Genomic DNA, 55505 nt, shown 5'->3' on the forward strand with positions numbered 1-55505 from the left:
AGCAGCCCGCCGCCGTCGTACCTGTGTGCGGCGAGGAACGCACGCCCTCCAGCCCGCACGCCTTTGCACTGGCAGATGCGCTGCGCCGGCATGCAACGGCACCGCGGTGGAGCAGGGCAGCAGTCCGCTGAAAGACTTTCAAAAGTTTTCTCGAAAACGCGTAACCCTCCGGAGGCCTGGAGCGATTACCCCTATGTAGCGCCGGCCTGGAACCTGTCCCCCATCACGTTCCAGGCCGGCTCTTTCATCTTTCCGCAAGGGTGGCTGCCCATGCTGCGCCCGTCACTGGCCCGGGTCCGTGGCGCTTCGGGCTGCGCGGTTACTGGAGGGTAAAGTAAGGGCAGCGTTCAGGATGTACTGGGCGCTCGCCTTGCCACCACCCTTCTTGACGGAAAGCACCACGTCAGTGACCGATGCACAGACAGACGAGGCTCCGGACCAGCCATTGTCCGGGACTGCTGCCTTCAGCCTCGTCTACAAGACATACGCATCACAGGTACTGGGCTATCTCACGGCCCGGGGAGTCGAGGATCCGGAGGCCGCCATGCAGGAAGTGTTCGTTTCCGTGTTGCCCCGGCTCGATACAGTGCGCGGAGGAGAATCCGGGCTAAGGACCTTTATCTTCTCCGTGGCCCACGCCCGCATGGTGGACGACCATCGCCGCCAAAGCCGGACTCCCGTCAAGCTGTCCTTCGAACCCGAGCTCGACCAGCGCCAGGACACTTCGGCGGAGAAGGAAGCCCTGCAGCGCATCTCGCCCCAAGAGGTCCTTGCGCTGCTGGACGGCTTGCCCCAGGACCAGCGCGACGTGCTGTCGCTGCGCCTGATAGGAGGCCTCACGGTGGAACAAACGGCGGAGGCCATGGAAAAGAGCGCCGGTTCGGTGAAGCAGCTTCAGCGCCGCGCATTGCTCAAACTCCGGGAACTTGCCGCAGTGAAGGAGTACCTCGCGCCATGACATCCGTCCCGGACAACCTCGCCACCATCATTGACGACATGCTGCTGGATGCCGGCTTTGAACAGGATGCGGACCTTCGCGGCGCCCTGCTCTCACTGGGCGCCCTGGCATCACTGCCCGCGCCTGCGCCCGCAGGGGAACTTGCCGCGCTGCTCGCAGCCGGGGGACCTTCACCGTTGGAATGCCCGGCTCCAGCCGGGGAGCCGGGCGAGGAAGCAGCTGAAGAGGCAGCCGAACAGCCCGGTGGAAAGCCCGATGCGCAGCCTGAGGACGAGCTGGCGCGCCGCCGCCGGCGGCACCGCCCCACCGCGCTGGGCCTGGTGCTGGTGGCCGGGATGGGGCTGGGGGTGGGCGGCGTAGCCGCCAGCTCCACACCTGCCGGAAGCAGCGCCGTGGAGTACCTGCTGGAGGATTGGGCGCCTTGGAGCAGTACGGCCGGCGGGGCACCGACGGCAGGCTCTGGTTACCGTGCGCCGCAGGTGGCAGCGGATGGGGAACTCGCCGCTGCTGGTTCGCCTGCTGCGCCCGCCGGGACCGTGGATGCCGCAAACCTTGCCTCCCGCCTCCTTCAGGATCCTGCCGGCTCGCGCCGCGGGGAGTATGCGCGTACCGGTACCCCGCCCTGCGCCGGTCCGGTCAAACCCGAGGCCGCCGCCGGCACGGGAACGTGCACGCCGGCGGCTCCCGGGGCTGTTGCGCAGGGCAACGGAGCGGGCAGCGGCAAGGAAGTCCCCGGGGCTGTGGCGGAAGGGACGCCGGCGCGGCCAGGGGCCGCAGGGTCGGCGAAGGATGGACTCCAAGCGGCAACCGCCGCGCCGGACGCCGCGGATGCAGCGGGCGAGGTGCAGAAGGCAGCCGGCTCCGCGGTCAATGCAACGCCCGCGCAGGCGCAATCCGGCTCCCAGGGGGCAGGACAGGGAGCAGGCCCAAAGCCCACGTCTCCGGCAAAATAACCGCCAGACAGCAACAGCGGGCCCGTTGGACGGACCCGCTGTTGTCTTATCCCGTTTCCCGTCAGGCCATGACCTGGCGCTTGGACGAAATCACGCCGGTGTCGAAGCCGGCCAGGTGGAGTCCGCCGTGGAAGCGCGCATGCTCGATCTTCACGCAGCGGTCCATAACCACGTTGAGCCCGGCCTCTTCCGCGCCTGCTGCGACGCCTTCGTGCCAGGACCCCAGCTGCAGCCAGAGCGTTTTGGCGCCGGCGGCCACTGCCTCGTCAAGGACGCCTGGAAGGTCGTCGTGCTTGCGGAACACGTCCACAATGTCCGGGCTTTCCGGCAGGTCCGCCAGGGAGGCATAGGTGGGCTGGCCCAGGATCTCCTTGACTACCGGGTTGACGAAGTACACCTTATAGCGGGTGGAGGACAGCAGATAGGTGGCCACAAAGTAGCTGGCCCGGGACGGCTTATCCGAGGCGCCAACAATGGCAATGGACTTCGCCTGGCGAAGCAGGGAGAGCCGTTCAGGCGCTGACGGGCCGGACCAGGTACGTTCGGCGGTGCTCATGCGTTTGCTCCGATCGTGCAGGCGTCTGCCGGTTCTTCAATGACGACGGCGTCCGGGGCCGCCACGCTGGACGCTTCGGTGAGCGCCTGGTCCAGGTCCCACAGAATGTCCTCAATATCCTCAAGGCCCACCGAGATGCGGACCAGGTCCTCCGGCACGCCCGCGGATTCCAGCTGCGCCGGGCTCAGCTGCTGATGCGTGGTGGAGCCCGGGTGGATCACCAGGGTCCGCGAGTCGCCCACGTTGGCAAGGTGTGAGGCGAGCTGCAGCGATTCGATGAATTTCTGCCCTGCAGCACGCCCGCCCTTGACCCCGAAGGAGAAGACCGATCCGGGGCCCAGCGGCAGGTACTTCCGGGCCCGCTCGAAGTGCGGGTGCGAGGGAAGGCCGGAGTAGTTGACGTAGGCCACCCGGTCATCGTTTTCCAGCCACTCGGCTACGGCCCGCGCGTTCTTCAGGTGCTCATCCAGCCGCTGCGGCAGGGTTTCGACGCCCTGGAGCAGCTGGAACGCCGACTGCGGCGACAGGGCCGGGCCAATGTCACGCAGCTGCTCGCTGCGCAGCTTGGTGAGGAACCCGTATTCGCCGAAGTTGCCCCACCAGGAGACGTTTCCGTAGGAAGCCACTGGCTCGGTCATGGTGGGGAAATTGCCGTTGCCCCAGTTGAAGCGGCCGCTTTCCACCACGACGCCGCCCAGGGTGGTGCCGTGGCCGCCCAGGAACTTGGTGGCGGAGTGGATCACGATGTCGGCGCCGTGTTCGATGGGCCGCACGAGGTACGGCGTGCTCAAGGTGGCATCGACTACCAAGGGGATCCCGGCGTCGTGCGCCACCTTCGCCAGCCCCGCAAGGTCCTGGACCTCCGACGACGGGTTCCCCACCACCTCCACGAAGATCGCCTTGGTGTTGTCCCGGACCGCCGCGGCATAGTCGGCGGGGTCGGTGCCGGGAACGAAGGTGGTGTCCACGCCGAAGCGGCGCAGGGTCACGTCCAGCTGGGTCACGGTGCCGCCGTACAGCTGCGAAGCGGCCACGATGTGGTCGCCCGCCTGGGTCAGCGCGGCGAAGGTGATGAACTCCGCGGCCATGCCCGACGACGTCGCAACCGCTCCGATGCCGCCTTCCAGGGACGCGATGCGCTCCTCGAAGGCCGCGACCGTGGGGTTGCCGATGCGGGAGTAGATGTTGCCGTACTTCTGCAGGGCGAACAGGTTGGCGGCGTCATTGGTGTCCTTGAAGACAAAAGACGTGGTCTGGTAAATCGGGACGGCGCGGGCCCCGTGCTCGGCGTCGGGGGTGCCGCCGGCGTGCAGGGCGCGGGTGCGGAAACCGAAGGTGCGTTCAGCCATCAGACGGCCACCGCCTGGGCGGCTACGGGAGTGGTTGAGAGGTCCAGCTCGGTGCCGTTCTTCCGTGCCAGGTCGGCTTCCAGTTCGCGGACGATCGGCAGGATGTCCCGGCCGAACGCGGCCACTTCCTCCTGGAAGTGCAGGTAGCAGGTGAGGAACAGGTTCACGCCGATCTTCTTGTACTCGACGATCCGTTCGGCAATCTGCTCCGGGGTGCCGATCAGCTGGGTCTTGAAGCCGTCGTTGTACTGGATCAGGTCCTCGAAGGTGGAGTCGGCCCACATGCCCTTGCCGTCCTTGGTGGACGCGCCGGCTTCCTGCACCGCGTCCCGGAAGCCCTGCACGGCGGGCTTGTGCGCCTTTTCCACTATCTCGCGGAGGGTGTCTCTGGCTTCTTTCTCGGAGTCGCGGGCGATGACGAAACCGTTCAGGCCGAACCGGGGTGCGGCCAGCTGTCCCGCAGTGCCGCGGCGGGCCTCACCGGCCGAGGCGACCACGCCGGCGATGTTGTCTTTGAAGCCCTCCAGGTCCTTGCCGTTGGAGAAGTACCAGTCCGCCACGCGGCCCGCGGTGGCCTGGGCCGCCGTCGAGTTGCCGCCGAAGAAGATCTCGGGGTGGGCGCGGCCCGGCACGTCCACCGGGGAGGGGTTCAGGGTGAAGTCGGTGATGTTGTAGTACTTGCCGGACTGGTTGTATTCCTGCTCGGTCCACAGGCCGCGCAGGACGTTGATGAATTCCTCCGTGCGGACGTAGCGCTCGTCGTGCTCCAGCCACTCCAGGCCGAAGTTGGTGAACTCGCTTTTCAGCCAGCCGGAGACGATGTTCACCGCGGCACGGCCGTTGGAGATGTGGTCGGCCGTGATGATGTACTTCGCCAGGACGCCGGGGTGCCACATGCCGGGATGGACGGCGGCGATCACCTTGAGCCGCTCGGTGGCGGCCAGCAGGGCCAGGCTGAACGAGGTGGCCTCGTGCTGCTTGTCCGCCCCGTAGGAGGCCGCGTAGCGGGTCTGGGTCAGGGCGTACTCAAAGCCGGATTCCTCGGCGATGCGGGCCAGCTTCTTGTTGTAGTCGAAGTCCCAGCCGGTGCGCTGTTCGATGGTGGATACCACCAGGCCGCCGGAGACGTTGGGAACCCAGTAGGCGAATTTGAGCGGTTCTGAGAGTCGGGCGACGTTGCTGATCTCGGTCATGAATTTTCCTTTGCTAGGGCCCGCTGGTGCAGGACTTGCTGGATGCCGGCGATAGCCGGTTCGTTCTGGAGGGAGGTGGTGTCACCCAGGGTTGTTCCTTCGAACAGCTGGGTGAGCAGCCGGCGCATGATCTTGCCGCTGCGGGTTTTGGGAACATCGGGGACCACGACGACGTCGCGCGGCTTGGCGATCGGGCCGATCTCCTTGGCCACGTGGTTCCGGAGAGCCTCGGTTGTTGAGCTTGTCGAAACCCCGGCCTTCACGACGACGAAGGCAACCACGGCGTGCCCTGTTTTGGGGTCCGCCACCGGGCAGACGCCGGCCTCCACGACGTCCGGGTGCGACACCAGGGCGGATTCGATTTCGATGGTGGAGAGCAGGTGGCCGGAGACGTTGAGGGTGTCGTCCACCCGGCCCAGGATCCAGATGTCGCCGTCGGCGTCGTATTTGGCGCCGTCGCCGGCCAGGAACCAGCCCTGGTCCGCGTACTTGCTCCAGTAGGAGTCGAAGTAGCGCCGCGGATTGCCCCAGACGGTGCGCGCGATGGCGGGCCCGGGGGAGTCAACCACGATGTTTCCCTGGACGCCCGGGGCAACTGTTGTGCCGGCGTCGTCCACGATCCTTGTGCTGACCCCGGGAAGCGGGCGGGCTGCGCAGCCGGGCTTGAAGGTTGTGTCCGTCGGCGCGGGGGAGAGGATGGTGGCGCCGGTTTCGGACTGCCACCACGTGTCCACCACGGGTGCGGTGCCGGCGCCGACGTTATCCCGCAGCCAGCGCCATGCCTCCGGGTTGACCGCTTCTCCCACGGTGCCCAGCAGACGGATGGAGGAGAGGTCGTAGGTGTCCGGGACGCCGTCGGGGAACCAGCCCATGAGGGACCTGACCAGCGTGGGCGCGGTGTAGTACTGGGTGACGCCGTAGCGTTCGATGATCTCGAAGTGCCGCCCGGGATGCGGCGTGTTGGGAGTGCCCTCGAAGATCACTTGCGTCACGCCGTTGGAGAGCGGGCCGTAGATCTCGTAGGTGTGGGCCGTGACCCAGGCAAGGTCCGCGGTGCACCAGTGCACGTCCTGGTCACGCAAGGCCGGGTCCGGGTTGCTGAACAGGTGCTCGAAGCTCCACGAGGCCTGCGTCAGGTAGCCGCCGGAGGTGTGCACCAGGCCCTTGGGCTTGCCGGTGGTGCCGGAGGTGTACATGATGAACAGCGGCGTCTCGGCGTCGAACGACTCCGGCTCGTGGACGTCAGGGGCGTTTCCGACGACGTCATGCCACCACACGTCGCGGCCTGCAGTCATGGGGACGGTAGCCAGCTCGGCGGCCGGGGTGGTGCGGTTGACCACCACGACGTGCTCGATTGCGTTCTCGCCGGACACGGCGGCGTCAGCATTGTCCTTCACCGGGACGGCGACGCCGCGGCGGAACTGCCCGTCGGTGGTGACCAGGAGCTTGGCGCCGGTGTCCTCCACCCGGAACTTCAGCGCTTCCGCGGAAAACCCGCCGAACACCAGGGAATGGATGGCGCCGATCCGAGCCACGGCCAGCGTGATGATGATTGTCTCGGGAATGACGGGGAGATAGATGACCACCCGGTCGCCCTTGGTGATGCCCAGGGCCAGGAGCGCATTGGCTGCCTTGGACACCTCGCGCTGGAGTTCGGCGTACGTGATGGACCTGCTGTCGCCCGGCTCGCCTTCGAAGAGGAGGGCCACCTTGGCGCCGCGGCCGGCCGCGACGTGGCGGTCCACGCAGTTGGCGGCCACATTGAGCCGTCCGCCCTCAAACCAGGTGATGCCCGGTCCGCGGCCGGCTTCAGGGTCCGCCGGATTCCAGCGGTGCGCAGTGTGCCACGGGGTGTCCCAGTCCAGGCGCAACGCCTGCTGCTCCCAGAAGGCAACGTTGTCCGGGTGCACCCCCGCGTTCAGGTCCATCGTTTCAGAGGCGCTCAAGCCCATCGTTTCACTCCATCGGTCCTGGCGGTAGCACCCGACGGAGGCAGCGTTCCGGAAAAGCCAGTTCCGGATATCCGTTGCTGCGGTCCTTGCTATCGCCGGGGCGTTGGGGCGCGTCCGGCGACCAGGGTTGCTGCGGCGTCATTGATCCAGGTCTCTCGGCCGCTCGGGATGGTCAAAGACCACTACACAGCAATGAATCGGCGAGAGCAAACTATCGCGTCCGCCGCGTAATATTCATTCACAGCGTCCATCGGCGCCCCGGATCATTCTTTTATTCGATCCGCTGTGACTTCAGGTATGGAGCGTAGGCTGATCCCATGGGCCACACGAACGATCCTGCAGTCATTGAACGGCTTATGCGAACCAAGGGCCGGTGGGCCATCGTGGGCCTGACCACCAATGAGTGGCGCTCAGCCTACGATGTTTCGCTGTTGATCCGCGACCGGCTGGGCATGGACATCATCCCCGTCAACCTGCCCGGCGATGCTGTCCACGGCGAACCGGGGTACCGCACCCTGGCCGACATTCCGGCGGAAAAGCAGCCCATCGACGTCGTGGATTGCTTTGTGAATTCGCAGAAGGTGGGCAGCGTGGTTGACCAGGCCATTGCCGTCGGTGCCAAGGCCGTGTGGCTGCAGCTGGGCGTCATTGATGAGGCGGCGGCGGAGCGCGCCAAGGCGGCCGGCCTCGATGTGGTGATGAACGTCTGCCCTGCCCAGATCGCCTGGAAGTACGGGCTTTAGCGCTCCCCTAACCCCGGCGCTTCAGCAATTCAGGATAATGCCGTTCGGTGACATCCGGGTGCGCACGCATGCGCCCCTTAAGCATGTTCAGGCCGAACGATGCCAGCAGCGGGTTGGCGGGATCGTCCGTGATGCCGCGGGCAGCCGCTTTCAGCTCAGGCGCCAGGGGGACCGGCTCGATGACAGCGTCCAGCCGCGGCGACCAGAAGAACGGCACCGAGTAGCGGTCAACCCCCGGCGGCGGGGCCTGGACACGGTGGATGGTGGCCGCCAGATAACCCTCGGTGGCCACTTCCAGCATCTCGCCCAGGTTCACCACCAGGGCGCCCGGTAGGGGCTCCACCTGCAGCCATTCGCTGGTACCGGGCGGCAGCACTTCAAGGCCGCCCACATCGTCCTGCAGCAGGAGCGTCACGAACCCGTAATCGGCGTGGGATCCGACGCCCTGGTCGCCGGCGGCTTCCACCACACCGCCCACGTAGTGCACCAGCTTGCCCATCCACGCCGGGGTGTCCCGGAAGGGTTCGTCGAAGTAGTCCTCCGGCAGCTGCAGCGAAACCGCGATGGCCCGCAGCAGCTCCATCCCTACCTCTGACATGAGGTCCGCCCACTCCATGGCGGCAGGCCTGAGTTCGGGGAACGCTTCGTCCGGCCAGAGGTTGGGCCCCTGCAGCAGCCAGAACGGCTGGTCCTCCGGGTAGTCCGCCACCGGTCCGCGCTCCGGGGAATAGTCGATCTGCTCCCTCGCATCCGCCCGGCCCTGGGTCACTTCCGTTCCCATGCGGGTGTATCCACGGAAGTGCGGCGACAGCCGGTTGTCCAGCTTCATCCGCTCCTCAAGCGGCAGGCTGAAGAAGCGCCGCACCAGGTCCAGGAGCTCTTCGGCTTGGCCCGGACGGCCGCCGTAGCCGGTGATTTGGAAGAAACCCACATCGTGGGTGGCGTGCCGCAGCTGCTCGATGAACTCCGGGCTGAAGGGCCCATAAGGCTGCCGTGCCGAACTCAGATCCAGAACAGGTATGGCTCCCTGGTCACGTGACATCCTCGCAGACTAGCACCGTGCAGGTCCGCTTTATAGGCTTCCTTCATGGACCCCAACGCGCTGCGGACGATCTGCCTGTCGTTTCCGGGAGCCTACGAGGATTTTCCGTTTGGACCGGAAACCTCGGTCTTCAAGGTCCGCGCCGCGGTTGCCGGCGGCACCCGCCATGAGGCAAAGCTGTTTGCCTTGTCATCGATGGACGAGCACGACTTTTACGTGAACCTGAAGTGTGAACCGGCGCTCGCGGTGCAGTTGCGGGCAGTGCACCCGGCGATTACCGGCGCGTGGCACATGAACAAGGCCCACTGGAACGGTGTCCGCCTCGACGGTTCGCTGCCGGACGGGATGATCCGGGACATGGTGGAGGACTCCTACGACCTGGTGGTGTCAGGCTTGAGCCGCAAGCAGCAGGAACAACTCGGGTGGGCACGGCTCGGGAAGGAAGGTAGCAATGACTGACAGGGCAACGGCCGGGTTGGACTATCCGGGAGTGGGAGGCACGGAACAGGGCAGCGCGCCGGAAGGTTATGACCGCGTTCTTGAGGAAGCCCGGCTGGGCACCGGACTGGACGTCTACCGGCGCGTGGCGGACGGCATCCTGGGCTGGGAGCTGCAGCGGCGGGCAGGGCTGCGCGTCCGCGCCGATTCACCAAGGGCGGTCCCAGGCGCACACGTGGTGAGCGGATTCGGCGTCGGGCCCTTCCGCATGCCGGCCCCCTGCCAGGTGGTGTGGGTCCATGAGCCGGCGCCGGACGGTGTTCCGCAATCGGCGGGTTTTGGCTACGGGACGCTGCCCGGACACCCGGCCCGCGGAGAGGAATCTTTTGAAGTGGAGATCAACAGCCAGGGAGAGGTGTGGCTGCGGATCCGGGCCTTCAGCAGGCCTGCCAACTGGTTCTACGCCGCCGGTGGCGTGGTGACCCGTGCGGCGCAGCGTTACGTTACTTCTCGGTACATTGAAGGGGCACGCAGTCTCGCCGCGGAAGGAAAGTCCCAGTGATCTTTATTGTCGTCAAGTTCAAGGTCAAGCCCGAGTGGTCCGAGCGCTGGCCTGCCCTGGTGGCAGACTTTACCGAAGCCACCAGGCAGGAACCCGGCAACCTCTGGTTCGACTGGTCCCGCAGCCTGGATGACCCCAACGAATACGTCCTGGTGGAAGCCTTCAAGGACGACGCCGCCGGCGACCACGTGAACAGTGACCACTTCCAGAAGGCCATGGCGGATATGCCGCAGGCCCTTGCCGAGACTCCACGGATCGTCAGCCGCCAGCTGGAGGGCGAGGGCTGGGACCTCATGGGCGAACTCACCATCTAACCCCGCCATCGATTGCTCCGTAGCTGTCGTTTTGGTCCTCCTAAACGGCAGGTACGGAGCAATCGATAGCATGAAGCATGTGGATCGGGTGGAGTGAGTTCGACATCCTCCTCGGTGACGTGCACAGCCTGAAGGAGAAACGGTCCGTGGTCCGGCCGCTCCTGGCTGAACTCAAACGCCGCTTCGAGGTGTCCGTAGCGGAGGTGGGGGACCACAGCCAGTACCGGCGCACGCAGCTCGGCGTTGGCCTGGTGGCAGCGGACCGGCCGCACCTCGTGGAGGTGCTCGCCGCCGTCGAACGCTTCGTGGCGGGGAGGCCGGAGATCGAACTGCTCAGCGTCCGCCAGCGCGAGCTGCACAGCGAGGACTGATCCCATCGATTGCTCCGTACTTGTCGTTTTCACGCTCCAAAACGACATTTACGGAGCAATCGATGAGGGGTGTGGATAACTTCTGCGCGGATGCCAGGATTTTGCTCTCATGGATCGATGAAGACCCCACAGCCGCTGCCGGAGGAACTCCGGGGACGCCCCTTCACGCTTGTTAACGCTTCGGCTGCCGGAGTCTCCCCACGCCGCTGGCGGCACGGTTCCCTGACACGGCGTGGCAGGGGTATCAGGATGGAAGGCCCGACGGCGGAGCTTTCGTTGGGCACGCGGGTCCGGCCTTTCATTGAGGTCAATGAGCGCTGCGCCGCATCCCATGTCACCGCCGCGGAGCTGCATTCACTGCCACAGCGGCGGCAAAACGAAACCTTTGACGTATACCACCTCATCCGGCCGGAAGGCGCAGCCCACCTGGAGAGGCCCCACGTCATCGTCCACCGGATGAAGCTGTACGAGGACGAGGTCACCACGATTGAAGGCCTTCCGGTGACGACGCCGGAGCGGACCTGGCTCGACATGGCTGAGCTGCTGTCAATCGACGAAATCGTGGCGATGGGGGACAGTTGCGTGCGCGTGCCCAGACCCGAGTTGGAAGGCCGGGATATGCCGCTGTGCACCATTAGGGACCTGCAGCGGATGATTGACAGGCACCGGGGAAAGCGGGGGCTCCGGAAGGCGAAGGAGGCCCTGGAGCTTATCCGGGTCGGGTCGGATTCACCGCAGGAAACGATGTTGCGGCTCGCTATCGTCCGAGCGGGGCTGCCCGAACCCGAGCTGAACGTTCCGATCGTTGCAGACGACGGCAGCAGGCATCATGAGCCTGACCTCTCTTACCGGAAGTACCGGATTGGCATCGAATATGAGGGCGAACATCATGGCGAAGAGGGGCAGACTGTCCGGGACATCCACCGCTCAGAGCGCTACGCCGCCCTGGGGTGGACCGAGGTCAGGATTTCAAAGCGCCATATGCTCAACGACGCCAAGCCCGCCGCCGCCAAAGTCCTCGTAGCCCTGGCGCAGGCCGGCTGGCGGAGGGGTGCTTAAAAACGAGTGCTCCGTACTTGTCGTTCTGAGGGTTCAAAACGACAAGTACGGAGCAATCGATGAGGGCTAAATCAGCCGAAGTACTTCGGCAGCGTCCCCTCGTGGGCTTCGCGGAGGGCGTCAAGGGAGAGGCCCTCCACGCCGTTGATCTCCAGCTTGCCGCTGGCCGCGTCCACCACGCCGATGCGGGTGTGGGCGAAACCGCGGGCGGTGCACATGTCCGTGAAGCGGACTTCCTCGGACCGCGGGACGCCCACAATGGCACGGCCCTGGGACTCGGAGAAGAGCGCCGTGAACAGGTCCACGCCGTCCCGGTCCATGATGTCCTGCAACGCGATCCGGGCGCCCACGCCGTAGCGCAGCGAAGACTCCACCAGCGCAGCCGCGAGGCCGCCCTCGGAGAGGTCATGCGCGGAGTCGATCATGCCGTCGCGGGAAGCGTTGATCAGGATCTCACCCAGTGAGCGCTCGGCCTCAAGGTCTACCTTCGGCGGCTGCCCCCCGAGGTGCCCGCGCATGTTGGCCCACTCGGAGCCGTCCAGCTCGGCACTCGTGGTGCCCAGCATGTAGATGGCCTGGCCATCCTCGCGCCAGCCCGACGGCGTGCGGCGCGCGACGTCGTCGAGCTTGCCCAGGACCGCCACCACGGGGGAGGGGTGGATGGGGGTGGTGCCCGTCTGGTTGTACAGCGAGACGTTGCCGCCGGTGACGGGGATGCCCAGCACCATGCAGGCGTCGGACAGGCCGCGGATGGCCTCAGCCAGCTGCCACATGACGTCCGGATCCTCGGGAGAGCCGAAGTTCAGGCAGTCGCTGACGGCCATGGGGATGGCGCCTGCTGTGGCGACGTTGCGGTAAGCCTCGGCCAGCGCCAGCTGCGCGCCGTGGTACGGGTCGAGGTAGGTGTAGCGGCCGTTGGCGTCGGTGGCCAGGGCCACGCCCAGGCCGGACTCCTCGTCAACGCGGACCACGCCGGCGTCGTCCGGGAAGGCCATGGAGGTGTTGCCGCCCACATAGCGGTCGTACTGGTTGGTGATCCAGGACTTGGAGCACATGTTCGGCGAGGCCACGAGTTCGGTCACGGCCGCAGCGAGCTCAGCCGGAGCTGCCGGGCGTCCGGCGTCCTGGACGGACCCGGTGAAGGTGTCGGCCTGGACCGAATCCTGCCACTCGGGACGGGCGAACGGGCGGTCGTAGACCGGGCCGTCGTGCGCCACGGTGCGGGGATCGACGTCGACAATCACGTCACCCTCCCACGTGATGATCAGGCGGCCGGTGTCGGTCACCTCGCCCAGCCAGGAGTACTCCACGGCCCACTTGTCCATCACGGCTTCGAACGCTTCCACGTTCTCGGGGGTGACAACGGCCATCATGCGTTCCTGCGACTCGGACATCAGGATCTCGCCCGGGGTCAGCGTGGGGTCGCGCAGGAGGACGGAGGTCAGCTCGACCTGCATGCCGCCGTCGCCGTTGGAGGCCAGTTCCGAGGTGGCGCAGGAGATGCCTGCAGCGCCGAGGTCCTGGATGCCTTCAACCAGGGAGCCCTTGAACAGCTCCAGGCAGCACTCGATGAGCACTTTTTCCGCGAACGGGTCGCCCACCTGGACGGCGGGACGCTTGGACGGCTTGGTGTCGTCGAAGGACTCGGAGGCCAGCACGGACGCGCCCCCGATGCCGTCGCCGCCGGTGCGCGCACCGAACAGGACCACCTTGTTGCCCTTGCCGGAGGCGTTCGCCAGGCGGATGTCCTCGTGGCGCATGACGCCAACAGCGAGGGCGTTGACCAGCGGGTTGCCCTGGTAAACGGAGTCGAACACCATCTCGCCGCCGATGTTGGGCAGGCCCAGGGAGTTGCCGTAGCCGCCGATGCCCGCCACTGCGCCGTGCATGACGCGGGCGGTGTCCGGGTGGTCGATGGCGCCGAAGCGCAGCGGATCCATGACGGCCACGGGCCGGGCGCCCATGGAGATAATGTCGCGGACAATTCCGCCGATGCCGGTCGCGGCACCCTGGTAGGGCTCAACGAACGACGGCGAGTTGTGTGATTCGATCTTGAAGGTTACGGCCCAGCCGTCCCCCAGGTTGGTCACGCCGGCGTTTTCGCCGATGCCCACCAGCATGTCCTTCTTCATTTCCTCGGTGACCTTCTGGCCGAACTGGCGCAGGTGGTTCTTGGAGGATTTGTAGGAGCAGTGCTCGCTCCACATGACGGAGTACATGGCCAGCTCTGCGCCGGTGGGGCGCCGGCCCAGGACCTTGACGATCTCGTCGAACTCGTTCTGCTTGAGGCCCAGCTCGGCCCAGGGCAGCTCAGTGTCCGGGGTCTTCGCGGCGTTCTCGACGGTGTCGATGTTGAACTTCTTGGTGGTTTCGGTGGTCACTTGTCGCCTCCCACAATCTTGTTCAGTACGGAGGTGAAGAAACCGAGGCCGTCGGTGCAGGAACCGCCGATGCCATCGAGGGATTCGGGGCCGAAGCCCGGCTCCACGGCGTGCTCGGGGTGCGGCATGAGGCCCACCACGTTGCCGGCGGCGTTGGAGATGCCGGCGATGTCCCGGCGGGACCCGTTCGGGTTGAAGCCCACGTAGCGGAACACGACGCGGCCCTCGGCCTCAAGGGCGTCGAGGGTTTTCTCGTCCGCGATGTACTGGCCGTCCTGGTTCTTCAGCGGGATGGTGATTTCCTGCCCCGCCTGGTAGTCCAGCGTCCACGCGGTGTTGGTGTTCTCAACGCGCAGCACCTGGTCCCGGCAGAGGAATTTCAGGTGGTCGTTCTTGATCATCGAACCGGGCAGCAGGTGCGACTCGGTGAGGATCTGGAAGCCGTTGCAGATGCCGAGCACGGGCAGCTTGGCGTCAGAATTCGCAGCGTCGATGATTTTGGACATCAGCGGTGCGAAGCGGGCAATGGCGCCGGCACGGAGGTAGTCGCCGTAGGAGAAGCCGCCGGGAATCACGACGGCGTCCACGTCACCGAGTTCGGTGTCGCCGTGCCAGAGTTCGACGGCGGTGGCACCGGCCAGGCGCACGGCGCGGGCGGCGTCCCGGTCGTCCAGGGTGCCGGGGAACGTAACGACGCCGATCCGGGCGCCGGCAAGGCGCGGCTCCGCGGCGACGGCGACAGCCTCGCCAATCAGGGGAAGTTCAGTCATCTCAGGCCTCGACGACCTCGACGTTGACGACATCCTCGATCACGGGGTTGGACAGGAGGGTTTCGGCGGCGTCGCGGGCCTGGGCCAGGATTTCCTCCGTCACCTCGCCGTCAACCGTCAGTTCGAAACGCTTGCCCTGGCGGACAGAGCTGAAGCTGGTGAAGCCCAGCCGGGGGAGAGCGCCGACGATCGCTTTCCCCTGCGGGTCCAGAATCTCGGGCTTGGGCATGACGTCAACAACGATCCGGGGCATCCGGCAACTCCTGTGCGTGAGCTTGGGTAAGGGCGCAGCGGAGTGGTGCCGTCTCACGCCGTACCGGTGTGTCGGGGACAAAGGGTCACCTTGGGTTGGTTCACCATGAGGTCGGGCGCTCCGCGAGCTTGCCTTACCATTCTACCGGCCCGCGCGCACCCCTTTGTATCCCGGGGGGCCGTGCAGCCGGGCCGGCGGAAACCTGGAGCCGGGGGCGGTTTCCAAAAGTGGTTCTGGAGTTGACGGGAGGCCTTCACTAGGATTGCTGGATGGCTGAGAATTCGAAGTCTGTGCTGTTGCCGGTGGTTGCCGCCGCCGTGTTCGCCGGCCTGGGCCGGATGGTGTTCCAGAAGGTGAAAGCGGACCGCTTGGCCCGCGACACCCGCGTAGCCGGGCCGGTGGATGAGAAGACCAGGCAATGGATCAGTGATGTGGTGCGCACTCCCCGGCAATAGCGCGGGCAGCGATTCTCCGCTCGTTACAGGGCGTCCTTCGGGACGCCCTTTTTCTATACCTGGTTATCTTTCGGCCGTTCGTATGACAAGCAAAATTTCCCACATTGTGCCCTATGTCATATCGCGCTCTCATTCTGTACTCTGTGATCAGTCTGGTCTCAGCACATTACAAAACCTGTAATTTCCGCTGCAGTGCCAGTCGGTCGGCGCCCGCCAAGTCTGGGCGGCACATCGTGAAAGGGTTGCACGTGAAATCAACTGGAATGAGCCCTTTGCGGGCTGGGGGACTCCGGAAGGCGGCCGCGCTGGCCGTCGGGTTGCCCCTGATCCTGAGCTCGCTGGCCGTCGGCCCCGCTTCGGCGGCGCCTGACGCCCAGGGTGCGGGAAATGCTTCCTCCAGCGCAAAGAACAGTCAGTTCAAGGACGGCCGGTACATCGTGGTACTCGCCGGCCCGGCTGCCGCAGCCTATGAAGGGGGAGCAGCAGGGCTGGGCGCAACCAAGCCCCAGCAGGGCAGGAAGCTGGACGCCGCCAGCCCCAACTACAAGGCGTACGACGCGCACCTGCGCAACCAGCAGCGGGACGTTGCAGCGTCCCAAGGCGTCACCCCCGTCCAGCAGTACACCGCAGCCCTTAACGGATTCACCGCGGAGCTGACAGCGGCACAGGCCTCTGCGTTGTCAAAGGACAACCGGGTCCTGGTGGTAGCGCCCGACGTTGAAAACAAGCCTGACTACACCACCAACGACTTCCTTAAGCTCACGGGCCCCGAGGGGGCGTGGGCCAAGCAGTTCGGCGGAGAAGCCAACGCGGGCAAGGGTGTAGTGGTTGGCGTCATCGACTCCGGCTACGCGCCGGACAACCCCTTCCTGCAGGGCGAACCGCTGAAGCCGCTGCAGGGGACCCCGCAGGTTGGTGTTCCCTACCGCACTGGTGACGGCAAAATTGCCATGCTTAAGGCGGACGGCACCACGTTCGAGGGCGAATGCCAAAAGGGCCAGGACACCAGGGCATCCTTTGACGGATCGCTGTGCAATTCCAAGGTCATAGGTGCCCGGTATTTCGCTGATTCCTTCCTTCAGTACGTGCCCCCGGGAAACCGAGCACCGGAAGAGCAGATCTCTCCCGTTGACGTTGGCAGCCACGGCACGCACACCGCCACCACGGCAGCCGGCAACGCCAACATCGAGCAGGTGATCGACGGAGCCAGCTTCGGAAAGAGCTCCGGCGTGGCCCCCGCGGCGAAAGTCTCCGTCTACAAGGTCTGCTGGGAAGACACCAGTCCGGACACCGGCGGCTGCTATTCCTCCGCTTCCGTTGAGGCCGTGGACGCCGCCATCAAGGACGGCGTCGACGTCCTGAACTACTCCATATCCGGCAACAACAACAGCACTACCGACCCCGTGGCGCTGGCGTTCCTGAACGCTGCCGCCGCCGGCATCTTCGTATCTGCCTCCGCTGGCAACTCCGGCCCCACCGCTTCCACCGTGAACCACGCTTCTCCGTGGCTGACCACGGTGGCTGCTTCCACCTTCCCCAGCGACCTGCTGGGAACGGTCAAGGTGTCCGATGGTTCGCTGTACCGCGGTGCGTCCATCATGAAATCGGAAGTGGCGGACAAGCCCGTTGTCGTGGCTGCCGCTGCCGCCGCGCCCGGTGCAGCCAACCCCAACCTCTGCGGCCCGGGAACCCTTGATGCTACCAAAGTGGCCGGCAAGGTGGTGGTCTGCGACCGCGGCGTGGTGGACCGGACCGCCAAGAGCCAGGAAGTCCTGGACAAGGGCGGCGTGGGCATGATCCTGGTGAACCTCACCAGCAGCTCGGAGGACGCCGACAACCACGTCGTTCCCACGGTCCACGTCAACGCCCCCGAGAGCCTGGAACTGAAGTCCAAGCTGGAAGCCAACCCGGCGCTGACTGTCAGCCTGGTCAAGGGCGACCTGACCGGCCTGCCGCCGGCAGCCGCACCCCAGATCGCGGGCTTCTCATCCCGCGGACCCACCCTTGCATCCGGCGGTGACCTGCTCAAGCCGGATATTTCGGCCCCGGGTGTGAACGTCCTGGCTGGTGTCTCCACCATCGGCAACCACGGCGCCCAGTTTGGCTTCATGTCCGGCACCTCCATGGCGGCCCCGCACATCGCCGGCTTCGGCGCCCTGGTACTGGGCAAGCAGCCCAAATGGAGCCCCGCCATGGTGAAGTCCGCCATGATGACCACCGCCTACCCGCTGGTTAAGGCCGACGGCACTCCCAACACGGATCCCTTCCAGGGCGGTGCAGGCCATATCGATTCAACCCGAGTCCTCGATCCCGGGCTGGTCTACGACTCCGGCATCCAGGATTGGCTCGGCTTCCTGAACGGACAGGGCGTGGACACCGGAGCCCCGCAGGCAGGCACAATCGCTGCCCGCGACCTCAACCTGCCCTCCATCGCGCTGGGCAGCCTGGTTGGGGAGGTCCAGGTGAAACGCAAGATCACCGCCCTGGTGCCGGGTAATTACCGGCCCGAAGTGAACATGCCGGGCTTCAACGTCAATGTGGAACCCAAGGCACTGAACTTCGCCAAGGCCGGCCAGACCCGTGAAGTGACCGTGACCATCCGGAACACCAGCGCACCAGTGGGGCAATTCACTACTGGAAGCCTCACCTGGAAGGGCCCCCGGACGGTGACGTCGCCAATCGCCATCCGCCCCGTTGACGCCCAGATCGCCCCGTCGTTCTCCTTCAACTCGGCCACGGGCACCGGCAGCGGCACCATGGAGCTCGTCTCCGGCTCGGACAACCCCATCGCCGTTGGCGTGGAAGGCCTGGCGCCGCTCAGCCAGACCGCCGTCACCAAGACCCCGGGCGCGTACGCGCCCACGAATGACGCGCACAATGCCCTGCTCGAGGTAAACGTGCCGGCAGGCACGTCGTTTGCCCGGCTGGGCATCCAGGCACAGTCGAACGACGTCGACTGGGACATGGTGGTCTACGCCCCGAACGGAGCGGGTGGCCTCACGGCAACCCAGGTGGCAACGGCATCCGCGAGCGAATTCCTGGACCTGGAATCACCCCGTCCCGGTACCTACTACGTGGTGGCCAACCTGTATGCCACCCCGGACAACGGGCCAGCCACTGCCTCCGTCCAGGCCGTGACCTTTGCCGGAGATGCGGGCAACCTGACAGTGAACCCGAACCCCATCGTGGCGCCGAACGGAACCGCCACCTCCGCGACGCTGAACTGGACGGGCCTTGCCGAGGGGTCCTACCTCTCACGGCTGAGCCTCGGCAGCAACGGCATCAAAACCTGGGTGAACGTGCAGGTGGGAACGGGCACGGCTCCCGCTCCGGCCGGCGCTCCCCAGCTTGGCCTGGCACAGGCGGTACCCGCCTCGTAGCCGGGAAGACATGGGGGGAAGGTCCCGGGTGGTCGCCAGGCCGCCCGGGACCTTTTTCGTTTCCTGCCGCTGTGGTTCCCGCCCGGTTGGTCCGTGCGCGGGAAGCTAGGTGGCGGTCCCGCCCAGCAAGGGGCCCATGGCTTTCCAGCGGGCAATTTCACAGCCGTCGGTGCGGCTGAAGGTCGCGTGGACGCTGCGGCCACGGAATGTACCGGTGACCACAGCAACCTGCGGGCCCCCGTACTGCTGCGTGCACAGCTTGGGCGGGCCCGGCTTTGGGAAAAAGATGTCCTCACCGAACCGCTCCACGGCTGCCAGGGCGCCCGCGGGCTCGGGCAGTGTGGTCCCGGCGATGGGGTGGCCGTCCTCGGATACCAGCCGGAACACGTGTTCGGGGGCGTCGGGGTGGTCACGGATGCTGATGGTGAGGTCTATCACCGCGGGGCTCCCGCTGCGATGCCCTCAAGTTCCACGGCCAGCCTTCCGCGCAGGACCCCCGCCTCCGCTGCGAACGTCCGCTGGTGCTCGACATAGGCGGCCTTGCCGTGGGTCGTCTCGATGGGGATTGCGGGATATCCCCAGTCCGCCAGGTCGTACGGGGATGCCTGCATATCCATGGCCCTGATCCGCCACGACAACTCAAAGCAGTCCATCACCAATTCGCTGGACAGCGCCGGCAGCAGTTTGTATGCCCATTTGTAGAGGTCCATGTTGGCATGCAGGCATCCCGGCTGCTCCATGTGCCGTTGCGATTCCCGGCTGGGGGAATGCTCGTTGAGCGGGATGGCGTCCGGGGTATAGAACCGGAACGCGTCGAAGTGGGTGCAGCGGATCCTGTTGTCCTCCACCACCTTGTCCGTACCGGCTGCTCCCAAACGCAGCTGCAGGTACTCATGGCGGAGTTCGAACTTGTCCTGCCGGTAGACCATAGCCCACTCGTGGAGGCCGAAGCAGCCGAACTGGGCCGGCCTGGCCTCAGTGCCGCGGAGGATGATGCCGGCGAAGGCCACTGCATCCTTGCGGTCGGCAAGGAAGGCGCGCCGGTCGAAGGTGACCGCGGTGCTTCCCGCAGCCAGCCCCAGGGAGGCAAGTTCGCCGTCGTCGAGCGTCCGGTAATGCTTCCAGCCAAGCCGTTCGGTTGCGGGGTCGCCGGTAAGGACCGCGCCCCCGCCGGGGTGCCAACGCTTCAGCTGGCCGGGCTTTTGCGTGTAATAGGTGAAGAGGAAGTCCTCCACCGGGTGTTTCTGTCCCGCGGACCGCCGGGCGAGATATGGATCGGCATAGCGGCTGACGCGCTGCAGGTGGGACTCTTCCCTTATCCGCGCACTGTCCGCCGCCAGGAGCTTAAGAGGCTCCACCGGATGCGCCCAATACGTCCTTGGCAGCTTCCCAGGCGCTGATCTCGCATCCATTGGTCCGCGCAAACTTCGAATCCACGGCGACGCCGTCCACCACGCCCGTGACGGTGGCTGTTTGGGGGCCGCCGTACTGCTGGGTGCAGGGCTGAGAGGTGCCCGGCGCGGCCGGAGCCACGATGGCCGGATCGTCTTTCAGTGCAGCGCAGGCGGCAGCGGCGTTGGGATGGCTGCTCTCCTCGGCGGGCGTGCCTGAGGAACAGACCAAGGTGTAGTTGACGTCAGGCGCGCCCGGCGACGGCACTACGGTGATGGCAAGTTCAGCGTTACCCTGCCCCGGTCCATTGCTTGGCCGTGACGTGGCGGGGGCGGGAGCGGGCACAGAGGTTTCCGTGTCGGCGGAGGGAGCGGCGGTGCCGGAGGACGAGCTTCCCGGCGTGGGGGAGGAAGAGTTGGACGAGGACGAGGGAGGGGCTGTCGACCCGGACGTGCCGCTGTCAGGAGTGCCGCTGCAGCCGGAGATCAGTCCGGCGCCAACTGCCAGGAATGCCGCGAGCATCCGAAAATTCCGCATCAGGCCACCTCTCCTTCGTCCAGCAATTCTAGTCGCTTGGCCATGGCCTGCAGGTTGCTGTTTGGCCGCAATCACTCACTGGGTGGTGGCTGCGATCAGTCCCATCATGGACGCGTGAAGTTCAGTGACCTGCTCCCGGGTCAACCCCAGCCGTTCCATCATGGTGCCCGGCACCTGGAGCGCCTGCTCCCGCAGTGCGGTGCCTTTGGGTGTCAGTTCGACCGCCAGTGCGCGCTCGTTGCCGTGCGCACGGTGCCGCGTAATCAGTTCCGCTGCCTCCAGCCGGCGCAAAAGCGGGGAGATGGTGGCCGGTTCCTGGGCGAGGGCTTCACTGATGTTCCGCACGGTCCGGGGGCTGTCTTCCCACAGGCAGAGCATTACCAGGTACTGAGGATGGGTGAGGTTGAGTTTCTCGAGTACGGGCTTGTAGGCGCCGACTACGCTGCGGGCAGCCACTGTCAGCGCGAAGCAGAGCTGATGTTCCAGCAGCAGGTCTTCCTCGCTTGCTGCGGTCATTTCTTCCGGGTCCGTTGCCGCTGTGGCAGTCATTGGTCCTCCAATTGTTAGGGCACTAACCATTAGTGTACATTTGTACCAGGTCAACAGTGAGTGGAAGGAACCTCTTCATGGGCAGGGACAGGTCCGCGGACAAGGGCAACGCCTCCCAGCGCTTCATGCGCGCCACCGGAAAATTGAGGGCCGTCTTCGGCCCCGCCAGCCGCACTGCGCTGGCGCACGATATGACTGAAGAGAACCGCCGCCTGCTGGCCCAGCGCCAGGCGGAGACCCAGCAATGGGAGACCATTACCAGGGCGGACGGCAGCACCTATGTGGTCCCAAAGAACCCTGAGGACCGCTCCCTGCGGTAGCAATTCCTTCCCGCATGCTTCGGAGCCTTTTTCCTGTCCCGGGCATAAAATGGGGGCACTGGCTCCTGCCGGAGCCGGCTGCACTTTCGCCCGATGTTCGGGAAGGGGGTGGAAAACAGTGGCACATGTCCTCACCAGTTTCATGGGCCTGACTGAGAGGCTCCGCTTCGTCTTTGGTCCTGCCACCCGACTGGACGCGGATGCGCCCGTGGTGCACAAACACGACGAATTCGAACAGGCCTCCGAAGAGGATCTTTCGCATTTCGTGGTGGAGACCGATTCGACCGGTCACCACTATGCGGTGCGCCGCGAAGATCTGGAACGCGAAACCTGATCCTTCCTGGATACCTCCAGAGACAGAAAAGCCGGGCCGCCTCCTCCTTTCGGGGAAGGGCAGCCCGGCTTTTCCTTTGCGGCTAGCGGCCGGTGCCGCCGTAGACGGTCGCTTCGCTTTCGGTGTCCAGGCCGAACGCCTTGTGGATCACGCGCACCGCCTCGTCCAGCAGATCGGCGTGCGTGACCACCGATATGCGGATTTCCGAGGTGGAGATCATGTTGATGTTGATGCCGGCGTCTGACAGTGCCTTGAAGAACGTGGCGGAGACGCCGGGGTGCGAACGCATACCGGCACCGATCAGGGACAGCTTGCCGATCTGCTCGTTGTATTCGATGGCTTCGAAGCCGATCTGGTCCTGTGCGGCATGAAGGGCGGCCAGGGCATCGGCGCCTTCGACGATGGGCAAGGTGAAGGAGATGTCGGTCTTGCCCGTGCCGTGGGTGGACACGTTCTGGACAATCATGTCGATGTTCGAGTGCGCATCGGCGATGACCTGGAAGATCGCGGCAGCCTTGCCGGGGATGTCGGGGACGCCGACCACGGTGACCTTCGCTTCGGATCGGTCGTGCGCAACGCCGGAGATGATTGGCTGCTCCAAGGCAACTCCCTCTTGTGTGGTGATCTTGTCGTCGGCGCTGGGGATGACCCAGGTGCCTTCATGCTGGCTGAATGAGGAACGGACGTGGAGTGGGACGCCGAAGCGGCGGGCGTATTCCACGCAGCGCAGGTGGAGGATCTTGGCGCCTGAGGCCGCGAGTTCCAGCATCTCTTCGCTGGAAATCGTGTCGATCTTCTGGGCGGAAGGGACAACGCGCGGATCTGCGGTGAAGATGCCGTCAACATCGGTGTAGATCTCGCAAACGTCCGCTTCAAGGGCTGCGGCCAGCGCCACTGCAGTGGTGTCGGAACCGCCGCGGCCCAGCGTGGTGATTTCGTTGGTGGCCCGGGTCATGCCCTGGAAGCCTGCAACGATGGCGATGTTGCCCTTGTCCAGGGCGGTGCGGATGCGGTGGGGGTCGACGTCGATGATCCGTGCTTTGCCGTGGATGCCGTCGGTGATCATGCCCGCCTGCGACCCGGTGAAGGACTGGGCGGAGGCGCCGAGCTTGTTGATGGCCATGGCCAGCAATGCCATGGAAATGCGTTCACCGGCAGAAAGGAGCATGTCCATTTCGCGGGCGGGGGCGGAATCGGTCACCTGGGCCGCGAGGTCCAGGAGCTCATCGGTGGTGTCACCCATTGCGGAGACGACCACCACCACCTCGTTGCCGGCTTGCTGTGCATCCACCACGCGCTTTGCAACGCGCTTGATGCCGTCAGCGTCCGCAACGGAGGAGCCGCCGAACTTCTGCACGATGAGTTGTTTGGTCACCGCGCCGGAGGCGGTTGCCGCCCGAGGCTGTGTTGCGTTGTGCACTTCGGTGGTGGGCGTACTCATGCGCGTACCTTCATCGGATCAATTGGAGTTCTGGAGGCCAGGCAGCCTGACGCTGGAGGGCGCGGCAATCCTTGGGACAGTTTATCGCCGCGCCCGGAGGGACGTTTAATTGTGACCACATCCCGGCCACGGAGGGCTGTTGCGTCCGCGGGCAGTGGTGCTTGCAGAGAGGGCTGCGGCAGGTCCGGCCGGGGTGAAGCACGACGGCGGGAGGCCGCTGGGTGCCTCAGCCCAGGGCGTTGCGCCGGCCCTCGAAGGCGCGGCCCAAAGTGACTTCGTCGGCGTATTCCAGGTCACCGCCCACGGGGAGGCCAGAGGCAAGGCGGGTGACTGCGATGCCGATGGTCTTGAGCATGCGGGCCAGGTAGGTGGCCGTTGCCTCACCCTCCAGGTTGGGGTCGGTGGCGATGATGACTTCCTGGATTTCGCCGTCGTTCAGCCGGGTGAGCAGTTCGCGGATCCGCAGCTGCTCCGGCCCCACTCCGGCAATGGGGTTGATGGCGCCGCCCAGCACATGGTACCGGCCGCGGAACGAACGGGTGCGCTCCACTGCCAGGACGTCCTTTGACTCCTCCACCACGCAGATGACGGCGGGGTCGCGGCGGGGATCGCGGCAGATGTTGCACAGCTCCTGCTCGGTGACGTTGCCGCAGACGGTGCAGAACTTCACCCGCTCCTTGACGGTGGTGATGGCCTCAACCAGCCGTTTCATGTCCTGGGGGTCGGCTTCAAGAATGTGGAACGCCAGCCGCTGTGCGGACTTGGGCCCCACACCCGGAAGGCGTCCGAGCTCATCGATCAGCTCCTGGACAGCACCTTCGTACACGTTTCCCTCTTTAGCTTGATGTGAACAGCGGATGGATCAATCATTTGGCCACGCCCGGACGGCGGCCGTGGCCGTCAATAGCGCGGCGGAACCGGGCTTCCGTCCAGGGACCGCTCCTCGATCAGTTTTCCGCCCAGTATGCGTTCGACGGCGGCCCGGCCGAACACGCCCGATTCCTCGATGGTTTCGTCGTCGGCGCTGGGTATGTCCTGGACATACGCGCTCGGGGCAGCGGCGGCCCTGGCCGGCGCTTTGGCGCGACCGGCCTCCGCTTCAGGGCTGTTGGACAGACGTTGGTAGAGGCTTTGCCGCGTTTCCGTTCGCGGGGCCACCGGCGCAGAAGCAGGCGCAGCAGGCCCCGGCTGCGGAAGGGAGGGTGCAACTGTAGCCTGTGGAACCGCAGGCTGCGTGACCGCGGCCTGCGCAACTGGGACGGGTGCGGCGGCCGCCATGGCGAATTCAGGTGCCGGAGCGGGGCCGGGGACCGGTGACTGATAAGTTCCCGCAGCCGGCTCCGCCTGTACGGGGCCGGAGACCGCTCCAGGATCCCAGCCTGCCGCCGTTGCAGCAGCCCTCGCCTCCGGCGCCACGGGTATCGACGGGGGCACCTGGGCCGTTGCCGGCGCGTAATGGGGAACGGTGGCCGATGCCCCGATGTTGTCATTTGCGGAAGCGGGGGCGGTATTAGCGCCCACGTTGCTCTTGTCTCCCACCACCCATACTCCGGGCGCCTGTTCCACAGCCCGGGTCCAGGGATCGTGGGCGCCACCCGCAGGCTGGGCGGCCGGCTGGGCAGCCGGTTGCGCGGCGGTGGCCGGTCGCGGGCCATCAGGTGCAGTCATTTCCTGGGGGTTTGCAGCAGCCTTTGTCTGGTTGCCTGCCGGCTGGTGGCCGCCGATGGCAGGGGACGATGGTGCCGTCCGGTTGCCGGGCCGGGCAGAGGGCTCCCAGTCCATGGGAGGCTCCTCATCCAGCGGGGGAGCGTCCTCATCCCGCGGCGGTCCCCAATCGTCATCGGAGTAGGAGTAGTCGCCTCCGGCAGAAGGGTAGGTGGATGGGGCGGCTGGGGTACCGGACGTGTGGGCTTGGACCAGCGCGCCATTAGCCGCCCCGCGGCCAGGCTCAATCCCGTGGGTGCCGCCCTCGTCGGCGTCGGCCACCGGGTGTTCCCCCGGAGCGGTTGCAGCCGCAGGGGTGAGCGAAGGTGCGGCCGACGGGCTTGCGGCGACAGCAGAACTCCCGGAACGGTCGGCAGGGGTGGTGTTCCCAGCAGTGGTGGAACTGCCGGCAACGGCGGAGCTTCCGGCCAGCGGCGTCCCGGTAACTGCCGCGGCTGCGCGTACCTGCACCGCCGGGGCTGCCTGGGCGGGCGCAGGAGCCAGCCCCCAGGCAACGTCAGCTGAGGTGGCCGGAGCCACCGGGCTGGCGGGCACTTTTGGGTTTGGCTCAGAGCTCGCTTGGCTTCCCCCGCCGGCAACCGCATCAATCTGGCAGTCGATGCCGACCGTCTTGTGGATGGCCTGGCGCAGGTTGTCCGAGTGGTCCGCCCGGCCGAACGCGCCGGCAAGCCCGGACGTGGTGAAGGACAGCGTCAAGATACGGCCGTCGAACGCCTGGACCTGCGCATTGGGCTCAACGAGCGCCCATGTGCTGCGCTTGATTTTGGACAGCGCCTGCAGGACGTCCGGCCAAGCCCGGCGAAGTACCTCCACGTCGCCCATGGCCGGGGGAGCGGCTGGTACGGACGCGCCCGGTTCTGCGGAGTGCGCTGGCGAAGCCTGGTGGGCAGGTGCCTGATGTCCGGGAGATTGCTGGTCTGCCGGGTGGTTGGCTGGGGCGTGCGGCCGGTCCTGGCTGTGCGGCGCGGGCGCCCGGCCGGGCGCTTGCCGGTCTTCCTGCGCCCGGGGCACGCCATTGTCCTGTGCCAGCGGCGCCGCCGTGGTCTGCGGCGCCGAAGAAGTTTGCTGGACGGCGTTGGTGGTCCCCGCAACGGCATGGCCCTGTGGTGTGCGGGCACGGGAAGGCTCCTCGACGGGCCAGTCGCTGGTGCTGACCCGCGGTGGTGTGAGGGGACTGCGGGCGCCATCAGCGGCGGGAACAACACGGCCGTCTCCGGAGCCCGCGGCGGCAGGAGCTGCCGGGGCGGCAGGAGCTGCCGGTACGGCCGGAGCGGCCTGGACAGATGGTTCCGTGACGGCCTGTTCCTGCACAGCCTGTTCCTGCGCAGCCGACTCCCGGGGGGCCGGTTCCTGCGCACGCTGGGGGCCTGGCGAGGAATTGCCAGGCGTGGCTGCCGGCACTGCCGTGGCGGGAGCGCCGACGTCGTTCCCTGCGTAGTTCAGCCGCCGCTCCACCCGGTCGATCCGAGCGGCCATGCCGCGCTCGTTCTGTTCGGAGCTGGGCAGCAGGATCCGGGCGCACAGCAGTTCGAGGTGCAGCCGGGGGGACGTGGCCCCGGTCATTTCCGTCAGGGCGGTATTGGTGACATCCGCGGCACGGGAAAGTTCCGCCGCCCCGAGGTTGTGGGCCTGGTTCTGCAGACGGGCTATCTGGTCCGCGGGCATCCCGCGCAGGATGGCATGGGCGCTTTCGGGCATGGCCTGCACAATGATCAGGTCGCGGAAGCGCTCCAGCAGGTCCTCAACGAACCGGCGGGGATCATGGCCTGTCTGGATGACCCGGTCCACGGCGCGGAAAACGGTGGCGGCGTCGGAAGCAGCCACAGCCTCCACGACGTCGTCCAGCAGCGACGCATGGGTGTAGCCAAGCAGGGCCACGGCGAGCTCGTAGTCCAGCCCGTTGGAGCCCGCGCCTGCCATGAGCTGGTCCAGGACCGAGAGCGAGTCACGGACCGAGCCGCCGCCGGCGCGGATCACCAGTGACAGGACGCCCGGGGCGACAGGAACGTTTTCCTGGCGGCACAGGAGCTCCAGGTAGGCCATCAGGGGCTCGGGCGGCACTAACCGGAACGGGTAGTGGTGGGTCCGGGACCGGATGGTTCCAATCACCTTGTCCGGCTCCGTGGTGGCGAAGATGAACTTGATGTGTTCCGGCGGCTCTTCCACGATCTTCAGCAGGGCGTTGAACCCCGCGGAAGTGACCATGTGGGCTTCGTCAATGATGAAGATCTTGTAGCGGTCCCGCACCGGTGCGTAGGTGGCGCGCTCGCGGAGGTCCCGCGCGTCGTCAACACCGCCATGGCTCGCGGCGTCGATCTCGATGACGTCAAGCGAACCGGAACCGCCGCGTGCGAGCTCAATGCAGCTGGGGCAGGTGCCGCAGGGGGTGTCCGTGGGGCCTTGGGCGCAGTTGAGGCAGCGGGCCAGAATGCGGGCCGAAGTGGTCTTGCCGCAGCCCCTGGGGCCCGAAAAAAGGTAGGCATGGTTGACCCGGTTTTTCCGCAAAGCCGTCATCAGCGGCTCGGTGACGTGCTCCTGCCCGATAACGTCAGCGAACGAGTCGGGACGGTATCTGCGGTACAGGGCGGTAGTAACTGTCACAGAGAAAACCCTACCAATCCGGGCTGACATCATGCCGCCCTGTGGGGGAATAGTAAAGACCCCCCATGCACCCGCCAGAGCCCGTCTACCCTTGCTACCTTCCGGTCCTGGGGGAGTTCAACAGGATGACGCCACATGAGGGGCCGTCAGATACTTTACCCGAACATGCGGCCCGACTCGAATCGGCCCCCGGTGCCGCCAGGCGGGCGCCCTTGAACGTCCCCGGCCCCTTGCCGAGCTGAGAGGGAATCCAATTTTCCATTGCTTAACTCCCGCCCACCCGGGATCATGGGTATGTACACCGATTGGGGCAATCTCAAGGTTGTGAGCTGCGTGGCCTGGCATAACGGGACGGACCCGGCAGCTCAACGGTGCAACAGGGAATGGGCGCATTGGGGGCGTCCATTTTCAGGTTAAGGCGACCATCGCCGGCCCTCAGGGAGGGGAAAGTGCCCGCCCAAAACCTGGGCAGGATGGGCCAATTGGGCGATGCGGAAAACTTCAGGTAATCTAGTACCTGCTTTTGATTCAGAAGCAGTTGGAGAATTCGCCTAGCGGCCTATGGCGCACGCCTGGAACGCGTGTTGGGTTAACGCCCTCGGGGGTTCAAATCCCCCATTCTCCGCCGGTCAAGAACCCGGCCCCGCACACCGCGGGGCCGGGTTCTTGCTTTATGCGGACCGTGCAGGCTCCGAAAGTGGGGATCAGGCCCCGTCTGCCAACGGTTCACCCAGCCGCCGCAGGCGCTGCCTCGCTGCTGTTTCGCTGGGCCCCATGCGTCTCCGGGGGCCGCCCAAGGCGAGGTGGACGACGCCGAGCACCACCTTTGTGGCCAACCTCACCGGCAGGGGAAACGGGCCCAGCCGTGGAACGGAGAGGCCGAGCATTTGCCGGTACCGGGGTTCCAGGCTGTATACGGCACCGGCAAAGAGAATCCTGTATCCGGGCCTGAGCAAGGGATGCAGCGGCGCATTGCGGATGAACTCCACCGTTTCCTTGACCCGGGCATCCGCCCGCAGCTCGCCTTGCGCGTACCACCGGTCCAGTTGGCTGCGCATCTGTGCTTCCGTCAGCGGCGGGTCCTCCACTCCCATCAGCCGCCCCGCCTGGGCCCACTCACGGACGTATGCATCCGGCCCGCCGGGGATGGGCCCGCCCCAAATCCTGTGGGCTGCGAGGAAGCCATCCGTGAAGGCCAGATGGATCCAGTTGGCCAGCCTGGGATCGTTGGCACTGTAGGTGCGCACTTCGCCGTCGTTGTCCTTGTAGCCGCCTTGGACTGGCGCATGCAAGCGGCGGACACGCCCCGTTGCCTCCTCCGCGGCGGCCGTGGATCCGTAGGTCACCGTAAAGATCCAGCGGATGGTGTTGGCCAGCCGGCGCAGGGGATCCTCACGGAAGTTGGAGTGTTCGTGCACCCCTGCGAGGGCGCCAGGATGGAGCGACTGCATGAGCAGCGTTCGGATGCCACCCACGATGGGCGTCATGGAGCCGTGAACTGCCCACACCGCCGAGCCGGGAAGGTGGAAGCCGGTGTCGTCGCCTTCTGCCAGCTTCACTGTCCAGTCGGGCGGCGCATCGGCCCTGCCCGAGAAGGTCTTTTTAATTTCGTCCTGCCATGTACGAAGGACATTGCGCATGAGACATTGTTGCCCATTTTCAGCGGGAACCGGTTGGATCCAGCAGTGCAGCGCCGGCAATCCCCCTAACGGCCCACAAAAAACCCGCATTGTCCGGCCACGGGGTTTCCAGTCCTGCCGTCCTGTGGTCCCATGGGACATACCGTCGAGACACCGTGCGGCAGCAGGCCACGTCGTGGAGTCAGTCTATTGGGCAAGAATTCCGTGCCCGGCAATCGCAGGCCGGACCAGCGTACCTTTCCCCCCGTTGCCCGCGCCGTCGCTGCTGCCGGCGTCCTGGCGGCGTCAGCTTGCGCCGTCAATCTTTCTGCCGGCTCCGCAGAGCCGCCACAGTTGGCGCGCGCGGTTGACGGAGCAGGCGCTGCTGCCCCGTCTGGAATGTCCGGAACGCTGAACGCCCAGGAAACGCAATCCGAGACACCTTCGACGGCGACGGACCAGGTTGGCGCGGCCGCCCTTCCGCCTGCCATCCTGTCCAATCCTCAGGTGACGCTGGCTTTTCCGCACACCTCAGTCGGCGGTGTCGACCAGCGCGCCGCAGCCGCCCTGACGGTGGACCCCGCGCGTGCGGACAGACCGCTGGCGGGCTTCCTGATGGCACCCCTCCAACTTCTGGACCCGAGTTCGCCGTTCGGTTTCCGGGTCAGCCCGATCAGCGGGTCAGCCGGAGACTTCCACCTCGGCCAGGATTACGCAGCACCCTGCGGGACGCCCGTCTATGCAGCTGATTCCGGTGTGGTGCGGGCGGCCGGGTGGCACCCGTGGGGCGGCGGCAACCGGGTAGAGATTGACCACGGCGACGGGCTCATCACCACCTACAACCACCTGGAATCTATCGGAGTGCACACCGGCGACCAGGTGCGGGTGGGCCAGGTCATCGCCCGCGTTGGAACCACCGGATGGTCAACGGGCTGCCACCTGCATTTCGAGGCAATCCTCAATGGCCGCTACACCAACCCCTTGAGATGGAGCTTCCTCCAGCTCCGCTCGCTGAACCAAGCCCTTCCCATGGAAATGGTTTCCTACGCGCCCGGAACCGGGTTGTCCGGCGGCAGGATCAGCTGGACCATCCCCCTCCAGATTGACTCGGGGGACGGCTTCCCCGCAGCAGGGCTCCAGGCTTCACCTTTCCCACCGCTCCTGGTACCACGCCCGGCACCCTCGCCGTCTGAGCCAACGGGCGTTGTGCTGCCCCCTCCGAATGCCCAATTGACGACGACGGCCCCGCCCTCTTCTGAATCATCAGGCAGTGCCGCGCCGCCGTCGCCCGACACGGCACCCGGCGATCCCTTGGGTGTCCCGGCAAGCCCGACGCCGTCCCCATCACCCACGGAACCATCGCCTTCGCCGAGCCCATCGCCGTCGCCGTCTCCAACTGACCCTGCGAGCCCGACGCCCACGCCGTCGCCTACGCCGTCGCCGTCTCCAACTGACCCTGCGAGCCCGACGCCCACGCCATCGCCGTCTCCAACTGACCCTGCAAGCCCGACGCCAACGCCGTCGCCTACGCCGTCGCCGTCTCCAACTGACCCTGCAAGCCCGACGCCTACGCTGTCGCCCACGCCTACGCCGACGCCTGCGCCGGTTGAGCCTGCGCCTGCGCCTGCTCCCGCACCTGCGCCGGTTGAGCCTGCACCTGCTCCCGCACCTGCGCCGGTTGAGCCTGCACCTGCTCCAGCACCTGCGCCTGCGCCTGCACCTGCGCCTGCACCTGCACCGGTCGCACCCGCGCCGGCACCCACCACTGTCGCCCCGGCGCCTGCCCCGACCCTGCCGCCCGCGGAACCTGCGCCAACGGCGACCCCGATACCCGCTCCTACGTCAACTGCAACCGCACCGACGGCGCCTCTGCCCTAGGAAATTTCCACCGCTGACCCGTACGAGGTGCGGGTCGGCAACGAATGCCCCGCATGAGCAACTTTCCCCTGACACGCAGCCCGCGGCCCCTCTATCCCATCCCGCTGATCCTGAATGACGGCACCAGGACAAATTTCGGCCAGTTCAAAGGAAAAGTGGTTTTGGTGGTCAACGTGGCCTCCAACTGCGGCTTCACCCGGCAGTACGGCGGCCTGGAGGCCCTCTACGGCAAGTTCCGCGACCGGGGGTTCGAGGTCCTCGGCGTTCCGTGCAACCAGTTCGCAGGGCAGGAGCCCGGGACCGACAGCGACATCGCTGACTTCTGCGACCGGAATTTCGGTGTCACGTTCACGTTGACGGCCAAGGCAGAAGTCCGCGGCAGGAACCAGCACCTGCTCTATTCCGAGCTCACCAAGTTCAAGACCGGGCTGCTGCCGGGGCTGGTGAAGTGGAATTTCGAGAAGTTCCTGGTCAACCGCGAGGGCGACGTGGTGGCGCGGTTCGCCCCCACCGTCGAGCCCGACTCAGCAGAGATCATCGAGGCCATCGAGCATGCCCTCGAATAGAGGGTGGCCCGCCGAATTTGCCCGGCAAAAGCGCAGTTCTTGTAACTTTTTCCACATCAGCGACGGAGATTTACCCCATGTTTGCCAAATGTCTGATTGGATAAATATTACTGAAGGGTACAAGGGAAGAACGGCTTCCCACCGACCATAGAGGTAGCAATGGAGCACATCGAGGCCGAACACCCCCGGCCACGCCACTTCCTACTCCACCTGAGCGATCCCCACCTGTTGGGAGGTCCAGAACCCCTCTACGGAACCGTCGACAGCGAAGCCAGGCTTATCCAGCTCTTCGATGAAGTCAAAGCGTCTGAGGCCAGGCCGGAGGCCGTGATCTTCACGGGCGACCTTGCCGACAAGGGCGATGCCGAGGCGTACGTGAAGCTTCGGGCCATCGTTGAGCCGGCCTGCAAGGAGATGGGCGCGCAGGTCATCTGGGCCATGGGAAACCATGACGACCGGGCCAACTTCCGCCAGGGGCTGCTGGACCAGCCCGGCACCGACGAACCGGTGGACCACAGCTACTTCATCAACGGGCTGCGGGTCATCACTTTGGACACCACCGTCCCCGGTTTCCATCACGGCGAATTGAGCTCCGCGCAGCTGGAGTGGCTGGCCCGCCAGCTGGAAACCCCCGCCCCGGACGGCACCATCCTGGCCCTCCACCACCCTCCGGTTCCGTCAGTGCTGGACCTTTCGGTGCTGGTGGAACTGCGCGACCAGGCGTCGCTGGCAGCAGTGGTCCGGAACTCCGACGTCCGGAGCATCCTCGCCGGCCACCTGCACTACTCCACCACGGCGAGCTTCGCCGGCGTTCCCGTCTCGGTTGCCTCCGCCTCCTGCTACACCCAGGACCTCAACGTCCCTGTGGGCGGTACCCGCGGTCAGGACGGCGGCCAGGCCTTCAACCTGGTGCACGTGTATGAGCACACGATCGTACATTCCGTGGTGCCGCTGGGCAGCTCCCCTACGGTTGGCGAGTACGTATCACCGGAGGAAACGGCCCAACGGCTGGAGGCCGCGGGGATCCGGATCCCGGAAACCACCAAGCAGCGCGGCAGCGCCAAGCTCAACGTGCCCACCAGGCGGTAGGACCGGCTCCACAAAGCACTGGGGCCGGCTTCCTGAAGGAGCCGGCCCCAGTGCTTTGGGCTTGCAACGTTCGACGCCGGGCCGGCCTACTTCTCCCAGGGCGCCTTGATGGGGAAGTACTTTTCCAGGAAGTCCGTCACCACTTCGGCGCGCTCGTCCGCGCTGACCTCGGGGAAGCTGCCGTCGTTCAGGCAGAAGAAATCCATGTTCCGCTTGGCGAGCAGCTTGGGCAGGTATTTGAGGCCGGAGCGCATGGTGGTGTCCACGTACCGCACCTTTGCCGCTGTCTGCGTCACTGCCCTGCCGGTGAGCAGGGCGTAGTAGTGGTAGAAGGAGTTGGTCACGGAGATGTTGTCCGCTGCACGGAAGCGGCTGCCGGCCGTCTTGCGGAACTCCTCCGTGAACTCCTCCTCCATCTGGCCCACCACGCTGCGCCGCAGGGGCGCCGCAGTGTGCTCCAAGTGGCGGGTGGTGATCCGGCCGAAGCGGTTCCACAGGAGCTTGCGGTTCACGCGGGCGGCATTTTCGAACCCGCTGCGCTCGGCGTCGTTCTCGCCCAGCCCGATCCTGGTTTCCGCCTCGATGAACTTGGTGATGCCGCCGGGCGTGAAGAACATGTCCGGGCCCACGGGGCGGCCAAAGAACATGTCGTCATTGGAGTAGAGGAAGTGCTCTGACAGCCCCTCGATGTGGTGCAGCTGGCACTCTACGGCCTGCGAATTGTGCGTGGGGAGGACCGTCGGATCCGAGAAGAACTCCTCGCTCCGGACGATGGTCACGGAAGGGTGCTCTGCCAGCCATGCAGGAGCCGGCGAGTCCGTGGCGATGAAGATCCGGCGGATCCAGGGAGCAAACATGTACACGGACCGCAGAGCGTACTTAAGTTCGTTGATCTGCCGGAACCGGGCTTCATGGTCATCGCCTTCGCCCAGGACATGTCCCTGTTGCTGGGCACGGCGCGCCGCGATGTACTCCGGAGAGCTTCCGTCCACCCACGAGAAGACGATGTCGACGTCGAAGCTGATGTCGCTGGCGTGGTCGGCAAACATGTTCTCGATAGTGGGCCACGTGTGGCCGTAGCGTTCCACGGTGCCCCGGACGGCGTCCTGGCGCAGCAGCGTCCTGCGGGTTAACGAGTTTTCGATCGGGAGGATAAGCTGCTCGCCCAAGAAGGACCAGAGTTCGATCTGGACACCGGCGGAGGCACCGAATTCGAAGCCGCCCTCCGGCTCCACCCGTGGCCGGTACAGGCGGAAGATGCGGGCCTGGCGGCTGGGGGACAAATCGCCGTCGGCCACCAGGACCGAGGTTTTCTTCTTGGCGTCCACGGTCATCGAATAGAAGGGCTCATCCCGGCACGCCTCCACCAGGGCGGCACGCAGCTTCTTCCGGTCCTTCCAGTCCAGGGCCAGGACAGGGCGGTCGTTGTTGCCGCGGACCAGCAAGTACGACAGTTCGGCGTTCGCCAGCACGTTCCGCAGGAACAGCAGGTCTTCCACCATGGCCTGGAACGGTGTCCTGGTGTCGTTGATCAGGGCATAGCGGCCCTTGTGCCGGATGACGTCCGGCCGGTGACTGAGCCGCCGCTCTGCCGCCGGGGACGTGATCTCGGCGTGAAATTGTTCTTCCACGGACGCCTGGGCGCCGTAGTAGACCTCGTCCTGGACCGGTGCTTCTGTAATGGTTGTCTCCGTGCTGGTGGAAGTGGGCGTTCTTACCTGCATGATAGTCCTGCGAACGTAACGGCAGGTTTCGGCGGCCGCCAGGGGCTCCGGTGGGGTGCGGACGGTGGCCCGGCAGGGGCTTAGGCGTCCAGCGCCTCCCGCCAGGCGCGCAGGAAGGCGCCGCCGGCGTCGTCGTGGATCACCGTGGCATCCAGACCCAGGTCCGCTGCCGTCAGTACCGGATAGGGTTTGCTGGGCACCCCGTCCGCAGGCCGCACATCGACATGCTTCACCGGGTGGTCGTTGTGGTGCAGCCAGTCAGCCATCGCGTAATCGGTGCGGGAGTCACCCACTGTCCGCCAGGCCTGGGGCGTGATGCCTTGGGCTGCAAGGAGTTCCACGGCCCGGCTGGCGCCCAGGTCCTTCCCCAGCCGCACCGACTCAATGTCCGTGGAAATGATGGTGGGGTCCACGCGGTAGTCCACCTCGTCGTCGGAATTCGGTGCGTGGTGGTCAAGCCGGACAACGCCCAGGCCGTGCCGCTCCATCAGTTCCATGGCATCCGAGTCGAACCGCTTTTGCTCCGCCAGGTAATCGGCGCTGGGTACGTCGATGTGCTGCTCCACGGACACCATGGCGCGTTTGGTCTCGTCGAAGAACATGTGGGCGGCATAGTCCTCCGCCACCAGCCGGCGGATGTCGTCGCCGTATCCCGCCGGAACGGCAAGCTCCCGGTCCACATGGATGGGGCCCGGGCCGGCGGAGGTGTAGCTGAACCAGACGGCGCCCTTTTCGCAGATGGCGTGGATGATGGTTCCTGCCGGAATGCCGGCCGCGATCATCGGTTCCATGACCTGCTCGCGGATGAAGGCGTCGGAACGGCCGGTATTGAAGATGACAGGAATTCCCGCTGCGGCGAGGGCCACCAGGTCCAGGATGATGCCGGGCTTGACGTCCCGTGTCACGGGGCTGGCCACCGGCCCGTCCACGTCCAGCAGGAGCGCCAGCGGCGGTGCGGACGGCAGGCGGATTCCGGGCGTGGACACGGCAGGGGACTCGGATACAGTCATGGGTCCATTCTGTCAGCAGGAGCGGCACGTCCCGTGCGGGCGCCCACGGCCCGGGCCGTGTGGCGGATGGTCACTGTTTGGCTACAACCTGGCGCGCGCCAGCCCTGCCACTTTCGCTGGGCCACCACGGTGCCTACTGTGGCATGGTGATATTCAAAGCTGTGGGCGAGGGCCGCCCTTACCCCGACCATGGTTACAGCACTCCCAAGCAGTGGGCATCGCTGCCGCCGCGGCCGGTGCGGCTGGACGAACTCGTGACCACCAAGCGCACCCTCGACCTGGAAGCGCTGCTGGCTGAAGACTCCACCTTCTTCGGCGACCTGTTCCCGCACGTGGTGCAGTACCAGGGGACCCTCTACCTGGAGGACGGCCTCCACCGCGCAGTCCGGACCGCCCTGCACCAGCGCACCGCGATCCACGCCAGGGTCCTGGTGCTCGATGGCTAGCAAGCGGCCGCAGGACCCGGACGTCCTGCATGGCCACCACGTTGTTTCCGGACCTGAGCTGCGCGCCGCCATGGAAGTGGCCAGGGACGCCGACGAGACCGCCCGGGTCCGGCGCCGCGTGCTGCACGGGGTGGTGCTGGTCCTGCTGATCGGCCTGATCGCCGCAGGCATTATCCTTGCCCTGGCCATCATTAACGGCCGGTTGAAGATTCCTTCCGCCGAGCCTGCGCCAACCCCGGTGTCATCCTGCCCTGCCTCAATGTTCGACTACACCCCGACGGACAAAATCAACCTCAACGTCTACAACTCCACCAGCCGGCCCGGTCTTGCCCACTCGGTGGCGGATGAATTCCTGGCACGCAAGTTTGTGGTGGGCAACGTGTCGAACATCAACGCCGGCTACCGCGGAGTGGCTGCCGTGGTGTCAGGTGCTGCGGGGCAAGCAGCGGCGTTCACGGTGCAGCGCCATGTGCCCGGTTCGGACTACTTCCAGGACGGCAGGACCGATGCCAGTGTTGATGTGATCCTGGCACAGGACTACAAGGCGCTCGTCCCGGCGGAACTGGTAGACCAGACACCCGGAAAGCTCAGCTGCCCCCGGGAGAACCGCCGCACGGCGGACACCGACAAACTGCCCGTCATGCCCGCCGCTGCTCCGGCGCCCTGACCAGCCGGACTCAGCCGGCCACTGCCGGAAGCCGGCCGACGCGCACGGGCCGCCCGCCGTCGTCGAACCTTGCGCCCGCGCCCAGCTGGATGAACCGCACAGTCCGGGCCACGCGTGCCTCCAGCTCGGCCGGCTCGTCACTGCCCCTCGCGGCGCTCGAGGACAAGGTGCCCAAGATCAGCTGGGACTGCTGGCCCACGTCCGCCACCGGCAGGTAGCCCTGCTCCATCCCGTCACGCAGGATGCCCTGCAGCAGGACGCTGAGCTCACCCACATGGTCGGAGAGCTTGGCAAAGGACGACGGCGACAGCACCGCCCCCATGGCAGGCCCGGGCGGGAGGTGGCGGCGGCTGAGGTCAACCACCTGGGCGCGGACGTACAGCGCCAGCCGCTCCACCGGGTTCTCCAAACGGCTCAGCGATTCGCGCAGGTCGGAGAGGAACTTCTCGGTCTCGTCCAGGGCGTAGGAGATCAGCAGTTCTTCGATGTCCGCGTAGTAGTTGTACACGGCGGTGCGGCCCACGCCTGCGTGCCGGGCCACGTCCGTCATGGTCAACCCCGGAAGGCCGTGGGTGAAAAGGAGCTCGCCGAAAGCGGTGAGGATACGGCGCTGGGTGTCTGCGCGTTGTTCGGCGTTACTGGCCGCTGTAATCCTGGGCATGCAGACACTTTACCGCGATGTGTCAGTAAAAGGCGCTAAACCGCGCAGCCGTCCGGGCCGCATGCCTCAGCGTTGGAGGAATTGACCGTGACCAGGGGGTTGGCGTCCTGCCACGCCTGGTTAAGGGCAGCCGTGAACGTCTCCGTGGGCTGGGCGCCGGACAGCCCGAACTTCCGGTCGATCACGAAGAACGGGACCCCGCTGATGCCGAGGGCGCGGGCCTCCTGGAAGTCCAACCGGACTTCGTCGGAGTACTTGTCCGTGGTGAACAGCTCATCCACCTCGTCGACAGGCAGGTCCAGGTCCCTGCCCAGGGACGTCAGGTAATCCCGGCTGCCGATGTCCTTGCCGTGCTCGAAATGGTCGCTGAGGAGGCGCTCCTTGGCCGCATCCTGCCTGCCGTGGGCCGCGGCCAGGTGGATCAGGCGGTGGGCAGTGAAGCTGTTGGCCACCACAACCTTGTCGAACCTGTAGTCCAGGCCTTCACCCTTGGCCTGCTGGGCCACATGCTCGAACATCTGCGAAACCTGCGGCGCCGGCATGCCCTTGCGGCTGCTCAGGTACTCCAGTTCGGTCCCGTCATAGTGGTCCGGCAGTGTTGGGTCCAGCTGGTAGCTGCGCCACTCCACGTCGACGGCCTCACGGTAGGGAAACGCTGCGAGGGCAGCCTCGAACCGGCGCTTGCCGATGAAACACCACGGGCAGGCAACATCTGACCAGATCTCAATCTTCATGCCCTGCACAACCTGTGTGCCCCGGCCGCAATTCCGGGCGCCGTTATGAGATGCGCCACAGGGGGTCTTGTGGCCGGAGCCTTCCTGCGGAATAGTCGGATCAGAGGTCAAGCAGTGGGCCCTTTCGAAGCTCAAGACACCGCGCTGAACCAACCACGCCCGGTGGAGTAGTGCCCGGCCAGCTGGGGAGCCCGGCCTGTATCACCTGGGAGGCCAGGAATGCGGATTGGACTTGTAACGGGGCCGTGGATTCCCGTTCCGCCGGCAATGTACGGTGGAACCGAAAGAGTAGTGGACACGCTGGCCAGGGGCTTCGCCGCGGCCGGGCACGAAGTGCTGTTGGCGGCGCCGGCGGACAGCACCTGTCCAGTGCAGCTCGTTCCCGGAATGCGACCCACCGATTACGGCGGACTGGGGGCCACGCTCTCCGAGCTCAGCCACGTGGTCCGGGCATACCAGGGGCTCCAGGACGTGGCCATCATCCACGACCACACACTGGCCGGGCCCCTCTACCTGCACCGGCCGGCCGGCGTGCCGGTGGCCACAACCATCCACGGCCCCCTCCACACCCAGGCGGCGGACATCTATCGTGCCATTGCCCGGAGCGCTGCCGTAATTGCCATCTCCAGGGACCAGGCCTCGCACGCTCCCGATGTTCCAGTCTCCCGGGTAATTCACCACGGAATGGATCTCTCAGCCGTGCCCGTGGGGACCGGCAGCGGTGGCTATTTGTGCTTCGTTGGCCGTTCGTGTCCAGACAAGGGACTGCTTGAGGCCATCACCATCGCCAGGAAGGCGGGGATGCACCTGAAAATCGCGGTAAAGATGCGCGAGCCGGATGAGGTCCGCTTCTTCCGGGAGGTGATTGAACCGATCCTCGGCCCCAACGAGGATTTCGTGGGGGAAGTGGACGATACCGCCAAGTACCAGTTGATGGGTGGGGCCGTGGCGTTCCTGAACCCCATCCAGTGGTCCGAGCCCTTCGGCCTGGTGATGATCGAGGCGCTGGCCACTGGCACCCCGGTGATCGGCACGCTCATCGGCGCGGCCCCGGAAATTGTTGATCACGGCCGGACGGGCTTCCTGGGGAGGACCGACGAACTGGCCGGCTTTGTACCCGCAGCGGCAGCGCTGGACAGGGCCGTTTGCCGCAAAGATGTGGAGGACAGGTTCAGCGCGGAGCGGATGGTTGCAGACCACCTGGAGCTCTACACCGAGCTCATCGAAGGGAGGACGCCCACGGGGGTTCCGCAGGGTCCCCCGGTACACCAGAATCTATAGGGGCAAGAATGCTTCCCGATCCCCCGGGCAGCATCTGCCGGAGAAGGGAGTCCTTCCATGACCGCCTGGAATGAAGACAACGAAGCCTCAGGATCCGACGTGGGCGCCGTTACAGTCCTCGAAGGATCGTCATTCTGTATCTCCTCGGGCCTTGGCGACATCAACCCTGACGCCGGCACCAACGGCGTCTTCTTCCAGGACACGCGCATCATCTCGCGCTGGATGCTGCGCATCAATGGCTCGCTGCGCGAACCGCTGTCCGCGCAGCGTCCGCAACCGTTCGAGGCCACATTCGTAGGCCGGGCCAAATGGCCCGGCGGGAGGTTCGACAGCCCGCTGGTGGTCCGTCAGGTCCGCCACATCGGCCCAGGGCTGCAGGACGACATTTCCCTGGAAAACTATGCAGCTGAACCGGTGGAGTGCGAGATCGAGCTGCTCGTGGACGCTGACCAGGCAGACCTCTTCGAGGTCAAGGGCGGCCGTACCAGCGGCCTGGACGACACAACCCGGGTGGTCTCTGACGGCAAGCTCGTCATCGAAGCCGCCCGGCATGGCCAGCAACGGGGCTCCGCAATCGGCGCGCGGAGTGCAGAGGTCAGCATGGACGGGCTGCGTTTCCACGTCACAGTTCCGGCCAGGGGCAAATGGGCCACGAGCGTCATCGTGGTGCCGCTGGTCAATGGGGAAGCGCCCGAAAAGCCCTTCAAGGAAGGCCAGCTGCCGCATCATCGCGAGGGCGTCCGGCGGCACCTGGCCTGGGAAGAGAACGTTCCGCGGATCAGCATCGAGGACTCCAGCTTCCAGAACGTGCTCAACCGAAGCCAGAGTGATCTTGGTGCCCTCCGGATCTTCGATGCCCACCACCCCGACCGGGCCGCGGTGGCGGCAGGGGCGCCGTGGTTCATGGCGTTGTTCGGACGGGATTCGCTGCTGACGTCCTACATGAGCCTGATGGTCAACCCCAACCTCGCCCTGGGCACGCTCCAAACCCTGGCCGCGATCCAGGGAAAGAAAGTGGATCTGGATTCTGAGGAGGAACCCGGCCGCATCCCGCATGAAGTCAGGCTTGGTGTTACTGCCGGTCTGTCCCTGGGAGGTACGGCGTACTACGGCACAGCCGACGCAACCCCCCTTTTCGTGTCCACATTGGGCGAGCTGAGCCGGTGGGGGCTGTCCAGGGATGCGATCCAGCCGCTGCTGGCCCACGCGGACCGGGCGCTGGAGTGGATCGAAAAATACGGCGACCGCGACGGCGACGGCTTCGTGGAGTATATCCGGCCCAACGACCATGGCCTGGTGAACCAGGGCTGGAAGGACTCCTGGGACGGGATCAATTTCGCGGACGGGACCATTGCTGAAGCACCGATCGCCCTCTGCGAAGTCCAGGCTTACGTCTACTCTGCCTACCTGGGCAGGTCATTGCTGGCCCACTGGAGCAACGATTCCGCCCTGGAACAGCATTGGGCCCAAAAGGCGGCAGCCTTCAAGGAGGAGTTCAACAAGAAGTTCTGGCTGCCGGACAAGGGCTATTTCGCGGTGGCGCTGGACAAGGACAAGCGCCAGGTTGATGCGTTGACCTCCAACATTGGCCATTGCCTGTGGACCGGCATCGTGGACGAAGACAAAGCGGCGTCCGTCATGGAGAACCTGATGTCCCCGCAGATGTTCACGGGCTGGGGCATCCGCACGCTGGCTTCCGACATGGGCGCCTACAACCCGGTCAGCTACCACAACGGCTCGGTGTGGCCACATGATACGGCGCTGGTGGCCACCGGGCTGATGCGGTACGGGTTCGTGGACGAGGCCAAGAGGGTAGCCTTGGGCATCCTCGATGCTGCCCAGCACTTTGGCGGCCGGCTGCCGGAGCTTTTTTGCGGGTTCGACCGTGGCGAGTACCCCGGCCCTGTTCCATATCCCACCGCGTGCTCGCCGCAGGCATGGGCCGCGGCGGCGCCAGTGCAGCTCGCAAGGATCCTGCTGCGGTTCGACCCCGTCTTCACCCGCGGGGTGGTGCACCTGGCCCCGATCCTGCCGGAAACCGTGGGCAAATTCAGGGCGGAAAACGTCCTACTGGATTCGAGCCGGGTGACCATCACGGCCGCCGGATCGACCGGCACCATCGAAGGTCTGCCGCCGGGGCTGAAGCTCCTGGACGAACCGCGGCCGCCGCTGGCCTACCCGGTGGAACGGGTGCCGGCCGGCGGGGACGTCCGCAGGCTGCACTGACGGCGGCGCCGGAGGAGCCACGGCCCCGAGGATCCGGATGCCTAAGGCAGGGCACGTTCCAGGACGAAGTCGTGCTCCACGGTGCTGCCCAGCCGGAAGGATTTGGTGCCCACTTTGTGGAAACCGGACTTTTCGTAGAAGCGGATGGCGCGGGCGTTCTGGCTGTTCACGCCCAGCCAGGCCCCGGCGCCGCCGGCGGCCGCTGCCACCTGCAGGCTGGCATGCATGAGTTCAGCGGCCGCGCCCAGCCCGTGGTAATCGGGGTGGACATAGCACTTGCTGATCTCCACGGAGGGCAGCAGCGTCAGCACGGAGGCCACATCCGGGTCGCCGGCAGGCCTGTCCACCAGGAGGCTGTAGCCGGAAAGCTGCCCGTCGGCGTCGATGACCAGTACGGAGACGTCCGGGTCCGCTAGATAGGCCGCGAAGTGTTCCTCACTGAGCGTGGTGGCCAGGTGGGCGGCAATGTCCGCAGGTGACGACGACGGCGGGCAGGCCAGCGGAAAGGTGACGGCTGCCAGCGCAGCCAGCGCGCCGGCGTCGTCCGCTGTTGCCTTGCGGATGGTGTGGGTCATGCGGTGTCCCTCCAGGTCAGGGGGTGATGGTTCGGACGGGGGAGCCGGCAAGCCAGGCGGTGACGTCCTCAAGGGCCCCGCCGTAGAACTGCCGGTAGCTTTCCTGCGTGACATACCCCAGGTGCGGGGAAAGTACCGTGTTCGGCGCAGCCAGGAGCGGGTGCCCGGCCTGCAAAGGTTCCTGGTCAAAGACGTCCAGGGCCGCGCCGCGGATCCACCCCTCGTTTAATGCCTTGATCAGCGCCTCCTGGTCCACCAGGGGCCCGCGGGCGGAGTTTACCAGGATGCCTTCGGGTCCCAGCAGCTTCAGTTCGGCCTCGCCCACCGTGTTTTCAGACCGCGCGGAGAGCCTCAGGTGGAGGGTGGCGACGTCAGCCACGGTGAAGAGCTCCTCCTTGGACACCAGCCGGGCGCCCGCCTCTTTGGCCGCCTCCGCCGTGAGGTTCTGGCTCCACGCCACCACGTCCATGCCGAACGCCTGCCCGTACGCGGCCACGCGCCGGCCGATCTTGCCCAGCCCCACGATGCCCAGGGTTTTCCCCGCCAGCTCAACGCCCACCGTTGACTGCCAGGTGCCCGCCCGGAGTGAATTGTCCTCGGCTGGAAGGTGCCGGGCGATGGCGAGAAGGAGGGCCCAGGTCAGCTCCGGCGCGGCTGTGGGTGAGCCGGGCGTGCCGCACACCGTCACCCCGTGCTCGGCTGCCGCTGCCACGTCGATGGTGGCGTTCGCCATGCCCGTGGTGACCAGCAGCTCGAGTGCCGGCAGCTTCGCGAACACTTCACGGGGGAACGCCGTCCGCTCCCGCATGGCGATCACCATGGTGGTGTCCGCCAGCGCTGACACCAGGGCGTCCCGGGAGGCAAAAGGTTCACGGTAGGATGTTACGATGACTCCTTGCGCCTCCAACGCCGTGAAGTCGGCGAAGCCGTGGGCCACGTCCTGGTAGTCGTCGAGGATGGCAAGGCGGTGGGTCATGGGGATCCTTCGCGGTTTCCTTCGTCCTGGGTCACGTTCATCGTATGGCAGGGCCTGCCGGCACGGTGCCTGAAACTCCAGCAACGCGGAGCGTGATAGCAATGGGAGTGATGAATCCACGCCCATTCCCGATTTTGCCCCTGTGAGCGGCCACGTCCTGTCCCGCATCCCGAAAAGCTGGGTCCTGCTGGCCTGCATCGGCCTGCTGGCGCTGAACCTCCGGGGCCCGTTCGTTGCCGTCGCCCCCTTGGTGGACCTCATGCAGGCCGAACTGCACTTTTCGCCGGTCATGCTGGGGCTGCTGACCAGCATCCCCGTCCTCTGCTTCTCGCTCGCGGCTCCGCTGGCCTCCCTGGCGGCGCGGAAGTTCGGTGCGGAGTTCGCCGTGACGCTGACCATCCTGGGGGTGCTGGCCGGTGTGCTGCTCCGCTCCGCCGGGGGAGCGGCGCTGGTGGTGGCCGGCACGGTGGTCATTGGCGTGGCCATCACGATAGGCAACATTGCGGTGCCGCTGATCATTCGCCGCGATTTTGCCCCGCGGCGGCAGGGGACCGCGATGGGCATCTACACCGCAGCCCTGAACATCGGGTCCTTCCTGACCTCAGTAGCCATGGCTCCGCTGGCAGCAGTGACGGGGTGGCGGGTGGCCCTGGGCGCTGTCGCCGTTTTGGCCGTCGCCGCGGTGGTGGTGTGGGTGCTGGCCGTGGGGCCCCGGACGGCTTTCCTGGCCGAGGCCGAAGACGGCGGGGACACACCCCGTGCCCCGGCAAGCCGTTCCGGCTGGATTACTGCCGGACTCACGGCCGGCTTCGGCGGCCAGGCGTTCTCCTATTACGGCGTCACGGCGTGGCTGCCGAGCTACCTGCACGACGAACTGGGAATGAACGCAGCCCAGGCCGGCGCCGCGTCCTCGATCTTCCAGATCCTGGCCATCGTGGGCGGACTCGGCGTGCCTTTCGCGGCCAAATACCTGAGTACGACGGCGGTGGCGGTCACCCTGGGTACGTTGTGGCTTGCCGTTCCGGTGGGGCTGCTCTTCCTGCCGCAACTGTGGTGGCTGTGGTCCACCTCCGGCGGGATCGCGCAGGGCGGCGGCATCACCCTGATCTTCATCGCCATCATCAAGCTGGCCCGCGACCAGGCCTCGGCCGGCCGGATGTCAGCAACTGTCCAGGGCCTGGGCTACTGCCTGGCCGCGGTGGCACCGCCGCTGGTGGGCTTCGTCCACGACAGCTCGGGATCGTGGACCCCGGCGCTGCTGGTCATCCTGGTTTCGGTGCTGACCTTCTTCGTCAGCACCACCCTGTCCGTGAGGCTGGTGCCGAAAGGCCGCTGAGGCGACCCGCCGCCGTCGTCTTTCCCTCTCAAACCCCTCCGCGAGATGGCACTTGAGGGCAATCATTCCTGGGAATATTGCCCTTAAATGCCATCTCGCGGGGTGATTCAAATGCTCCGTTGCCGGGCCGGCGCCCCGGATTTCGGGGGGCCTGTTGCGAAGGGCGTGCCGGCCCGGCAGACGGAAGTCTGGTTAAGCCGCGGCGAGCTCCTCGACGGTGGCCTTTTCGCGGGCCTCGGTCAGGTAGCGGGCGTAGGCGGGGAGGGTGAGGAAGGACGGGAACTCACGGCTGAGCGTGACCTCTTCGAAGATGTCGCGGGCGTCCTCGAACCGGTCGCCGTCGAAGCGTTCGAGCCGGGCGAATTCCTCGTCCAGGAGCTCCTCCACCCACTCGTGGCTGATGATCTCGCCGTGGTCGGTGATGGCCCGGGCGTAGATCCACTGCCAGAGCTGTGAGCGGGAGATTTCGGCGGTGGCGGCGTCCTCCATGAGGTTGTGGATGGCCACTGCGCCGTTTCCGCGGAGCCAGGATTCGATGTAGCGGATGCCTACCTCGATGTTGTTCCGGATGCCCTGCTCGGTGATGGTGCCGTGCAGGGAGGCGATGTCGATGAGGGCGCGGTCGTCCGGGGTGACGTCTTCGCGGAGCCGGTCCAGCTGGTTGGGGCGGGCGCCAAGGACGCCGTCGAACACTTCGCGGCAGATGGGCACCAGGTCCGGGTGGGCCACCCAGGAGCCGTCGAAGCCGTCGTTGGCCTCGCGGGTCTTGTCAGCGCGGACCTTCTCGAGGGCGTTGGCGTTGGCCTCCGGGTCCTTGCGGTTGGGGACGGCTGCGGCCATGCCGCCGATGGCCATGGCGCCGCGCTTGTGGCAGGCCCGGACGAGTTGCTCGGTGTAGGCGCGCATGAAGGGGGCGGTCATGGTCACCTGCCCGCGGTCAGGCAGGACGAAGCGGGGGCCGCGGGTGCGGAAGTTCTTGATGATGGAGAAGATGTAGTCCCAGCGGCCGGCGTTCAGGCCTGCGGCGTGGTCCCGCAGTTCGAAGAGGATCTCCTCCATTTCGAATGCCGCGGTGATGGTTTCGATCAGTACCGTGGCTCGGATGGTGCCCTGTGGGATGCCGAGCAGGTCCTGGGCCAGGATGAAGATGTCGTTCCACAGCCGGGCTTCGAGGTGGTTCTCGATCTTGGGCAGGTAGAAGTACGGGCCCTTGCCCTGGGCGAGGAGGCGGCGGGCGTTGTGGAAGAAGAACAGGCCGAAGTCCACGATGCCGCCGGCGATGGGCTGGCCGTCGATGAGCATGTGTTTCTCCGGCAGGTGCCAGCCGCGGGGGCGGACCACGATGGTGGGCAGCTCGCCGGCCGGACGGAGCTTGTATTCCTTGCCTTCTTCGGTGGTGAAATCGATCCGGCGTTCCAGGGCGTCGGTGAGGTTCAGCTGGCCCTTGATGACGTTGCGCCACGTGGGGGTGGAGGAGTCTTCCATGTCCGCCAGCCACACCTTGGCACCGGAGTTCAGGGCGTTGATGGTCATCTTCTTGTCCACCGGCCCCGTGATTTCCACCCGCCGGTCCTCCAGGCCCGGTGCCGGGGGAGCGACCCGCCAGGACGGATCATTCCGGATGTGCTCGGTCTCCCGCAGGAACCGCGGGTCTGCCCCTGCGGCGATATCGGCCCGCCGGGTGCGCCGCGCCTGCAGGAGTTCCTGCCGCCGCTCCGCAGTGGCCCGGTGCAGCTTGGCAATGAAGGAGAGGGCATCCGGCGTCAGCACTTCGTCCTGCCGGCAAATCGGCTGCGCGGTCAGGGTTATGCCGTTGATGGTGAATGAGTCAGTAAAGCTGTTCATTTCAGTCTCCTTAAAGACGAAAGGGAAGTTCGACGGCGGGTAGCGGCAGGGTGGCGACTGAGGCACGAGGCCGAGGAGCCGGTGTCGCGGCAGCCTGCGTAAAAGGGGCCCTGCGTCCGGCCTCGGCGAGTTCTACGAGCCCAAGGCCGGACGTGGGGAATAGCAGGCAGAGCGATGCCGGTCCGAAGGCCGGACGGAAGCACCGCCGTCGTAAGTTGTTAGTGGAACTGGCCCTCTTCGGTGGATCCCACGAGGGCGAGGGTGGACGCGTTCGGGTTGAGCGCCGTGGAGATGGTGTCGAAGTAGCCGGTGCCGACTTCGCGCTGGTGCTTGGTTGCGGTGTAGCCGCGGGACTCGGAGGCGAATTCCTTTTCCTGGAGCTCGACGTAGGCGCTCATGCCTTCCCGGGCGTAGCCGTGGGCGAGGTCGAACATCGAGTAGTTCAGGGCGTGGAATCCGGCCAGGGTGATGAACTGGAACGTGAAGCCCATGGCGCCGAGTTCGCGCTGGAACTTGGCGATGGTGTCGTCGTCCAGGTGCTTGCGCCAGTTGAAGGACGGCGAGCAGTTGTAGGAGAGCATCTGGTCCGGGAACTCGGCCTTGACGGACTCGGCGAACTTGCGGGCCAGCTCCAGGTCCGGAGTACCCGTCTCCATCCAGATCAGGTCCGAGTACGGGGCGTAGGCCTTGGCACGGGCGATGCAGGGCTCGATGCCGTTGCGGACCTTGTAGAAGCCCTCCGCGGTGCGCTCACCGGTGATGAACTCCTGGTCGCGCTCGTCGACGTCGGAGGTGATCAGGGTGGCGGCCTCGGCGTCCGTGCGGGCGATGACGACGGTGGGGGTGCCGGCGACGTCGGCTGCCAGGCGGGCGGCGTTGAGGGTGCGGACGTGCTGCTGGGTGGGAATCAGGACCTTGCCGCCGAGGTGGCCGCACTTCTTCTCGGAGGCCAGCTGGTCTTCCCAGTGAACACCGGAGGCGCCGGCCTGGATCATGGACTTCATGAGCTCGTAGGCGTTCAGCGGGCCGCCGAAGCCGGCTTCGGCGTCGGCGACGATCGGGACCAGCCAGTCCTCAACGCTCTGGATGCCTTCGGAGAACTCGATCTGGTCGGCGCGGAGCAGGGCGTTGTTGATCCGGCGGACTACGGTGGGGACCGAGTTTGCCGGGTAGAGGGACTGGTCCGGGTAGGTGTGGCCGGAGTTGTTGGCGTCCGCGGCGACCTGCCAGCCGGAAAGGTAGATGGCGCGCAGCCCGGCCTTGACCTGCTGCACGGCCTGGTTGCCGGTGAGGGCGCCCAGGGCGTTGGTGTAACCGCCGGTCTTGTGCTCCTCGGTCAGCTGCTTCCACAGCTTCTCCGAACCCCGCCGGGCCAGGGTGTGCTCTTCGGAGACGCGGCCGCGGAGACGGACGACGTCGGAAGCTGAGTAGTCCCGGGTCACACCTTCCCAGCGGGGGTTGGCGGCCCACTCGAGCTCCAGGGCGGCGGCCTGCTCTTCGGGCGTCTGCTGGGTGGGCTCAAATGCTGCAGTCATCGTTGATCTCCTTGATTGAGCTCCGGATGGAGTAGGTGGGAACCGCTCCGTTGAGGTTCCCACCGGCTTATCCGGTGCGGTGTTTCTTTCCGTGACACCTACTTTTCAGCACTTTCAACCCCCTTTCTAGAGAAAAAGTATGGAAAGAAATGCACTTCTTCACGTATTCTTCAGAAATGTCGCCTTCAAGCTGGAACAGGGACGTTTCCCACCCGCCGTCAGCCGCCGCAGCGGAACTGGACGTCATCGCGCTGGGCCGCCGCGTCCGCCATCTCCGCAAACAAGCCGGGCTCACGCTCGATGACCTGAGCGTCGCCGTCGGAACCGCTCCCAGCCAGCTAAGCCTCATTGAGAACGGCAAGCGTGAGCCCAAACTGACCCTCCTCCAGCACCTCGCGGCGGCGCTCAATGTCACCATCGACCAACTGCTCGGAGCCGAGCCTCCCAGCCGCCGGGCAGCCCTGGAAATCGAGCTGGAACGGTACCAGCGGGGGCCGCTGTACGAATCGCTGAACCTGCCCAGAATCCGCATCAGTTCGCGGCTTCCGCTGGATGTGTTGGAGGCCCAGGTGGGGCTGCTGCACGAACTGGAACGGAAGATGAATGAGCAGGTGGCCACCCCCGAGGAGGCGCGCCGCGCCAACGGTGAACTGCGGGCCATGATGCGCGAGCGCGGGAACTATTTCCCGGAGTACGAGGCCGAGGCGCAGAAGGTCCTCAAGGAGGTGGGTTACACCACCGGGCCGCTGAGCCAGCATGTCATCGCGGACATCGCTGAGCACCTGGGCTTCACCCTGCACCACGTGGGCGACCTGCCGCATTCCACCCGCTCCGTGACGGACTTGAAGAACCGCAAAATTTACCTGACGCAGAGCCAGCGGCAGGACCATGACCCCCGTTCGGTGCTGCTGCAGGCCCTGGGCCACTACGTCCTGGGCCATGAGACGCCCAAGAACTACGGCGACTTCCTGGCCCAGCGGGTGGCCACCAACTATTTCGCCGCAGCCCTGCTCCTGCCTGAGCAGGCAACAGTGGAATTTCTGCAAAAAGCCAAAGCGGCCAAGGAAATCGCGGTGGAGGATCTCCGGGACGCCTTCGCCGTCTCCTACGAGACAGCGGCGCACCGTTTCACCAATCTGGCCACCAAGCACCTGGGCCTCACAACGCATTTTCAGAAGACGCACCAGAGCGGCATCATCTACAAGGCGTATGAGAACGACGGCGTGAACTTTCCCCAGGACCATACCGGCGCCATCGAGGGCCAGCCGTCGTGCAAGGCCTGGACCTCGCGTGCCGTGTTCGACGTGCCGGATAAGTTCAGTGCCTACAGCCAGTACACGGATACGCCGTCCGGCACGTATTGGTGCACAGCCCGTACTGAACGGTCGGCCAGCGGCGAGTTCTCCCTCAGCATCGGCGTGCCGTACCAGCACGTGAAGTGGTTCCGCGGGCGGGAGACCACCGCTCGCGCCACCTCCAACTGCCCCGATCCCACGTGCTGCAAGCGGCCCCCGGCCGAGCTGACCAACCAGTGGGCCGGCAACGCGTGGCCCTCGGCCCGGGCCCACTCGCACCTGCTGGCAGCAATGCCCCCGGGTGCGTTCCCCGGCGTGGACGAGACCGAGGTGTACAGCTTCCTGCAGGCCCACTCCGGAAGCTAGCAATCGGGAAGGTCATCGATTGTGACCCGCCCGCCCACCCGCATCCTGCTAAGTACCGCGTTGAAATCCAAAAGGATGATCTCCCGTGTAATGCCATCGACTGCACGAAACGAGTACGTGTTGCCGGTCCACCGTCCGGAATCCCGGAGGAAGTGCAGGAACTTGCCGACGCTGATGGCAGTCATGACGCCCGTGTCCACGGATTGCAGCATGAGCGAAGCCAACGCCGCAGCTACTCTGGTCGGTTCTAAGGCAGTTATCCCAGCGGACCTTTTACTTTCGGGAAGGAATCGGAAGAAGTCCGATAAGTGTCCTAGAACCCGTACCACGTCTGTATTGAAATACTGCTCCCCATACCAGCGGACAAAGGCTGGCGTGAGGGTCTCGAACTCCCGAATGTTCTGGTCCGAACCCTGGGGAACTTCGGGCCTGGAACTTCGTGCCGAGCCTCCGTGCCCTTTTCGGGAAATCCTCGAACGTGCCGATGCTCCATGTCGCTTCTTGGCCACAGTAATCCTCGCTCGCTTGCTCTTCCGTTGAGCTCAAAGGCTAGAAAGGTAGCGATCGGACCGCCACGCCAGGACCGTTATATGTGGATAGCCGGGTGCAAGCTGGGTCATCCCCGTCTCACTTTCTTGAGGATAGTGAGCGGGCGTTGGAGGATTTCCTGCGAAAGGTGAGCGGGCGTTTAGGTTTGTGGCGCCAGATGTGAGCGGGCGTTTGGGTTTGTGCCGCCAAAGGTGATGGGGCGCCCGGGTTTGTGCCGCCGAAGGTGATGGGGCGTTGGGTCAGCCGTGGAGGGTCCGGTAGGCTGCCGCGGCGGCGGGGTGCAGGGGGATTCCGGCGGTGTTGATGAGGCTCTCCGGGCTAAGGAACTGCACGCCCAGGGTGGATTGGGGAATGAGTTCTCCGGCGTTGTGCACCAGCAGTTGGACGGTCCGCTCCACGGTGGCGCTGTCCAGGTCCCTGCGGCAGAGCAGCAGGTTGGGAGCACCCACCGTCCACACCGCCGGTATGCCGGGATAACTGCCCTCCGGTACCAGGACCCGGTCGTACATCCCGCCGTACCTCCGCCGCAGTTCCGGCAGCAGTGCGGATAAGTCCAGCAGTCCCAGCGCCACGTCCTGCTGCGCGGTAGCGATGGCCGCGGTGGGCACGCCACCGGACCAGAACAGGGCATCCACGGTCCCCGCCTTGAGCGCAGCGATGCCGTCATTCAAGCCAAGATGTTCGACGGCGGCAGTTCCGGCGGACGGCGGCGCGGACTCCGCCGAAGTGCCCAGACCCGCCGCTTCGAGCAGCCGGGGAGTGGTGAGCGAGGTGCCCGATCCAGGCTGCCCCACGGCAACCCGCCGCCCCGCCAGCCCGGATATGTCCCGGATCCCGCTGTCCTTCCGCACCACGCAGTGGACGTAGTTCTCGTACACCTTCCCGATGGCGGCGATCTCCGCCCCGCCCCCGCCCGCCTGGCCCGCAGCATCGGCCAGGGCCACGGCAAACGCGGCCTGCCCCGCCCGCAGCTCCGCGATGTTGTCCAGGCTTCCGCCGGTGGCCACCGCCCGCGCATGGGCGGCAACGCCGTGGCGTTCCAGCGCGGCGGCCAGCAGCGTTGAGAACTCGAGGTAGAAGCCGCCGGGTTCGCCGCCGGCCACCACCAGGTCCTCCGGCCGGTCGTCCCCGGTGCACGCACTGAGGGCAGGCGGCAGGCAGGCCACGAGTCCGACGGCGAAGGCAGACTTGAGCAAGGACCGCCGCGTCGGCTGCGCGGCAGCACCGTCCGGGGCAAGCGGATCATGCACGGGCACCACCCCCGCCGGACCCCGGTGCCGGCCGGGCGGCGGGTGGAACGGGAAACTCGACCCGCGCCGCGAGCCCACGCGGGGCTGCTTCGGCCAGCACCAGACGCCCTCCGTTGGCCGCAGCAAGCTCACCCACGATGGTCATTCCCAGCCCGGTTCCCGGAACCGATGAATGCTGTGGGGACCGCCAGAACCTGGTGGCAGCTGAGGCGCGCTCCGCGCCGGAAAGTCCTGGGCCGTCGTCGGAAATCTCCACCACCACTGCGTCCCCTTCCAGCCGGACCGTGCACCTCACGGTGGCGCCGGGCGCGTACTTGATGGCGTTGTTGAGGAGTTCGGACGCCATCTGGGCCAGCTCTGCGGGGCGGCAGGAAACCAGTGCCGGCGGCTGCGGAGGGAGCGCGAGGACCAGCCGGCAGCCGGCCTGTTCTGCCAGCGGTGCTGCCCGCTCGATCTCCCCTTGGAGGACCGGGAAAGGGTCCACCGGTTCCGGCGCGGGAAAGTCTTCCAGGCTCCCGGCCGCCCGCAGGTACCCTTCGGACGCCCGGTGCTCGGCGGCCGCAAGCTTCAGCACCCCGTCCAGGATCTCCTCCACCCGCTCCAGCTCCGCCATGGCCCGCTCTGCCGCGTCGTGTTCACGGGCCGTCGTGAGTTCGAGCTGAAGCAGGTCCAGCCGGAGCCGGAGCGCGCCCACCGGGTTGCGCAGCTGGTGTGACGTGTCCGCAATCAGCTGCCGCTGCGCTGCCATGCTGGCGCTCACGGTCCTGGCCATCACCGTGAAGGAGCGGCTCAGTTCCCGCAGTTCCGGCGGCCCGTCCTCCGGGAGGCGTCCCGCGCGGCCGGTCCTTTCCAGTTCGTGCACCGCCGAGTTCAGCCGCTGGACGGGCCGGAGGACCCAGCCGGTGACCCGGGCGGCGCCGAGCAGCAGCACGGCGGCCAGGGCGAGCGCCGCCACGCCCACCGCGAGCCACCGTTCCCGGAGCTTCTGCTGGGCGGTGTCGGCGTCGACGTCCAGCACCACAGCGCCCAGGACCTGGCTGGCGCTGCCGAAGGGACGGAAGATGACCCGGGAGCCGGAACTGAACGGCTCCAGCGGCTCCAGGGCGGTGTTGCTGACGTTCAACCCGGCCAGGGAGAGTGCTTCCTGCACGTCGGACCGGCCCGCATCGAAGTTCCCGGATTGAAGCGTGGCCTGCTGGACGCGCACCACGATCCCCTCCCCGTACAGCCCGGAGTATGTGTCCATCTCGCGCTGCAACCGCGCAGTGTCCCCGTCCCCGGCAGCATCAAACGCCACCTGGGCCAGTCGGTTCAGGGCCGCTGCCCGGTTGATCTGCAGTTCCTGGGTCAGCTCACGGGACGCGGAGCTGAGGATGGTGCCGGAAATCAGGAAGACCACCACCAGGCAGAGCACGCTGAGGACGCCCAGCACCCGCAGCCTCATGCGCCGGCCGCCTCCACCCGGTAGCCCACCCCGCGGACGTTGATGATGAAGCCGGGCTTCTGCAGTTTCGCCCGCAGGCCAGTGAGGTGGACGTCCAGAGAACGGGAAGAAGCCAGGAAGGCGTCGCCCCACAGCGCGTCAAGGATCTGTTCCCGGGTGACCACCGAGCCGGCATGGCGTGCCAGCAGCGCGAGGAGTTCGAACTCGGTAGCGGTCAGGGGGAGCGGCAGGCCGGATTTGGCAGCGGTGTGCCGGTTCAGGTCGATCACCAGGTCATCCAGCACAATGACGTCCTCCTGCGGGATGCCGGCGGCGCGCCCGGCCCGCCGCGTCACCGCTTCGATCCGCGCCAGCAGCTCCACCAGCTTGACCGGCTTGACCAGGTAGTCATCCGCGCCGGAACGCAGCCCGAGCACCACGCTGCGTTCGTCGTCCCGGGCGGTCAGGATCAGGATGGGGACATCGGTGACCTGGCGCAGTTTGCGCAGCACCTCCAGCCCGTCCATGTCCGGCAGGCCAAGGTCCAGGAGGACGACCTGGAAGTTCCGGTGCAACAGCAGCGCATCAGCGCCCCGCGCCAGCCGCTGCGGGTGGTGTCCAGCGCTTTCGACGGCGGCGGTGAGGGCACCGGCCATGGCATCGTCGTCCTCGACGATCAGCACGTCCATTGCCATCTTCCTTGCCGTTGTGCGATCTCCTGATCATCCCCGCCTTTGGAGACTACCGCCTGCGGAAAGGTTTTGCCCGACGGCGGCGGGCAGCCAGGCGCACGGGGACACGTGGGCAAAACCTAAGGAAGTGTTAGGAAATGCCCCGCCACGTTGGTTGTGCGGTGGATCACCCATACCGTGGATGAGGCCCTCCGGCGTTGGAGGCCGAAGTCACCACAAGGAGAAACTCACCGATGAGCACCCAACATACCGCGCCCCGCACGGAGGCAGCCCAGACCCGTCGGGCGGTGGGCAACATCCTCAAAGGCTCTGCCGGCAACCTTGTGGAGTGGTACGACCTCTACGTCTACACCGTCTTCGCCGCCTACTTCCAGGCCCACTTCTTCAACTCCAAGGACGAGCTCCAGGCAGGCCTCGAAGCGATGGCCGTCTTTTCGACGTCGTTCCTCATGCGGCCCATCGGCGCCTGGTTCTTTGGCCGGTACGCGGACCGCAAGGGCCGCAAGGCCGCACTGACCCTCAGCGTGACCCTGATGTCCGCGGGCTCCTTCGCCATCGCCATCCTGCCCACGCAGCAGCAGATCGGGCTGTGGGCCATGATCCTGCTGGTGATCGTCCGCGTGATCCAGGGCTTCTCCGTGGGCGGCGAGTACGGCACCAGCGCCACCTACATGTCCGAGGCAGCCACCAGCAAGCGCCGCGGCTTCTTCTCCAGCTTCCAGTACGTCACCCTGATCGGCGGCCAGATGCTGGCCCTGCTGGTCCTGGTGATCCTGCAGAACGTCATGCCCAAGGGCGACCTGGGCGAGTGGGGCTGGCGCATCCCGTTCGCCATCGGCGGCGTGGCTGCCCTGGTGGTGCTGTGGCTCCGCCGCTCCATGGAGGAGACCGTTTCCGCAGAGCAGATCGAAGCGGCCAAGACTCCCGCCGTTGCCGGACAGGCGCAGCCGGGCACCATGAAGCTGCTGTTCACCAGCTACTGGAAGCCGCTGCTGGTGTGCATTGGCATCACCCTGGGCGGCACCGTAGCGTTCTACACCTACACCAACTTCATCCTGAAGTTCATGAACGATACGTCAGGCATCGCCAAGACGGACACTTCGGTCATCAACTTCTGGGCCCTGTTCATCTTCATGCTGCTCCAGCCCGTGTACGGCATCATCTCGGACAAGGTGGGCCGCAAGCCGCTGCTGCTCTGGTTCGGCATCACCGGCGTGCTCTTCACCTGGCCGCTGCTCTCCACCCTGGCCGGCACCAAGGACCCCTTCACAGCCTTCTTGCTGATGATGGGCGGCCTGCTGATCGTGGGCGGCTACACCTCCATCAATGCCCTGGTGAAGGCCGAACTTTTCCCTGCGTCCATCCGTGCGCTCGGCGTGGGGCTGGGCTACGCGATCGCCAACTCGCTGTTCGGCGGCACCGTGCCGCTGATTGGCGCGGCCTTCCAGAAGGCGGAGCGGGAAGACCTGTTCTTCACCTACGTCACCGTGGCCATCGCCATCTCGCTGCTGGTCTACATCTTCGCGCTGAAGAACAAGAAGGCCACGCACTTGGACGACGAACAGGGCCACGCCTGGGAGCGGGCGCCGCAGGGCGGCGGCAAGGACAAGGACGTCCTCGGCGTTTAGCCCTCGGGGCACCAAGGTGCCCTGTTCCCAAAGGAGGCGTACGACGGCGGCTGCCCGGCCGCCGTCGTACGCCTCCTTTTGCCTGCCCACTCCAACGCGCCGGGGGGTGTCCTGCCAATGTATCCGCCCAGGCGGGCGGACTATATTGGGCCATGTCAGCACACCACCACGGGCGGACTATATTGGGCCATGTCAGCACACCACCACCACCGCGGGAGTCTGCACCCATGGCCAAGGAACTTGCCACCCAGCTCATCGAACAACTCCAGGCTGCCGGCGTGCAGCGGATCTACGGGATCGTGGGCGACAGCCTCAACCCCATCGTGGATGCCGTCAGGCAAACAGGCGGCTCGGCGAAGGGCGGCATCGACTGGGTGCATGTCCGGCATGAGGAAGCCGCTGCCTTTGCCGCCGCTGCTGAGGCGCAGCTCACCGGCAAGCTCGCAGTCTGCGCAGGGTCCTGCGGCCCCGGGAACCTGCACCTGATCAACGGCCTGTACGACGCC

53 protein-coding genes, 1 tRNA gene, 1 other RNA gene and 1 pseudogene (2 of these 56 only partly in view) are annotated in these 55505 nt (G+C 66.1%); 25 read left to right on the plus strand and 31 right to left on the minus strand.

The window, feature by feature from the left end; translation table 11 throughout:
* The 3 genes from ACR65J_RS13760 to ACR65J_RS13770 all read left to right on the plus strand — a co-directional run.
* Window positions 1–131 carry the 3' portion of a YegP family protein gene (locus tag ACR65J_RS13760; RefSeq protein WP_440169861.1) on the plus strand. 241 nt of this gene lie to the left of the window's left edge, so only the last 131 of its 372 coding nucleotides appear in the window; the start codon falls outside the window, past its left edge; the stop codon is at window positions 129–131.
* A gap of 275 nt (window positions 132–406) precedes the next feature.
* Complete coding sequence (locus tag ACR65J_RS13765; protein WP_440169864.1) at window positions 407–958, plus strand: RNA polymerase sigma factor; 552 nt, start codon at window positions 407–409, stop codon at window positions 956–958.
* Window positions 955–1911 carry a hypothetical protein gene (locus ACR65J_RS13770; RefSeq protein WP_440169867.1) on the plus strand — a complete coding sequence of 319 codons (957 nt, stop codon included), beginning with the start codon at window positions 955–957 and terminating at the stop codon, window positions 1909–1911. Before ACR65J_RS13765 ends, ACR65J_RS13770 begins: the two co-directional genes overlap by 4 nt.
* A gap of 61 nt (window positions 1912–1972) precedes the next feature.
* Here the strand turns inward: ACR65J_RS13770 and ACR65J_RS13775 are convergent, their stop codons facing one another.
* The 4 genes from ACR65J_RS13775 to acs are packed head-to-tail and all read right to left on the minus strand — an operon-like array spanning window position 1973 to window position 7030.
* Window positions 1973–2467 (minus strand): CoA-binding protein, encoded by a 495-nt coding sequence (locus ACR65J_RS13775; RefSeq protein ID WP_440169870.1) that lies wholly within the window; start codon window positions 2465–2467, stop codon window positions 1973–1975.
* Window positions 2464–3816, minus strand: coding sequence for an O-acetylhomoserine aminocarboxypropyltransferase/cysteine synthase family protein (locus ACR65J_RS13780; RefSeq protein ID WP_440169873.1), 1353 nt, complete (start codon window positions 3814–3816; stop codon window positions 2464–2466). The genes ACR65J_RS13775 and ACR65J_RS13780 overlap by 4 nt, the downstream gene beginning before the upstream one ends.
* On the minus strand, window positions 3816–5009 hold the full coding sequence (gene sfnG, locus ACR65J_RS13785; RefSeq protein WP_440169875.1) for a dimethylsulfone monooxygenase SfnG: 1194 nt from the start codon (window positions 5007–5009) through the stop codon (window positions 3816–3818). The genes ACR65J_RS13780 and sfnG overlap by 1 nt, the downstream gene beginning before the upstream one ends.
* On the minus strand, window positions 5006–7030 hold the full coding sequence (acs, locus tag ACR65J_RS13790) for an acetate--CoA ligase (protein WP_440170135.1): 2025 nt from the start codon (window positions 7028–7030) through the stop codon (window positions 5006–5008). Before acs ends, sfnG begins: the two co-directional genes overlap by 4 nt.
* A gap of 248 nt (window positions 7031–7278) precedes the next feature.
* Here acs and ACR65J_RS13795 point away from each other — a divergent pair, with 248 nt between their 5' ends.
* Entirely contained in the window at window positions 7279–7704 is a 426-nt protein-coding gene (locus ACR65J_RS13795; RefSeq protein ID WP_440169878.1) for a CoA-binding protein, read from the plus strand.
* Between the two features lie 7 nt (window positions 7705–7711).
* Here ACR65J_RS13795 and ACR65J_RS13800 read toward each other — a convergent pair whose 3' ends face one another.
* Window positions 7712–8746, minus strand: a complete 1035-nt coding sequence (locus ACR65J_RS13800) for an isopenicillin N synthase family dioxygenase (protein WP_440169880.1) — start codon at window positions 8744–8746, stop codon at window positions 7712–7714.
* A 45-nt stretch (window positions 8747–8791) separates the two neighbouring features.
* Between ACR65J_RS13800 and ACR65J_RS13805 the strand changes: the two genes are divergently transcribed.
* The 5 genes from ACR65J_RS13805 (at window position 8792) to ACR65J_RS13825 (ending at window position 11490) form a co-directional block, all read left to right on the plus strand.
* Window positions 8792–9205 carry an MmcQ/YjbR family DNA-binding protein gene (locus ACR65J_RS13805; protein ID WP_440169883.1) on the plus strand — a complete coding sequence of 138 codons (414 nt, stop codon included), beginning with the start codon at window positions 8792–8794 and terminating at the stop codon, window positions 9203–9205.
* Window positions 9198–9746, plus strand: coding sequence for a DUF1990 domain-containing protein (locus ACR65J_RS13810; RefSeq protein ID WP_440169885.1), 549 nt, complete (start codon window positions 9198–9200; stop codon window positions 9744–9746). Before ACR65J_RS13805 ends, ACR65J_RS13810 begins: the two co-directional genes overlap by 8 nt.
* Window positions 9743–10060 (plus strand): putative quinol monooxygenase, encoded by a 318-nt coding sequence (locus ACR65J_RS13815; RefSeq protein ID WP_440169887.1) that lies wholly within the window; start codon window positions 9743–9745, stop codon window positions 10058–10060. The genes ACR65J_RS13810 and ACR65J_RS13815 overlap by 4 nt, the downstream gene beginning before the upstream one ends.
* A 77-nt stretch (window positions 10061–10137) precedes the next feature.
* Complete coding sequence (locus tag ACR65J_RS13820; protein ID WP_440169890.1) at window positions 10138–10431, plus strand: DUF503 domain-containing protein; 294 nt, start codon at window positions 10138–10140, stop codon at window positions 10429–10431.
* A gap of 117 nt (window positions 10432–10548) precedes the next feature.
* Complete coding sequence (locus ACR65J_RS13825; RefSeq protein WP_440169892.1) at window positions 10549–11490, plus strand: type IV toxin-antitoxin system AbiEi family antitoxin; 942 nt, start codon at window positions 10549–10551, stop codon at window positions 11488–11490.
* Window positions 11491–11561: 71 nt separating this feature from the next.
* Here the strand turns inward: ACR65J_RS13825 and purL are convergent, their stop codons facing one another.
* From purL to purS, 3 genes are read right to left on the minus strand one after another with little or no spacing between them, the layout of a single operon-like run.
* The gene (gene purL / locus ACR65J_RS13830) at window positions 11562–13871 is read right to left on the minus strand and encodes a phosphoribosylformylglycinamidine synthase subunit PurL (protein ID WP_440169894.1); all 2310 of its coding nucleotides are present in this window, start codon (window positions 13869–13871) and stop codon (window positions 11562–11564) included.
* Complete coding sequence (purQ, locus tag ACR65J_RS13835; protein ID WP_440169896.1) at window positions 13868–14641, minus strand: phosphoribosylformylglycinamidine synthase subunit PurQ; 774 nt, start codon at window positions 14639–14641, stop codon at window positions 13868–13870. Before purQ ends, purL begins: the two co-directional genes overlap by 4 nt.
* Before the next feature lies 1 nt (window position 14642).
* Complete coding sequence (gene purS, locus ACR65J_RS13840; protein WP_015935902.1) at window positions 14643–14894, minus strand: phosphoribosylformylglycinamidine synthase subunit PurS; 252 nt, start codon at window positions 14892–14894, stop codon at window positions 14643–14645.
* 269 nt (window positions 14895–15163) lie between these two features.
* Between purS and ACR65J_RS13845 the strand changes: the two genes are divergently transcribed.
* Both ACR65J_RS13845 and ACR65J_RS13850 read left to right on the plus strand, forming a co-directional pair.
* Complete coding sequence (locus tag ACR65J_RS13845) at window positions 15164–15349, plus strand: hypothetical protein (protein WP_440169900.1); 186 nt, start codon at window positions 15164–15166, stop codon at window positions 15347–15349.
* Between the two features lie 272 nt (window positions 15350–15621).
* A complete protein-coding gene (locus ACR65J_RS13850) occupies window positions 15622–18729 on the plus strand; it encodes a S8 family serine peptidase (RefSeq protein ID WP_440170138.1) in 3108 nt (1035 codons plus the stop codon).
* A 105-nt stretch (window positions 18730–18834) separates the two neighbouring features.
* Here ACR65J_RS13850 and ACR65J_RS13855 read toward each other — a convergent pair whose 3' ends face one another.
* From ACR65J_RS13855 to ACR65J_RS13870, 4 genes are all read right to left on the minus strand, one after another.
* On the minus strand, window positions 18835–19167 hold the full coding sequence (locus ACR65J_RS13855; RefSeq protein WP_440169902.1) for a subtilase-type protease inhibitor: 333 nt from the start codon (window positions 19165–19167) through the stop codon (window positions 18835–18837).
* Window positions 19164–20141, minus strand: a complete 978-nt coding sequence (locus ACR65J_RS13860; RefSeq protein WP_440169904.1) for a 3-methyladenine DNA glycosylase — start codon at window positions 20139–20141, stop codon at window positions 19164–19166. The genes ACR65J_RS13855 and ACR65J_RS13860 overlap by 4 nt, the downstream gene beginning before the upstream one ends.
* Window positions 20074–20658 carry an SSI family serine proteinase inhibitor gene (locus ACR65J_RS13865; protein WP_440169906.1) on the minus strand — a complete coding sequence of 195 codons (585 nt, stop codon included), beginning with the start codon at window positions 20656–20658 and terminating at the stop codon, window positions 20074–20076. Before ACR65J_RS13865 ends, ACR65J_RS13860 begins: the two co-directional genes overlap by 68 nt.
* A gap of 75 nt (window positions 20659–20733) precedes the next feature.
* The gene (locus ACR65J_RS13870; protein WP_440169909.1) at window positions 20734–21207 is read right to left on the minus strand and encodes a MarR family winged helix-turn-helix transcriptional regulator; all 474 of its coding nucleotides are present in this window, start codon (window positions 21205–21207) and stop codon (window positions 20734–20736) included.
* A gap of 77 nt (window positions 21208–21284) precedes the next feature.
* On the opposite strand from ACR65J_RS13870, the gene ACR65J_RS13875 reads away from it, so the two are divergent.
* A complete protein-coding gene (locus ACR65J_RS13875; protein WP_440169911.1) occupies window positions 21285–21527 on the plus strand; it encodes a hypothetical protein in 243 nt (80 codons plus the stop codon).
* A gap of 118 nt (window positions 21528–21645) precedes the next feature.
* On the plus strand, window positions 21646–21861 hold the full coding sequence (locus ACR65J_RS13880; protein ID WP_141158228.1) for a hypothetical protein: 216 nt from the start codon (window positions 21646–21648) through the stop codon (window positions 21859–21861).
* A gap of 82 nt (window positions 21862–21943) precedes the next feature.
* On the opposite strand, the gene ACR65J_RS13885 is transcribed toward ACR65J_RS13880, so the two are convergent.
* The 4 genes from ACR65J_RS13885 to ffs all read right to left on the minus strand — a co-directional run bounded on the left by ACR65J_RS13885 (window position 21944) and on the right by ffs (window position 27776).
* Window positions 21944–23302 (minus strand): aspartate kinase, encoded by a 1359-nt coding sequence (locus ACR65J_RS13885; protein ID WP_440169914.1) that lies wholly within the window; start codon window positions 23300–23302, stop codon window positions 21944–21946.
* A gap of 226 nt (window positions 23303–23528) precedes the next feature.
* Window positions 23529–24128, minus strand: a complete 600-nt coding sequence (gene recR / locus ACR65J_RS13890; protein WP_141158226.1) for a recombination mediator RecR — start codon at window positions 24126–24128, stop codon at window positions 23529–23531.
* A 74-nt stretch (window positions 24129–24202) separates the two neighbouring features.
* A complete protein-coding gene (locus ACR65J_RS13895; protein ID WP_440169917.1) occupies window positions 24203–27658 on the minus strand; it encodes a DNA polymerase III subunit gamma and tau in 3456 nt (1151 codons plus the stop codon).
* A gap of 21 nt (window positions 27659–27679) precedes the next feature.
* An RNA gene (gene ffs / locus ACR65J_RS13900) (signal recognition particle sRNA small type) lies at window positions 27680–27776 on the minus strand.
* A 392-nt stretch (window positions 27777–28168) separates the two neighbouring features.
* Between ffs and ACR65J_RS13905 the strand changes: the two genes are divergently transcribed.
* Window positions 28169–28253, plus strand: a tRNA-Ser gene (locus ACR65J_RS13905).
* Between the two features lie 79 nt (window positions 28254–28332).
* On the opposite strand, the gene ACR65J_RS13910 is transcribed toward ACR65J_RS13905, so the two are convergent.
* The gene (locus ACR65J_RS13910; protein ID WP_440169919.1) at window positions 28333–29268 is read right to left on the minus strand and encodes an oxygenase MpaB family protein; all 936 of its coding nucleotides are present in this window, start codon (window positions 29266–29268) and stop codon (window positions 28333–28335) included.
* 594 nt (window positions 29269–29862) lie between these two features.
* On the opposite strand from ACR65J_RS13910, the pseudogene ACR65J_RS13915 reads away from it, so the two are divergent.
* Window positions 29863–30216: pseudogene (locus ACR65J_RS13915) on the plus strand (M23 family metallopeptidase); the annotation flags it as partial.
* A 74-nt stretch (window positions 30217–30290) separates the two neighbouring features.
* Here the strand turns inward: ACR65J_RS13915 and ACR65J_RS13920 are convergent.
* Both ACR65J_RS13920 and ACR65J_RS13925 read right to left on the minus strand, forming a co-directional pair.
* Window positions 30291–30830: a hypothetical protein gene (locus ACR65J_RS13920; protein ID WP_440170143.1), complete on the minus strand. Its 540-nt coding sequence runs from the start codon at window positions 30828–30830 to the stop codon at window positions 30291–30293.
* A gap of 2 nt (window positions 30831–30832) precedes the next feature.
* Window positions 30833–30985 carry a hypothetical protein gene (locus ACR65J_RS13925; RefSeq protein WP_440170146.1) on the minus strand — a complete coding sequence of 51 codons (153 nt, stop codon included), beginning with the start codon at window positions 30983–30985 and terminating at the stop codon, window positions 30833–30835.
* Window positions 30986–31178: 193 nt separating this feature from the next.
* Between ACR65J_RS13925 and ACR65J_RS13930 the strand changes: the two genes are divergently transcribed.
* Together ACR65J_RS13930 and ACR65J_RS13935 are read left to right on the plus strand one after the other, a co-directional pair.
* Window positions 31179–31691 carry a glutathione peroxidase gene (locus ACR65J_RS13930; protein WP_440169922.1) on the plus strand — a complete coding sequence of 171 codons (513 nt, stop codon included), beginning with the start codon at window positions 31179–31181 and terminating at the stop codon, window positions 31689–31691.
* 159 nt (window positions 31692–31850) lie between these two features.
* Window positions 31851–32780, plus strand: coding sequence for a phosphodiesterase (locus tag ACR65J_RS13935; RefSeq protein ID WP_440169924.1), 930 nt, complete (start codon window positions 31851–31853; stop codon window positions 32778–32780).
* Window positions 32781–32866: 86 nt separating this feature from the next.
* On the opposite strand, the gene ACR65J_RS13940 is transcribed toward ACR65J_RS13935, so the two are convergent.
* Together ACR65J_RS13940 and ACR65J_RS13945 are read right to left on the minus strand one after the other, a co-directional pair.
* Complete coding sequence (locus ACR65J_RS13940) at window positions 32867–34504, minus strand: stealth family protein (RefSeq protein ID WP_440169927.1); 1638 nt, start codon at window positions 34502–34504, stop codon at window positions 32867–32869.
* Between the two features lie 80 nt (window positions 34505–34584).
* On the minus strand, window positions 34585–35514 hold the full coding sequence (locus ACR65J_RS13945) for a Cof-type HAD-IIB family hydrolase (protein ID WP_440169930.1): 930 nt from the start codon (window positions 35512–35514) through the stop codon (window positions 34585–34587).
* Window positions 35515–35660: 146 nt separating this feature from the next.
* Here ACR65J_RS13945 and ACR65J_RS13950 point away from each other — a divergent pair, with 146 nt between their 5' ends.
* Together ACR65J_RS13950 and ACR65J_RS13955 are read left to right on the plus strand one after the other, a co-directional pair.
* Window positions 35661–35960: a type II toxin-antitoxin system VapB family antitoxin gene (locus tag ACR65J_RS13950; RefSeq protein WP_026264985.1), complete on the plus strand. Its 300-nt coding sequence runs from the start codon at window positions 35661–35663 to the stop codon at window positions 35958–35960.
* Window positions 35953–36627 carry a LytR C-terminal domain-containing protein gene (locus tag ACR65J_RS13955; protein WP_440169932.1) on the plus strand — a complete coding sequence of 225 codons (675 nt, stop codon included), beginning with the start codon at window positions 35953–35955 and terminating at the stop codon, window positions 36625–36627. The genes ACR65J_RS13950 and ACR65J_RS13955 overlap by 8 nt, the downstream gene beginning before the upstream one ends.
* Before the next feature lie 10 nt (window positions 36628–36637).
* Here the strand turns inward: ACR65J_RS13955 and ACR65J_RS13960 are convergent, their stop codons facing one another.
* Both ACR65J_RS13960 and ACR65J_RS13965 read right to left on the minus strand, forming a co-directional pair.
* A complete protein-coding gene (locus tag ACR65J_RS13960) occupies window positions 36638–37288 on the minus strand; it encodes a TetR/AcrR family transcriptional regulator (RefSeq protein WP_440169934.1) in 651 nt (216 codons plus the stop codon).
* Window positions 37289–37323: 35 nt separating this feature from the next.
* The gene (locus ACR65J_RS13965; protein WP_440169936.1) at window positions 37324–38022 is read right to left on the minus strand and encodes a DsbA family oxidoreductase; all 699 of its coding nucleotides are present in this window, start codon (window positions 38020–38022) and stop codon (window positions 37324–37326) included.
* A gap of 219 nt (window positions 38023–38241) precedes the next feature.
* Between ACR65J_RS13965 and ACR65J_RS13970 the strand changes: the two genes are divergently transcribed.
* Both ACR65J_RS13970 and ACR65J_RS13975 read left to right on the plus strand, forming a co-directional pair.
* Window positions 38242–39303, plus strand: coding sequence for a glycosyltransferase family 4 protein (locus ACR65J_RS13970; RefSeq protein ID WP_440169938.1), 1062 nt, complete (start codon window positions 38242–38244; stop codon window positions 39301–39303).
* Window positions 39304–39360: 57 nt separating this feature from the next.
* Window positions 39361–41529: an amylo-alpha-1,6-glucosidase gene (locus tag ACR65J_RS13975; protein ID WP_440169941.1), complete on the plus strand. Its 2169-nt coding sequence runs from the start codon at window positions 39361–39363 to the stop codon at window positions 41527–41529.
* 41 nt (window positions 41530–41570) lie between these two features.
* On the opposite strand, the gene ACR65J_RS13980 is transcribed toward ACR65J_RS13975, so the two are convergent.
* Both ACR65J_RS13980 and ACR65J_RS13985 read right to left on the minus strand, forming a co-directional pair.
* Window positions 41571–42104 carry a GNAT family N-acetyltransferase gene (locus ACR65J_RS13980; RefSeq protein ID WP_440169943.1) on the minus strand — a complete coding sequence of 178 codons (534 nt, stop codon included), beginning with the start codon at window positions 42102–42104 and terminating at the stop codon, window positions 41571–41573.
* A gap of 16 nt (window positions 42105–42120) precedes the next feature.
* A complete protein-coding gene (locus ACR65J_RS13985; RefSeq protein WP_440169945.1) occupies window positions 42121–43080 on the minus strand; it encodes a D-2-hydroxyacid dehydrogenase family protein in 960 nt (319 codons plus the stop codon).
* Window positions 43081–43222: 142 nt separating this feature from the next.
* Between ACR65J_RS13985 and ACR65J_RS13990 the strand changes: the two genes are divergently transcribed.
* The gene (locus tag ACR65J_RS13990) at window positions 43223–44416 is read left to right on the plus strand and encodes an MFS transporter (protein ID WP_440169947.1); all 1194 of its coding nucleotides are present in this window, start codon (window positions 43223–43225) and stop codon (window positions 44414–44416) included.
* Between the two features lie 192 nt (window positions 44417–44608).
* Here ACR65J_RS13990 and aceB read toward each other — a convergent pair whose 3' ends face one another.
* Window positions 44609–46261: a malate synthase A gene (gene aceB / locus ACR65J_RS13995; RefSeq protein WP_440169949.1), complete on the minus strand. Its 1653-nt coding sequence runs from the start codon at window positions 46259–46261 to the stop codon at window positions 44609–44611.
* 218 nt (window positions 46262–46479) lie between these two features.
* Window positions 46480–47796 (minus strand): isocitrate lyase, encoded by a 1317-nt coding sequence (gene aceA, locus ACR65J_RS14000; protein ID WP_387563177.1) that lies wholly within the window; start codon window positions 47794–47796, stop codon window positions 46480–46482.
* Window positions 47797–47945: 149 nt separating this feature from the next.
* On the opposite strand from aceA, the gene ACR65J_RS14005 reads away from it, so the two are divergent.
* Complete coding sequence (locus tag ACR65J_RS14005) at window positions 47946–49457, plus strand: helix-turn-helix domain-containing protein (protein ID WP_440169953.1); 1512 nt, start codon at window positions 47946–47948, stop codon at window positions 49455–49457.
* On the opposite strand, the gene ACR65J_RS14010 is transcribed toward ACR65J_RS14005, so the two are convergent.
* From ACR65J_RS14010 to ACR65J_RS14025, 4 genes are all read right to left on the minus strand, one after another.
* Window positions 49454–49642: a hypothetical protein gene (locus ACR65J_RS14010; protein WP_440169956.1), complete on the minus strand. Its 189-nt coding sequence runs from the start codon at window positions 49640–49642 to the stop codon at window positions 49454–49456. The genes ACR65J_RS14005 and ACR65J_RS14010 overlap by 4 nt on opposite strands.
* 603 nt (window positions 49643–50245) lie before the next feature.
* On the minus strand, window positions 50246–51265 hold the full coding sequence (locus tag ACR65J_RS14015) for a TAXI family TRAP transporter solute-binding subunit (protein WP_440169958.1): 1020 nt from the start codon (window positions 51263–51265) through the stop codon (window positions 50246–50248).
* Window positions 51249–52700 (minus strand): HAMP domain-containing sensor histidine kinase, encoded by a 1452-nt coding sequence (locus ACR65J_RS14020; RefSeq protein ID WP_440169960.1) that lies wholly within the window; start codon window positions 52698–52700, stop codon window positions 51249–51251. Before ACR65J_RS14020 ends, ACR65J_RS14015 begins: the two co-directional genes overlap by 17 nt.
* Window positions 52697–53368, minus strand: coding sequence for a response regulator transcription factor (locus ACR65J_RS14025; protein ID WP_440169962.1), 672 nt, complete (start codon window positions 53366–53368; stop codon window positions 52697–52699). The genes ACR65J_RS14020 and ACR65J_RS14025 overlap by 4 nt, the downstream gene beginning before the upstream one ends.
* Before the next feature lie 236 nt (window positions 53369–53604).
* Between ACR65J_RS14025 and ACR65J_RS14030 the strand changes: the two genes are divergently transcribed.
* Both ACR65J_RS14030 and ACR65J_RS14035 read left to right on the plus strand, forming a co-directional pair.
* A complete protein-coding gene (locus tag ACR65J_RS14030; protein ID WP_440169964.1) occupies window positions 53605–54999 on the plus strand; it encodes an MFS transporter in 1395 nt (464 codons plus the stop codon).
* A gap of 227 nt (window positions 55000–55226) precedes the next feature.
* Window positions 55227–55505 carry the 5' end (the start) of a pyruvate dehydrogenase gene (locus tag ACR65J_RS14035; RefSeq protein WP_440169967.1) on the plus strand. 1470 nt of this gene lie beyond the right edge of the window, so 279 of the gene's 1749 nt are visible here — the first part of the coding sequence; it begins with the start codon at window positions 55227–55229; its stop codon lies off the right edge, out of view.

This window comes from Arthrobacter sp. SAFR-044 (assembly GCF_059414985.1).

Coding starts and splice junctions, on each gene's coding strand:
- ACR65J_RS13970 (WP_440169938.1), top strand. CDS start 38,242: ATGCGGATTGGACTTGTAACGGGGCCGTGGATTCCCGTTCCGCCGGCA.
- ACR65J_RS14020 (WP_440169960.1), bottom strand. CDS start 52,700: ATGAGGCTGCGGGTGCTGGGCGTCCTCAGCGTGCTCTGCCTGGTGGTG.
- ACR65J_RS13805 (WP_440169883.1), top strand. CDS start 8,792: ATGGACCCCAACGCGCTGCGGACGATCTGCCTGTCGTTTCCGGGAGCC.
- purQ (WP_440169896.1), bottom strand. CDS start 14,641: ATGACTGAACTTCCCCTGATTGGCGAGGCTGTCGCCGTCGCCGCGGAG.
- ACR65J_RS13935 (WP_440169924.1), top strand. CDS start 31,851: ATGGAGCACATCGAGGCCGAACACCCCCGGCCACGCCACTTCCTACTC.
- ACR65J_RS13810 (WP_440169885.1), top strand. CDS start 9,198: ATGACTGACAGGGCAACGGCCGGGTTGGACTATCCGGGAGTGGGAGGC.
- ACR65J_RS14010 (WP_440169956.1), bottom strand. CDS start 49,642: ATGACTGCCATCAGCGTCGGCAAGTTCCTGCACTTCCTCCGGGATTCC.
- ACR65J_RS13980 (WP_440169943.1), bottom strand. CDS start 42,104: ATGACCCACACCATCCGCAAGGCAACAGCGGACGACGCCGGCGCGCTG.
- ACR65J_RS13940 (WP_440169927.1), bottom strand. CDS start 34,504: ATGCAGGTAAGAACGCCCACTTCCACCAGCACGGAGACAACCATTACA.
- ACR65J_RS14005 (WP_440169953.1), top strand. CDS start 47,946: ATGCACTTCTTCACGTATTCTTCAGAAATGTCGCCTTCAAGCTGGAAC.
- ACR65J_RS13875 (WP_440169911.1), top strand. CDS start 21,285: ATGGGCAGGGACAGGTCCGCGGACAAGGGCAACGCCTCCCAGCGCTTC.
- ACR65J_RS13845 (WP_440169900.1), top strand. CDS start 15,164: ATGGCTGAGAATTCGAAGTCTGTGCTGTTGCCGGTGGTTGCCGCCGCC.
- ACR65J_RS13895 (WP_440169917.1), bottom strand. CDS start 27,658: ATGTCAGCCCGGATTGGTAGGGTTTTCTCTGTGACAGTTACTACCGCC.
- sfnG (WP_440169875.1), bottom strand. CDS start 5,009: ATGACCGAGATCAGCAACGTCGCCCGACTCTCAGAACCGCTCAAATTC.
- ACR65J_RS13780 (WP_440169873.1), bottom strand. CDS start 3,816: ATGGCTGAACGCACCTTCGGTTTCCGCACCCGCGCCCTGCACGCCGGC.
- ACR65J_RS13985 (WP_440169945.1), bottom strand. CDS start 43,080: ATGACCCACCGCCTTGCCATCCTCGACGACTACCAGGACGTGGCCCAC.
- ACR65J_RS13865 (WP_440169906.1), bottom strand. CDS start 20,658: ATGCGGAATTTTCGGATGCTCGCGGCATTCCTGGCAGTTGGCGCCGGA.
- ACR65J_RS13885 (WP_440169914.1), bottom strand. CDS start 23,302: ATGAGTACGCCCACCACCGAAGTGCACAACGCAACACAGCCTCGGGCG.
- ACR65J_RS13960 (WP_440169934.1), bottom strand. CDS start 37,288: ATGCCCAGGATTACAGCGGCCAGTAACGCCGAACAACGCGCAGACACC.
- ACR65J_RS13930 (WP_440169922.1), top strand. CDS start 31,179: ATGAGCAACTTTCCCCTGACACGCAGCCCGCGGCCCCTCTATCCCATC.
- ACR65J_RS13870 (WP_440169909.1), bottom strand. CDS start 21,207: ATGACTGCCACAGCGGCAACGGACCCGGAAGAAATGACCGCAGCAAGC.
- ACR65J_RS14025 (WP_440169962.1), bottom strand. CDS start 53,368: ATGGACGTGCTGATCGTCGAGGACGACGATGCCATGGCCGGTGCCCTC.
- aceB (WP_440169949.1), bottom strand. CDS start 46,261: ATGAACAGCTTTACTGACTCATTCACCATCAACGGCATAACCCTGACC.
- ACR65J_RS13775 (WP_440169870.1), bottom strand. CDS start 2,467: ATGAGCACCGCCGAACGTACCTGGTCCGGCCCGTCAGCGCCTGAACGG.
- aceA (WP_387563177.1), bottom strand. CDS start 47,796: ATGACTGCAGCATTTGAGCCCACCCAGCAGACGCCCGAAGAGCAGGCC.
- ACR65J_RS13965 (WP_440169936.1), bottom strand. CDS start 38,022: ATGAAGATTGAGATCTGGTCAGATGTTGCCTGCCCGTGGTGTTTCATC.
- ACR65J_RS13795 (WP_440169878.1), top strand. CDS start 7,279: ATGGGCCACACGAACGATCCTGCAGTCATTGAACGGCTTATGCGAACC.
- ACR65J_RS13800 (WP_440169880.1), bottom strand. CDS start 8,746: ATGTCACGTGACCAGGGAGCCATACCTGTTCTGGATCTGAGTTCGGCA.
- ACR65J_RS13860 (WP_440169904.1), bottom strand. CDS start 20,141: ATGGATGCGAGATCAGCGCCTGGGAAGCTGCCAAGGACGTATTGGGCG.
- ACR65J_RS13975 (WP_440169941.1), top strand. CDS start 39,361: ATGACCGCCTGGAATGAAGACAACGAAGCCTCAGGATCCGACGTGGGC.
- ACR65J_RS13945 (WP_440169930.1), bottom strand. CDS start 35,514: ATGACTGTATCCGAGTCCCCTGCCGTGTCCACGCCCGGAATCCGCCTG.
- ACR65J_RS13770 (WP_440169867.1), top strand. CDS start 955: ATGACATCCGTCCCGGACAACCTCGCCACCATCATTGACGACATGCTG.
- ACR65J_RS14030 (WP_440169964.1), top strand. CDS start 53,605: ATGAGCACCCAACATACCGCGCCCCGCACGGAGGCAGCCCAGACCCGT.
- ACR65J_RS13825 (WP_440169892.1), top strand. CDS start 10,549: ATGAAGACCCCACAGCCGCTGCCGGAGGAACTCCGGGGACGCCCCTTC.
- ACR65J_RS13910 (WP_440169919.1), bottom strand. CDS start 29,268: ATGCGCAATGTCCTTCGTACATGGCAGGACGAAATTAAAAAGACCTTC.
- purS (WP_015935902.1), bottom strand. CDS start 14,894: ATGCCCCGGATCGTTGTTGACGTCATGCCCAAGCCCGAGATTCTGGAC.
- ACR65J_RS13820 (WP_440169890.1), top strand. CDS start 10,138: ATGTGGATCGGGTGGAGTGAGTTCGACATCCTCCTCGGTGACGTGCAC.
- ACR65J_RS13955 (WP_440169932.1), top strand. CDS start 35,953: ATGGCTAGCAAGCGGCCGCAGGACCCGGACGTCCTGCATGGCCACCAC.